Genomic DNA, 57,671 nt, shown 5'->3' with positions numbered 1-57,671 from the left:
TACGGTTTCAGCTTGGAAAATATGGAGCAATACATTCACGATATTGCCGGAATGCGGATTGTATGTGCCTTCGTTAAAGATATATACCGTTTAGTAGATCATCTTAGTACACGCGAAGACATCCGCGTGCTTGAGATTAAAGATTATATAGCTCATCCTAAACCAAACGGATATCAAAGCCTTCATCTTATAGTCGGTATCCCACTCGTCCTGCTGGAAGGAACACGCTGGGTCAAGGCTGAGATCCAGCTGCGCACCCTAGCTATGGACTTTTGGGCAAGCATGGAACATATTCTGTATTATAAATTCGATAAGCAGTTGCCTTCGCATGTCGCTGAGGAACTAAAAGAAGCCGCGCGCGCTGCTGATGAACTAGATCAAAAAATGCTTCGTCTTCGCCGCGAAATTCTAGAGCTTTCAGAAGGAGAATTGCCTCCTGCTGGTCAGCATTAGAATAACTAACCAGAAACTCTGTTAGATAATTAGGCAAAACAAGAGGCTGTTTCAAGAGTAGCATTCACTACTTTTGAGACAGCCTCTTTCGTATTTTCACTTACCGCTTAATCGGACCCTTAGTCGCTCGACGTGCAGACGCTTCTGCAACCCGCTGCATAATCAAAGTTAATCCCTCAATGGCTTTAGGTGTCTGCGGTAGCAATGTTCCCCAGTCTTCTGTAACTTCAGCTACTACTACCGGCGAAGGAAACGGTCTAGCCGCAATCTCATGGAACTGTGGCCCAGGCTGATGTAGCGAACCTTCAGCAGCCGCTTCTGCCAACCATTCGCCAGAGGAAATGGCCGGACCCTTGCGTTCAAGCCGAGCCAATTCCGTAGAAAGTTCACTAACCGAGGCTTCTTCTTCCTCTGTTTCAGCTTCGTCGCTAGAAATATTCCCTTCAGCCCAAAGGGCAAAAATTCCGTCCAAGAGCTCTCCTTTAGTAAATCCTCTCAGCGAAAGTGCCAGCAGTGGCTCTTCAGCAAGACGTTCTTTAATAAGCTTCAAAGTTTCCGCCTTATACTCCACACCTTCACCCTCAAAAAGGGCTTGCTCCAGCTCACTATCCGTAGGTAGAAGCTCAAGCTCTGCCAGTTCACCCGTCAAACGCCCTTGCAGCAAGGCAAATACTTCCCCGGGACTTAGTGCCAGACTTCGTAATATTTCTTTTCTTCGGGAAGCATGCCATACCGGAACCTTCAGAGAGAGAGGTCGATCCGCTTGTTGTTCCTGAGCAGGCGCGCTGGCGTTCAATTCACCCTTCGACCGAGACCCTCCCGTCACTTTCCCAGGTAGCACCGTCCATGCTGCTTTTACTAATCCAGGCACAACTTCCAGCTGCATCTCTAACCGTTCACTCATTGTTCGATCCCTCCGTAACACTCATATCTGTCTTACATCCAGTCCTGATCCTGCAGTTCAATAAGTTCCTTCAGCTCATGATTGGACATCTCAGTCAACCATGTTTCGCCAGAGCCAACAACCTGCTCGGAAAGATTTTTCTTACGCTCAATCAATTCATCAATACGTTCTTCCAACGTTCCTTGGCAAATCAACTTATGCACTTGAACATTTTTATCCTGACCAATTCGGAACGCCCGGTCTGTCGCCTGATTCTCAACTGCCGGATTCCACCAACGGTCGTAATGGATGACATGATTAGCTCTTGTAAGGTTCAACCCTACGCCACCCGCTTTTAAAGAAAGTACGAAGAAGGATGGGCCTTTTCCCTCTTGAAAATCATGAACCATCTCGTCGCGCTCTCGTTTTGGAATTCCGCCGTGCAAGAACAGCGGCGCTGTTCCATAACGCTTAGTCAGCTTGCTAACCAAGAGCTCACCCATCGCTACATATTGAGTAAAGATCAACACAGATTCTCCGACCTCCGCAATGCTATCCAGAATCTCGAACATGACTTCCATTTTACCGGAATGCTCACTTCGTGGACCCCTGCCTTCTTCTTTGCGGAATAGCTGAGGATGATTACAAATCTGCTTCAATTTCGTTAGAGAAGACAGCACGAGTCCTCTGCGAGCCATCCCGCTACTCTCTCCGATCACGCCAAGCATTTCATCCACGACACCCTGATATAGGACTGCCTGTGTTTCCGTCAGCGGACAATAAGACTTCAGCTCCAGCTTCTCCGGCAAATCTTTAGAGATATCCGGATCGCTTTTCAAGCGGCGCAACAAGAATGGTGATACCAAGCGATGTAATTCCCTTAGTCGTTCTCCACCCTCTCCAGATACATAACGCTGCCGGAAGGAATGGTAGGTTCCTAGATAACCCGGGTTTAAAAAGTGAAAAATAGACCATAACTCACCTAGTCTGTTCTCTACTGGTGTCCCCGTCATAGCTATGCGATGCGGCGCTGATAGCTTCATCACACTTTGCGCCTGTTTTGTCCGATGATTCTTAATATACTGAGCTTCATCCAGCACCACAGTGGACCACTGAACATTCGCTAAATCCTCGCTGTCACGACCTGCTAAATGATAGGTCGTCAATACAATATCATGACTGGCAGCCAGTTCTAAAAAGCTATCCCCCCGCACTCGGCGTCCACCATGATGAATGTGAACTTTAAGAGAAGGCGCAAAGCGCTGCAATTCCCGCTGCCAATTCCCCAAAAGTGAGGTTGGGCATAGAATCAAGACAGGCTCCTGCTTCTCTTCAGGTGGAGCACTTAAAGCGCGGTCCAGCAGGCAGGTAATGACCTGCACCGTCTTACCGAGACCCATGTCATCGGCCAGACACACCCCAAATCCCAGACCACTGAGAACGGAGAGCCATTGATAGCCTCGCTCCTGATAAGGTCTCAGGGTGCCGTGCAGACCTTCAGGTACGGCACGCACTGGAAGATTACGCAATATGTCGCCCCGCATCAGCGATGACAATAGTCCGGATGTTTCCATCCCCGTGACCGACATCCCTTTCCAGAGCCGCTCTTCACCATCCTCAGCCTCTAGGCGCATCCAATCGGCTGCGGTCATTTCCCCATTTTCATGGCGTTTCATATATCTAAGAACCTGGCGAATTTCTTTAGGATCTACCTCAATCCATTCTCCGCGGAAACGTACAAAGGGTACGCCTGCCTCCACTAGTGCGTTTAGTTCTTCTTCACTGATTGTACTCTCCCCAAGTGAGGCTTCAATGCGAAATGAAATCAGCTCTTCCATCCCAAGAGCCACTGGAGCAGGACTATCAATCCCACTCACTACCGGCTGCATTTTCATTTTCATGCCAATCCGGCGGCGTCCCTCACGGCTCCAGCGCGATGGCATCTGCACGGTTATTCCACGCTCACGCAGCTGCTGCACCGTCTCCTTCAAAAAGAAATAAAGACGCTCTGGTTCCAAATCTGCTCCCGTAGGTGCAGGCATAGAAAGAGCGCGCTCTATGTCTGGAGAGATTCTTGCCGCTCGGCCCAGCGCTATAAGAAGCTGCTGCTGTATATTGCGATAGCGTTTCCCCCATAACGTAAACTCTCGTTCCTTACTGCTCCAAATCGATTTTGCCGGAATCCAGAATTCCCCTTCTTCCTTGTTCTCCGCCCAGAAGGTTAAGCGCCAGATTTCGTCATTATCTCCAGGGGGCTCAAGACGTAGCCCAAGACCCAGCTGTCCACTCCGCGCTTCTTCAGGTTCCGATTGCGGCACATCGCTACCAGCTGTCTCATTCACAGTAGCCAGAAGATCTGTCACCTCTGCTTGAGTTCCCTGCACGGGTATATCCCGGCTGCCTGTAAGAAGACTATTCCACCACAGCTCAGTTAAAGGGGAGTAACCCCGGCGATAATTGGCTTTGTAAGGGGTAAGTTCACTTTCAATACCCGCAATCACTTTCTTTATCTCTGCAGTCATTACCGCCTGCATAAAGGAGTAAAGCACATAGGCGCCCGCCTCTTCCCTCGAAGATAAATCCCCCGCTTCAGCAATATGCGTCCCTAAGGCCAATACCGGCATGGACGACGCCAGCTGCAGAAAGATCTCCTTATCCTCCTGCTTTCGAAAAGCTGGAGACCAGCAGACCGTTGCTGCCTGTTCACCACCACGACGGCGTGAACCTACCGGACGTGGGGGCAAGGCTCCTGGCGTAACGCCGCCTGTACCCATCAATTCCAGCGCAAAGCGAGCTGCTGCCGCCCAATAGCGCAATTCGCCTCCAGGCTCTACTCCCTGATCCCGGCATAACGTCTCATCCCATGCCAGAAGCAGTTCAAATGCATCGCTAGGGACTAAGGCGAGCCCTTCGAATGTTCTTCCGGGCAATCCACGGCGTGCTGGCTTCCCCTCTACAGGAGGAGCCGGATATTTCACTTCTGCGAGCCGCAGAGCAGCACTCGCAAAAGGGCGAACTCCTCCCTGCAGCTCCAGCCGCTTCACCACTCGGGTCCAAGCGTCAACCTTCGGCTCCGAAGTTTCGCCAGAGAAGCAAAATAACACATCCCCCAACCATATTGCATAAAGATGCTTAGTCATCGGTGATCTCCTGTCTTTTAAGCAAGCAAAAAAAGAACCAGTCCGCCACCATCAGGTGGTAACTGCAACCTTTTCCGCGAGAAATAAATTTTGAAGCTATACAAGTAGAAGTAGTTTCTCCATCCTTTTAGAGATGAGATACACTCCTGTAAGAAATATAAGGATAAAGAACTAGGATAAAACTTATCTGCTCTTGAATCTTCATCTCTTCATCTTATACGAAAAAGCGCTGATTTAAAAACGTTTCTGCATATTTTCTGTAGATTTTTATACAAATAAAGTTGAAGTACGTAGAAACACCCATGAATTTGATTCATTTCAGCATATTTTTAATAAATGTTCTATCCACTATCGTAAAATACCCTTCACCACTACCATACTATCCATGAACATTATGACTCACTAGTCACTTCTTTTCTTGTTTATAGTCTTAATTGTGCCGAAAGCGGGTATATTCTAAGTAGGCATCACCCTATTAAAAAGCTAGGGAGTGAATTCTTTGAGACGTTATAATCCTTATAAATGGTGGAATCTTCTGTTCTTTGTAGGTGTGATTATCGTGAATGTGCTCTCGGTCACCTTACCATTAGGCGGGAACAGCACTGGAGAAATCTCTGATAAATATCAGACCTACATCACACCTGCAGGTTACGCGTTTTCCATCTGGTCATTGATTTATCTACTATTAGCCGGCTTCGTTATTTATCAATTCCGCTCCTATACAGCCTCTAGAGATTCTGTGCGGGCGATTCAGTTCTGGTTTGTTCTGAGCTGTATTTTTAATATGAGTTGGCTCTTCCTTTGGCAATACTTATACATTGAGCTCTCTCTGGTTGCTATGGTGCTGATGTTAATCACACTGATTGTCATTTACCGAAAAACACGTTTGATCGCTAATCCTACCTCAGGCGAAAAATGGCTGATGAAGCTACCCTTTAGTATATACCTTGGCTGGATCTCTGTGGCTACTATCGTGAACATCAGCGTTGTTCTAGAAAAGAATCATTGGGGAGGTTGGGGTCTTAGCGGTAGCACTTGGGGCGTTATTATGCTCTGCGTGGGAACTCTACTTGCAATTGTGGTCAGCTATCCTTACCGAGATAGCATTTATCCACTCGTATTCGTGTGGGCCTTCATTGCGATTGCCTTGGAACACAAAGAGACCAGCGATGTCTATTTAACGGGACTGATTACAGCAGGCCTCCTGCTTCTTTACAGCATCTGGTTATTGTTCAAACCCCGCCGTAGTAGGTATCGGAGATACAGAAGTTACTAATTCTAATATAAAAAATGGCAGGCTAGGGTTATCCACCTTAGCCTGCCATTTTGGTAAAATAATAAAAGTGCAAAAGGATAACTCCTTATTTCTTACGAGCTACCGCTTCAATCTCAACAAGTCCGTCTTTAGGTAGACGCGCAACCTCAATAGCACTGCGGGCAGGATAAGGTTCTTTAAAGAAGGTGCTATAAACCTCATTAACGGCCGCGAAATCATTCATATCCTTTAAGAATACAGTTGTCTTTACTACATGGTCTAGTGTTGCACCAGCTTCCTCAAGAATGGCTTGTACATTGTTAAGCGCTTGACGCGCTTGTTCTTGTACACCCTCAACCAAATTACCCGTTTCCGGATTCAGACCAAGTTGTCCTGAAGTGTATACCCAGCTACCCGTGGTTATAGCTTGACTATAAGGACCGATTGCTCCGGGTGCTTTTGTTGTAGCTACTTGTTTTTTGCTCATCTTACTACCCCTCTCCATTATGCGCTGATCATTTATTGTCCATTGTAAGTCCTGTTCTCATCTTAATGCAAATTTATTAGAGACTCAAAAAGCTTAGCGTTTCCCAATCACATGTATCACTTCATTCGTATAAATATGTAATCCATGGGTATCCGCAGACGCAATGTTAACCATAGCTCTTGCGACTGTCGTACCAGGTATCGCACGATATTTAGCCGCCTTACCCACCATTACAAAATCCAGCGCTTTCATCAAACTGGCTCCGACTCTCTCCCCTAATCTGAATTCTTCACGTTGGCCTAGTAGCAAGGAGGGGCGAAATATATGCATACCTTGAAATCCAATAGCGGTTAAACCTTCTTCCGCTCTTCCCTTAGTCCGACTGTAGAAATTACGCGACTTCGCATTTGCCCCTATTGAAGAGACGACCAAAAACTGTTTAACACCCTGTTCTCTCGCTATGGCTGCAGCATCAAGCGGATAGTGTAGATCGACTCGTTCAAACTTTTCTTGTGAACCCGCCTTTTTTATCGTAGTTCCTAAACAACAGAAGATGGAATGTACCCCTTCGAACGACTCTGTATAGTTTCTTAGGTTCTCCCAATCTACAACGATTTGTTTAAGCTTAGGATGTTCTATGGCTAACGGTGTCCGTACAAGCACCCTTACTTCTTCCCAGCTATCACGATTTAACAATTCCTCCGTAACCGCTTTGCCTACCAATCCGGTGGCACCTAATACCATCGCTATTCTTAACAAGGAATAACCCCCTTTTACTTCTATTCGTCCTTTAGAATACGACGACCTAGCAGAAACGCAAGTGCAATCATCAGCGTCCCTACCACTAGCTGCATACCGTATACCTGAGTCCATTGCGGCCAGTGCGAAATTTTTTCATAGAGCTGACCGCCAATAAGCGGACCAAAAAAGGATGATAACCCGGTAAGCGCCGCATATGTGGCCATATACATCGGCCGTTCTTTTTTCGGCGTGTCTCCAATAATAAAGTTAAAGGCCAGCTGGTTGAAACCGCCTACACCAACACCAAAAACGATATGGGCCGCAAATAAGACCACCAGCATCGGCATCACAGACAAGAGTCCCCACATCAATGAGGACAGCGCAATAATCGGCAAAGTAAAGAATAACAGTCGCTTATTGCTGTATTTCGCATTTAGATTGCCCCAAACGTAGAAGCTAGCCATCATAAACACGGTCTGGGACACATTAAGCAATGACAACGTTTCATAATTAATATGAAGTAACTGCAACATGACATAAGAGTATAGCGGAACCGTTAGGTTCTGCAACAACAGCCAAGCAGCCAGAAACAAGGTTGACTTCATAAATAATGTATCTTTAAGCGGTTTCTTAAACATGGGCAAAAATTTATGCTCTTCTGATTTCTCGAACGGTACATCCGGATAAAAAAAGAATACTACGACATTCGATATCGAGAAGATCCACACAACAATATATAAAATCAGAAAACCATGACCCCCGGGATAACGGTCCAGAATAATACCTCCGCCATACATAACCAAACTTCCAAGCGCATTCAGGACCGTGTTACGAATCCCAAAATAACGTCCACGTACCCGTGCGGGAACCAGATCACTAATCACAGAGCTCCACAGCACACCACCAGCAGTATTGGCAATAAAAGCAGTAGTATATAAAGCAATAAATGCGATGACCCAATATTCTTTAGGAAAAATAAACGGGATTAGTCCCGTAGAACCCCAAAGTATCCTATGCAGACCGATAAAAGTAACCATGGCCCATTTGCGACTTGGCAGCTTCTGAATCAGAAAAGCTACCCCAATCTGTGCCACATTAACTAATGTAGTAAGCGCTAGCACAAATCCAATTTGACTAGAGGAAGCTCCTAAATATAGTAGAAATCCTGTTAGGAACTGCCCTTGCAGCAGTACCTGAAAAATAGTTGACGGCACACCTTCCAGCGTAGCTATATGCAAATTTCTGCGATGCACTGAAGGTTTACGAACACGTTTTGAAACCGTAACCTTATGCTTATTTTCCATGTTGTCCATAGAGGCGGTAACACTCCTTTGATGCGGCATTGGCTTCATTCTACTCCGCATCAATCTACTGTCAATACGCCAAATCACCAAATAATATTGGAGCTTTACTCACTATCCACTTCAAGGGGCAAATAAAGCGAAAATCGACTCCCCTTCTCTTCCTTACTCTCCATAGAAATGAACCCGCCGAGCAATCTGGCCAAGTCATTACTAATAGAAAGTCCTAGTCCTGTTCCACCATATTTCCGGCTAGTCGTTCTGTCTGCCTGTTGAAAGGCTTCAAAGATCATGGCATGCTTCTCCGGTGCGATTCCTATGCCACTATCCTCCACATCAAATACAAGCCAATGTTGCACGGCATCCCCTTCCCCACCTTCCTGCTCGTGGATATGCAGCGATACGTAACCTGTCTTTGTAAACTTAAAAGCATTTGAGAGCAAATTACGCAAAATCTGCTGTACGCGATGTGGATCGGAATGAATCATTGGAGGGACATTCTCATCCATGGAGATATTAAAATCCAGTCCTTTTTGTTTGGCCGTCACAGCGAACTGCATTGCCAGCAAATCTGGGATCTCGCTAACATTTAATTCTTCATTTATAATATCTAATCGACCTGCCTCCACCTTGGATAAATCCAGAATGTCGCTGATGATCATCAATAATTCATCACCCGAACGATGGATAATGGCTGCATACTCTCTTATTTCTGCTTCCGTAAGCAAATCATCATTTTCTTCAATTAATTGCGATAAATTAATAATGCTATTCAGTGGAGTTCTAAGCTCATGTGACATATTGGCGAGAAATTCCGATTTGAATTGAGATGCCATCATTAACTGATTAGCACGCTCTTCAAGATCAAGCTTGTTCTTATGTAATTCTTCAGTCTGAGCAGACAACTGTTCGTTAGCATGCTGGATCTGCTCATTCCTTAGAAGACCGAGTTGAAAATCACGGATAATTAATGAGAACAAAATACTTAAAATTAGCCCCGCAGGGAACGTAATTGGCATGATCTCTCTTATGTACTCTTCCACAGGGATAACGCCTAAAGCCATAATGTTTATGGCATTCATAAGATTAACGATTAGAATAACGATCAGACCTTGATTCACAATACTGAGGGTTGAGCGTCTGACCCAGTAGCTAAGCGCCGCGCAAATAACTCCCAAAATAAAAAGATTTAGCATTCCTGCAACCGCTGCCTCTGTCACTCCAAAAGTTAACCTTGTAAGCCCCGTCCCTATACCGATCAATATAAGAGTGATGGGTCTAGGATACGCCAGCGTCGAGATGATTAGGGGTACAAACCGCAAATCAAAGATCACATGGTCGTCCAGATTATAACCAAAAAGAGTACTGATCCAACCAGCAAAGATCGCCAGGATCACCCAGCTCGCCTTCTTTATTCCTATACTTGCATTTGATATGGTATGTTTATAGATCAGATTAGCCAAATAGGCCACGGCAATAAGAATTGCGGTATTCCCGAAAAATATTTTAAGATACCCCATAGTTTTGCTCCTACCTGCACAAGATAAATTACAGATTTCATCTCACAATAATACCATAGCTTACCCTTCGCACACCTAATTGTTGCATAGGAAGAGCGCAAATCGTATACGATTTGCGCTCTTCCTATGCATTTTATATTTGGGTACTTAGCGTATAAGCTAATTTGAATTAATCACGGTAGGAACGTCCCCAGCTTTGATACTCTTTTTCCGCGTCTTCTTTCGAATGGCCATAGCGCTCTTGTAGTTTACCTACCAACTTATCCTTTTCACCATCAATCACATCAAGATCGTCATCTGTAAGCTTGCCCCATTGCTTTTTGGCCTCGCCTTTGAGCTGTTTCCATTTTCCTTTAAACACATTGTTGTCCATTATATGCTCATCTCCTTAGCTGAATTAAGTAGGGTAGAATACTATCCTGTGTTATCGTTACATTACCCTGTCCTATTCGCCATGAATCTTACCTAATCTATAGAAAGTCACAATTTGTCAAATAATAGTTTAAAAAAAGGTATTCAAATCCTTTAAAATTTGATACAATCAATGTATAAATTAAACATTTAATTTTTTAAGTGATTTTTTTCACATGAGTTATTTGCTCTATGTGCTAGAATGCCCTCGGAGATGAAACAACATCATTAAATTTTTTTCTATTGTATGCCGATATATGTCATGATACTGTTAGAGTTTGGCTCTTCACCCCAAGATTAAAGTGACAAATATCATTTATAAAGTGATTTTTATCACTTCGCATTACTATTAAAATGTTTTACATTTTAATATATATATTTTAAACTATATTTTTGGAGGTCATAACAAATGAAAAAAACAACAGTAATCTTGTCGACTGCCCTTATCTTAGGTAGTTTGCTTGCAGGTTGTGGTAACAACACAGACAACACACCGGCGGCTACTAATGCTCCAACAGAAAACAGTACAGCAACTAATTCCACTAACACTGGAACTGAAGCGGCTAAGTACAAAGACGGAAATTACTACTCTGCTGCTGAAGTCGACGCTAAAACTGGCTGGCAGTATTATGCGCTTCTGACTGTAGAAGGCGGTAAGATTACTAAGGCTGACTGGGACGCTTTTAACGTAAATACTGCTGGTGACTCTAAGAAAAAACTTTCTGAAGATGGTAAATATGGCATGAAAGCTGGTGGTGCTTCTTCTGAATGGCACGAGCAAGCAGCAAAAGCTGAAGCTTTCCTGATTGAAAAACAAGATCCAGCAGCTATAACTTTAGACGCTGAGGGGAAAACTGATGCTATCTCCGGTGTATCTGTACACGTATCTGACTTTGTAAAAGCTGCTCAAGCTGCTCTGGCTGCTGGACCTGTTGAAGCTGGTCAATACAAAGACGGAGGTTACCATGCTGAAGGCGAAATGGATAAAGACTCCGGTTGGAAATCCACTGTTGACTTGACTGTTGCTAACGGTAATGTTGTTGCTGTTAAATTCAGTGGCGTAAATGCTGCTGGCGACGACAAGAAACAATTCTCCGTCGATGGTAAATACGGTATGAAAGCTGGCGGCGCTTCTGCTGAATGGCATGAAGAGATCGCAAAAGTTGAGCAATACTATCTTGAAAAAGGTACTGCTCCAGAACTTACAGCTGAAGGTAAAACTGATGCAATTTCCGGCGTGAGTATTCATGTTGGTGAATATTTTACACTTGCTGAAAAAGCACTCGAAGGCGCGAAATAATTTCGCATAACCTTCTGCAGTTAATCAGACGAATGAGGTGAATTTCTTTTGAAAAAAATAGTCATTTTGGGCGGCGGCTACGGCGGCGTACTCACGGCTAAGAAACTGGCAAAGAAATTTAAGAAAAACAAAGATGTTGAAATCACACTGATCGACCGGAATCCATATCACACTCTATTGACTGAGCTGCATGAGGTTGCCGCGAACCGTGCTCCAGAGGATTCAATCAAGATCGATCTAAAGAAAATCTTTGCTGGACTTAAAGTGAATGTTGTTCTTGACGAAATCAGCAATATTGATTTCAAGGGTAAGAAACTCAAATCCAATAAAACTACCTATGCGTACGATTACCTTGTAATCGGTACAGGTAGCAAACCAACCTTCTTCGGCATTCCAGGTGCAGAAGAGAATACCTTCTCCTTCTGGTCTTACGATGATGCGGTAGCATTGAAACGTCAAATCCGCGACATGTATACCAAAGCCGCTATGGAGAAAAATCCAACTGTACGCCGTGCAATGTTAACTTTCGTTATCATTGGTGCCGGCTTTACAGGTGTCGAGCTTGTTGGGGAAATGGCTGAGCAACGCGAGGAATTGTGCAAGGAGTTCTATATCGACCCATCCGAAGTAAGATTGATTGTGGCTGATATGGCTCCGAAGATTCTGCCTATCCTTCCAGATAAGCTGATTCAAAAAGCCGAAGCTCACCTTCGCAAGCTGAACGTGGAAATTGTAACAGGCGCCAAGATCACTGAAGTAGGCGAAGGTAGTGTTGCCCTTGGTGAGAAAAATGTTGTCGCTTCACAAACCATTGTTTGGACTGCAGGTGTTGAAGGTTCTGAAATCGTGGGTGGACTTGAAGTACAACAACAAGGACGCAAACGTATTGTTACGAATGAGAACCTTGAAAGTGTAGATCATAAGAACGTATATGTAGTAGGGGACAACATTTTCTTCATTCCTGAAGGTGAAACTCGTCCTGTACCACAAATGGTTGAGAATGCTGAACAAGCAGCTCCGATCGTTGCTGGTAACATTGCAGCTGACATTCAGAACACTGCTAAAAAAGCATACAAACCAGGTTTCCACGGTACTATGGTATCCATCGGTAGCCGCTACGGTGTAGCAAACGTTGGTTTGCCAGGCAAGTTCTTTATGCTTACTGGTTTTATGGCAATGTTATCCAAACACTTTATCAATATGTTCTACCTGTCTCAGGTTGTAGGCTTCAATAAAGTTTGGACTTACATGATGCATGAGTTCTTCCATGTTGAGAACCGTAAGAGCTTCTTGGGCGGACACTTCTCCAAGCGTTCACCTAACTTCTGGCTCGTTCCGCTTCGCATGCTGCTTGGTGGAATGTGGTTATATGAAGGTATAGATAAGCTACGGAAAATTTGGGTAGATCCTAACAAGATATTCCTAATTCCAGCCGCTCCTTTTGCAACGGATGCTTCATCAGCAGCCAGCGTAGCGGTGGATGCAGTTAAAACAACAGTAGATGCACAATCTGCAGCTTCAGCAGTATCCACTGCAAAAGAAGCGGTTGAAGCATTGCCAGTTCCTGGCTTCGTATATAATATTACAAACTGGTTCATGGATTTGATGTTCTACAACAACGACGGAAGTTATACTTTCCTCGCAAAATGGTTCCAAATCGGTATGGTATGTGCAGAAATCGTGTTCGGTATTATGCTCATCGTTGGTCTGTTCACAGCTATTGCTTCTATAGCGACGATAGCCATGTCCGTCATGATCTGGTCGACCAAAATGGCTTCTACAGAAATGTTATGGTATGTTGGTGCGGGTATCGCCTGCATCGGCGGATCGGGCAGCACATTTGGCCTAGATTACTATGTACTTCCTTGGCTTAAGAAACATTGGAAGAGAGTTCCGATCGTCAGACGATGGTATCTATACACCGACTGATTATAAAGCCCTGAATTCGTGTAATTTATTTTAAAGAAAATATGTAGATTGCATGTCAGTAAGCTAAATATGGATGTACTTCAGAGTAATGTGTCCCTAGGACACATTACTCTCCTTATTTACAAGAAGAAAATAATCTTCCTAATATCAGGAAATGGTCAATTTATTCTTTAATGAATGGTTTTGTAGGGATGATCAGGGGTATGGTTTCTTCCGGCAAAACCGACAAGAAGGAGAGAATCTTGTGAACAAACAACTCATAGAAGATACCCTCCGGTTGTTGCATACTGAAATGTCACCTATTGCCGGAATTGAGCTTAATCCCTCTCCGGCTGCATGTGAGCAGCTAATCTCGGTACTAGAACGCCATGATCTGGAATACAACCGCAAAGTCAATTTGCTGGGTATTTACACTATTCTCACTTTGGCAGCTGAGCGCCATATGGAATGTATCCCACATCATCCCGACCTTACACGCAACATTTTGGATGGAGATTATTTGTACAGCTTTTACCTTCAGTTTGCGGTGAAATGCCGTGAGCTCGACCTAGTTGCTTATCTAGCTCCTTCGATCAAAAAAATGCAAATTAGACGGTCAAATGGAGACTTCGCGGAACATGATCCAGCGGCTGGAATCGAACAGTTCTTGATTCAAGAGTGCAGACAGCGCAGTCGCACAAGCAAAGCCATTTGACAGGTGGGATCTATAAGATGAAGCTGCATGAGGCCTTAAACATAGACATAGATGAAATTAATCGTGAAATCGTAAATCTTGTGGCACGAGATAAGGATGTTCCTAAGAAATCACAACTCGGGCAGAGTATTCTTGAGCTTATAAATTCTGGAGGTAAACGCCTCCGTCCTCTTATGGTCATTGTTGGCAGTCGTTTTGGCCGAAAGGATACGGGTCGAAGAGCGCTTCAATTAGCTGCTGCCGCTGAATTTATTCATGTTGCCTCATTAATTCATGATGATATCATTGACGATTCTGAGTTACGGCGGGGCAAACCCGCCCTACATACTAAGACGGGCACTCTATCAGCAGTGCATATTGGCAATTATATGTCCGCTCGGGTTATCGAACTGTTAAGCAAATATACCGGAGACAAAAACAAATATGTTCATGACTTATCTTCTGTAGCTACTGCTCAGCTCTGTCTAGGTGAGTATCAGCAAATGGAACATGCTTTTGATTATGAGATTACAATGGAGCAGTATCTGGAGAAGTCCTTAAACAAAACAGCTCTTCTTATGGCCACCTGCTTACGTGTGGGTGCATTATCCACCGAAAGCTCAGAGGAAGTGGCCAACCTTCTGTATACCTTTGGCGAAGCCTTAGGCATGTCTTTTCAAATACAAGATGACCTGCTGGATTTCACGCAGTCTGAGGCTGTGCTGGGTAAGCCCGCCGGCAGCGATCTGCGTCATGGTCAGGTTACCCTGCCAGTGCTTTATGCATTACAGGATCCAAAGCTTTCGCCTGTGATTCGTTCAATCGGCCCTGATTCTTCCGATGCTGAGGTGGCACATGTGCTTGCCCTTATTAAGAGAAGCGATGCCTTAGCTCGCGCAGAACAGTTCAGCCAGAACTACCTAGATAAGGCTGGAGCGATTGTGCAGCAGCTCTCCTCCTATCCGGCGCATGCCGATCTGGATACGCTGCTGCAATATTTTGCCGACCGTGATCGCTAAGGACAATCAAAAACGGATACCCCCATTCACTTGGGTTGGTATCCGTTTTTTTGTGTGCTTGCTAAACAAGCCGAACGTAGCGCAGCGCCCGTGAGCGTGTTTAGCTCTCGGAGATTAGTCCCTCAGGATTTAGCGTTACTATATAGGGAATTCCTCCCTCTAAAAACTTGAATTTGTATGGTTTATAGACTAATCAGCCAATTTAGAGGGAGACTTTCCCTATAACAAGATCGAAAGTCACTTAAGCTCGGAAATATAGGGAGTTTTCCCCTATAAGTCTACCTTAGATTAGTTCAGCCCTCTCACACTGCTCTAGCCCCCCTCGCAGATGCCCACAAAAACAAAAAAGGAAAGCCGCGTAGCCAGCTTTCCGATCCCATTGCCTACCCTCTTTTGGGTAGGCTGTTGTCTTTTGTTGTTAGTTTGGAGGCAATGCGCCAATGGTTAGGACTTCACTGCGTGGAATTTTGGAACTGTAGAAGCGTAGCGCTCGCCGGAAAGCTTTCCGTAGGAAAGCTCACTTCGAAAGCATACGCTATTCTCGGATTTCTACCGCAAATAGCGGTTCAAATCAAAGAAATCCGAGAATAACAGCGATCGAAAGTCCAACATTCCACGCAGTGCTGCTTCCTAACCACCGCCTTATTGCTCCCTAGCTAACATAAAAAAAATCAATCAGTGTACACAATAAAATCACTATGCTGATCACCTGATTCAGATTATAAGAAGCCACCTTCATCAGCTTACGATTCGATGGTTTTATAATCTTATGCTCGGTCATCAGGAGCAGCGTCGCAATGCCAATCCCTACCAGATACATCCAGCCGAGATCACGCCATAAATATAGGAACAATAGCAGCATAATCATGATGAAATGTAGTCCTTTTGCAATGCGCAGCGCGTTCTCTAGTCCGAAAAAGCTAGGAATAGACCATAGACCATGCCGCCGGTCAAAGTCGATATCCTGAGTGCCGTAAATAATATCAAATCCGGCAATCCACAGCATAACAACAGTACCGATAACAAACGGTGTAAATGCGATATTTCCGGTTACAGCGAACCATGCGCCAATCGGTGCAGAAGCAATAACAAATCCTAAATATAAATGACTGAGAAAGGTAAACCGCTTCGTGTAGGAATAGGTTGATATCAATACGATAGCCACCGGTGACAAGATCAAGCAGAGCAAATTAAGCATGCCTGAAGCCACAATGAAAATGGCATAGTTGACAATAACAAAGACAACAACTTCTTTTTCCGCCAGTAAGCGTTGAGGCAGATGTCGATGTGCCGTACGAGGATTCTGTTCATCGAACGTACGGTCCGCCAGCCGATTGAATGCATTGGCGCCATTACGGGCGCCTATCAATGCAATCAATCCCCAGATCATCACATGTCCCGATGGCCAGCCCCCTGCGGCCCATACCATCGATATAATAGCAAATGGTAGCGAAAAAAGCGTATGAGAGAACATTACCAATTCGCTGAACATTTTAAGTTTTAGACCTGCAGTTTTACATATGTTTAGAATCGCCATTCGTGCATTCCTCTTTCTTCACTACTGTGTTTATGTCCATTAATGATTATGGTCTGCAAGAACTTCGTTCAGGACGTTAAGCATCCCGTCGATATCTTCTTCCGTAATAATCATCGGTGGCTGGAAGGCTAGTACATTGCGTCCTATGCCATTTTTACCGATTAGATAACCTCGGTCCTTCATCGCCTCCAGCACTTGATCTGTAAGTGCCGCTGCACCCTCAGCATCTACACCCGTTAGCTCCGCACCCAGCATTAGTCCAGTTCCCCGCACATCAACCATCAACGAAGGATAACGAGCTTGCAAAGCCTTCAGACCTGCCTTCAATCGTTCTCCTAGCTGTACCGAGCGTTCAGGAAGCCGTTCATCTCGAATATAATCAAGCACAGCCAGCGCTGTTGCAGCAGATACCGGATTCCCACCAAATGTGGAAGCTGAAGGACGGTTTAGAGCAAGGGCAATCTCATCGGTTGTAGCGAAGGCTGCAACTGGAATTCCGTTACCGAGTGCTTTGGCCATACTTATAATATCGGGTACAACGTCAAAATGCTCCATAGCAAACATCTTACCAGTACGTCCAAATCCAGTTTGGATTTCATCAGCGATTAGGAGTACACCGTATCTCTCTAACAATGCTTTTACATCACGGAAGTAGGTTCGGGTTGGCATAGTCATTCCGCCGTTGCCTTGGATTGGCTCTACGATCATGGCAGCGATAGTATTCCCCTTCTCTTCAAGCACCCGCTCTAGCGATTCCAGGGATAACGATGCCGCTTCCTCCAGCGATAAATCCGGATGATAAGGGCGAGGAATAAACTCAACGTCATGATCCAAGTATTTATCGGTACGCCACATAGGCAGGCCTGTCACACTCATAGTTAGATTGGTACGGCCATGCAGGCCACTCTCCAGCGCTATAAACCCTTTACGTCCCGTATACATCCGAGCGAGCAGCAGAGCTCCCTCATTAGCCTCAGAACCACTGTTAACAAAGAAGGTCCGTCGTAGTCCACCCGGCATAACCTCTTCCAAACGCTCTGCCAAATCTACACTCGGTTGAGTTAGATAGATGGTTGTCGTGTGCTGCAGCTGCTGCAGTTGTTCAATCGTGCGTACTGTTATAGCCGGATTACAGTGACCACATGCGACTACGGATACGCCAGCGAAGAAATCCGTATAGGACTTTCCTTTTTCATCATAAACAAACTGCATTGAACCACGAACAAGCTGAGGTGCATCACGGTAAAAATGCTGTGTACAAGGATAGAAATATTGCTTACGTTTGGCTGCTACTGTTTCTCTTCCGATGAAGTCTTGTTGTTCCATGAAGGGTTCTCTCCTTTTTGTGAAAATAGTAACTTATTCATAGAGTCCTGTGCACCGCCCTATCACTAGGCGATATTTAGTTCCCATTAAAATACAATTAGTTGAACTGTAGCGAGCCCAAAGTATAACCAGCATAGACTGGCTTAAGGCCGCCCAGCATGTCATCCCTGCTATCAGATCCGTTGATTGCCTGTTGATAAGAAACAATAATTTCACGTAGCTGTTCGACGCTATAGGTTGCTCCTTCAATACGGAAGCTTGATATCCCTAGTCCACTCATCTCACTCAACAAAGGTAAATAGCAAAGCTCTTTTGCGAATAAAAGATGGCAACGGCCGTGCTGATCACGATATACCGGATTCTCGCCTTGATCTGTCTTTAGTACCAATACATTATTGTGCACATATTGATTATCCTCTTCAGCAATAGGCTCCATTAACTCCGTATTCTCATAAAGATCATGTTCCATATACATTAGTGCAGGTGTACCATGAACAACAACTTCCAAAGGCGTTTTGCAACGAGAGGCAAAGGTAGCAAAATGCTCTAGCGTCATTTCTGGCGATACCGAAAGCTGAGTTAAACCTAAGTTAGCATATAATTGCGCTGAAAGATGATTGTATACATTTAAGTTACTGTCCCCAATTAGCGGATAGCCTGTATTGTTATAACGACGAATAGCTCCTAAATTTGTAACGATAATACCGTCAATCGGCAAGCGTTCTCCGCCAAGCAATTGATCATATTGGTCAAAATGCAGCTCGGTCATCATCCGTGGTAAACCCAAGTAGATTTTGCTATCGCCCTTTAGCTCACCCAGTTCCTTGATGTCACGCTTTGTAAAAGGTTTATCTGGTTCAAATACATCCCCTGGCAAGTACAGGCTATCTACACTAAGCTCTAAGACCATCCGTGCCTGTTCCATATTATTCACACGTACAGCTAACTTAGCTTTTGTCTTTTTCGGTTGCTCGACCTCAGCCAATCTTTCCCGCAACTGCTCAACTCGTTTCTCAGACAGCTCACGCTCTGCAGTTGGTGTACTGAATACTTTTCCAGTGCTATAAAATTTACCAGTTCCTTCATAACGGCGGTTAATGTTAGTCAGTCCTGGTTTGCCGAAGGCATACGCCGTCGAAAAGTCACGTTTACGGTTGTTATGAAGCTCTTTCGTATCTACCGTACGATCAAAGCCAATCGGATCATCGATATACCGGTCAATGGCTTCGCCGTAGCTATTCGCCAGCATCACCATAAACTCCTTATCCCGCATGCGGCCCTCTATTTTGAAGGAGGTAATCCCTGATTCAATCAATTCTGGAAGATGTTCATACATGAACATATCTTTTACAGCTAGGGGGTATTCGGCCGGATATACATACCCGTCTTTTTTAACCCGATAATCCCAGCGGCAAGGCTTCATACATTTCCCACGGTTACTGCTCATACCGAATACATGGGAGCTGAAATAACAATTCGCACCGTGAACGGAGCACATATCCCCGTGAATAAAATACTCCAGTTCCATCCCACTCCGCTGACCTAGCAGCTTAGCTGTCTGCAAATCCATTTCCCGCGAAGTAACCACACGACTTACACCCAGATCACGCAATGCGTAGATCATTTCCAGATTGTGAACATTCATCATGACCGAAGAGTGAATAGGAAGACTAAGCTCCATCTCGCGAATTAGCTCCAGCACTGCCATATCCTGAACAATCAAGGCATCGGGACGAGCACCATCAAGGAAACGCAAATATTCTTTAGCCTCTTCCACATCTTCTTCACTAAATAGGTTATTCACTGTGATATACACTTTTTTGTCTAGACGGTGAGCAATATCTAGTGCCTCTACGATCTCCTCATGAGACAGATTATATCCTTTACGCATCATTCTCATATTCAATACAGGTCCACCAAAATAAACTGCATCACATCGTGCCTGGATCACTTCCTTGAAAATCTCAAACGTTCCTGCGGGTGCTAATAATTCAATCTCTCTACCATTAAAATAACGTGCCATTCAAGTTCCCTCCCAAGTTGATACTCTCCATACAAGTTGTACTTTACACCAAAGCTACTGCAATCCCCATTACAATAAACATAGTAATAAAAATAGTATCGAATATGCCCCACCTTAGGCGGTGATACTGGCTACGCGGAGCATCCATACGAAAGCCACGAGCTTCCATGGAATATACCAGATCCTGCGCACGCCTAAACGCACTAGCGATAATCGGAACCAGCAAGGACACTAACATTCGTCCCTTTTCCTTTAAAGGTAGCTCCTTCAGATCAGCACCCCGTGAGGCCTGCGCTTTCATGATAATCTGCGACTCGTCTAGAATCGTAGGAATGAAACGAAGTGAAATGCTGATCATCAGTGTGATACGGTCGGGCTTCAAGCCAAACTTTTTGAAAGGAGCCAAAATCCCCTCCAGCCCTTGATTCAGCTTACCCGGCGTTGTGGTGAATGTAAGTAACGCCGTGAAAGTGATCAGAAAGAACATGCGGATGACCGAAAATGCGCCTAATCTCAGCCCTCCCTCATAAATAGACCACGAACCAAGCGTCAGCACCGCCTCACCCGTCTTCACAGACAGCAGCTGTACGATAAAGATAAATAGCATTAAATACCGTAAAGGCTTAGCTGCTTTCAGGAAGTATTTAAGCGGAATCCGAGTGGAAGCCATAACCGCTATTGAGAAAATAGCCAGCAGCGCCATAGCCATCCACGAACGGGAGAGCAGGATAACAGCTACGTATAATAGCATTCCGGTGATTTTGGCACGAGCATCTAGCTTATGCACCCATGAACCGGTCTCAATACTGCGCCCGATGATTAGCTTCTCATTCATGGCCATCCCTCTTTCCTTCGTGCTGCTCGCTAGAGTTGCCTGATCCAGATGGCAGCGAAGCGATTAGCTCTGCTAAGCTCTCTGCCGTTAAGCGAGGAGCTTCATCCGTAAGACCAAAGCGATCAGCTACTGCACGCCAGTAACGAAGGGACTGCGGAACCGTCAAGCCACACTGTTCCAGAATCGAAGGGTCATCAGCCAGTGCCTTTACGCTGCCTTGAAATGCCGTACTGCCCTCTTTAAGGACAAGCCAGTTGTCCGCGTAAGGCAATAACTCATCCATCCGATGCGTGACGACGATGATCGTTCTCCCCTGCTCACGGCATAAACGCTCCAGCAAGTGGATTAGTTCTGCACGGCTGATGGGATCAAGCGTAGCCGTCGGTTCATCCAGAACGATGACTTCAGGGTCCATAGCTAGTACGGAGGCGATAGCTGCCTTACGCATTTGCCCACCGCTCAATTTAAAAGGATTCCGCTCTAGCAGCGCCAGATCCAGCCCCATATCCAACATGGCCTGTCTTGCGCGTGCCTTTGCCTCTTCGAGGCTCATGCCAAAGTTAAGAGGACCGAAGATAAGATCCTTTTCGACCGTATCTTCAAACATTTGCTGTTCTGGAAATTGAAATACCAATCCGACTCTACGGCGCAGCGGCATCAGCTTAGGTGATTTCTCCCCCGCTTGGATGGTTACATCGAGTACTTTTACCGTCCCCTCCGTTGGTTTCAGTATCCCGTTAAACAACTGCAGCAGTGTCGATTTACCAGAGCCTGTCGCTCCAGCAATACCAACCATAGAGCCTGTTGGAACACTGAGGTTAATGTCGCGGAGCGCCGTCAGCTTCCATAGGCTTCGGTCAGCATAGGAATAACTTACTTGCTGTAATTCTATGGCCATAACGTGTCTATAAGCTCCTTTTCACTGGCGGGAACATCCACATGGATGCCCTGATTCTGCAGCTCACGTGTAAGACGCCAAGGATACGGCTCACATAGATGGCATTTTTGCAGAAGCTCCTCGTCCCGGAACAGCTCCGCCGGTGTAACATCAGCAGCTAAACCACCTCCATGCAGCGCAAGCACCCGATCCGATGCCAAAATCTCATCTGCATCATGCGTAATCATAAGGATCGTATACTTTCCTTCCGCTCGCATATCTTGCAAAATACCAAGAAGATCATTTCTGCTTCCTTCATCCAACATAGAAGAGGCCTCGTCAAAAATGACGATGCCTGGTTCCATAGCAAGAATGGAGGCGATAGCGACACGCTGCTTTTGGCCTCCAGACAGCTCACCTGGGTGTTTGGACAGCAGATGATTTATTCCCAGCCTCGTCGTATAAGAGTGTAATCGTTCAGCCATTTCTTCGTACGACAAACAAAGCCCTTCCAGGCCGAATAAGATATCTTCCTCTACAGTGGCTCCAATAAACTGATTATCTGGATTTTGGAACACCATACCAATGCATTGCCGAATGCTTCCGATCGTTTCCTCACTCAGTTGCATACCACTAACCACAATCTCGCCAGCACTCTTAGGCAGCAAAGCATTTAGTAGCTTAACTAGCGTAGACTTTCCGCAGCCATTAGGACCAACCAAGCTAACCCATTGTCCCTGAGAAATAGATAACGTTATATTTTGAAGAATCGGATGCTCAGGATCATAACCAAACGATACCCCATCCAGAGAGATGACAGCTCGTCCTTCTCCCTCTAATTCTTGACCTTCATTTGATTCATTCATGTTAGTCATCCTTCCGCTGATGTGACTAATCAGTCCAAAAACTCTTCAAACAACGATATTTTTGACAATGAAGCCACCAAATAACGGACTGCATAGCCCACGGCAATTCCTGTTACTACTCCAGTGATTAGCAGCATGGGAAGATAATAAAAAATACTAAGGGATGAGAATACCATAGAAGCTGCCAGCAGCTGACCGATATTATGTGCAATCCCACCAGCTATACTAATGCCGATCAAGCTTATACTCTTGCCTTTGCCACTAATCAGCATTAACACGAACATTACAACAAAGCTAAACAGCGAACCGAATAAACTGAATAGTAAGCTTGAAAAAGTACCTAGCAAAAATGCAGTAAGCAACGTTTTGAGGATGACAAGCAGGAATGCGTCCCGTCCACGTAAAAAGTAAATACAAGTCAAAATCATAATGTTAGCTAATCCTAGTTTAGCACCCGGCACCAGTCCCATTCCTGACAACGGAATCTGCGCTTCTATTAGACTAAGCACTACTGCCACTGCGGCGAAAATCGCAATAATTACCGTTCTTTTTAAAGCTGTTGCAGATTCACTACTGGACATAGGCATCTATATCATCCTCCCCCGACGCACTTGTGATTTCCACTAATACTCTATGCGGTAGACAGACAATCGTCTGTTTGGGCAGGGTAATAAAACCAAAACCTAGGCATACTTGATCCGGGCAGTCGGCATCGTACATTTCAATCCCGTAATCATGCACCTTCAAGAGGTTATAGCCACGTTCGGTACGAACCTCAATGGTTTGTTCTTCTTTTGTAAGCTTTACCGTTTTAAATAACTCGCCGTCCACCGTTACATTGGCTACGAGATTTTTACCGGCCCCACCTTTATCATCATTGTCCGAAAACCATCTCGGTGCGAGAAAAGCGAGCGCAGCAATCAACACGATGGAAATCAACCACACATCTGCGCGTTTCATAAAAATCTCCCTTATTTTTTAATTAAAATCCAGACTTATTAATTATAACGGTCTACCCTCAATCCTTCAATCAATGTTGGGGTTTAATGTAAGTTTTAGAGACCAGTTCACAAAATAGGCACGCAAAATAACCCCCACAGCCCCATTTACTCTGGCTTTCTAGCTTTTCCGAATTAATCCACAAATAATCCAGCATACGATATATTCAAATCAAACGCTCTCTCTTGCTCTGCTTGTTCCCCTTCTATATCAAACAACCCTTATCTTGGAATTCATTATTATATTTGCCTTTTAAACAATACTGTGTTATATTTATATCGTATTTGTTTTCGATATATTGTATATCCCCATCAAGAAGATGTCAGGCCGACTATTTTACACTTCGGCAATTTGGACACAGAGGCTTCATGTTTTCTTGCAGAAACTTTCCTTTTTATGAGACTAAATTCGAAATATAGCATTCCGATTCACACTGGCGCGGTCAATGGAGCCGCAAGGGCAAAAGAGAGGTAGGGCTTTTGTCGTATTGGAAGGATTATTCTCGCCACACGGCTGCTGGAAATAACAAGGAATTAAGACACCCGTTACTCACGAACGGCGGGGGATGAATATAACGAAAAAGCATGGCTGCACGAACCTTACATAAGGATACATGCCATGTGTGGAAAAATATAGGCGCCCGATAACCGCTACCTAGCGGATATCGGGCGCTGTCTACGTTCAAGGCATCTAATTTACATACTGATTCACAAAAGCTGTTACTACGTTTATATACCCCGTCTTATCCATATCATAAGCTAACCCATGCCCTGCTTGTGGCACTACGAACTTCTCTTTGGGACTCTGACATGCCTCATACAATTCATTCATCATACTATATGGTACAAAATTATCGGCATCCCCATGAATAAAAAGAATCGGCACCTTCGCCTTCCTCACCTGTTTCAAGGCAGACGCTTCACTAAAACCATACCCTGCTTTCAAACGAGTAATTAGACTCGCACTTTGAATAAAAGGGAAACTTGGCAAGCGATACATACGCCGTAGTTGGTAGGCTAATTGTGCTTTAACTGAGCTGTAAGCACAGTCCGAGACAATAGCTTTGACCTGCGGCGGGAGATTTTCACCTGAGGTCATTAGCACTGTAGCACCACCCATAGAGACCCCATGAAGCACAACTTGAGCACTGGGCCCAGTCTTTTCTATTATATATTCAATCCACTGCAAATAATCCTTGCGCTCATGCCATCCAAAACCAATATAATTCCCAGCGCTTTCCCCATGTCCCCTGGCATCGGGAATCAGGATATTAAAGCCCAGTCTCTCGTAATAGATTTTGGCGTACGCCCCCATATCCTTCCCTTTTCCAGAATAACCATGAGCTAGAATCGCCGTACGACCTTCAGCACGATCCGAAAGGAGCAAGTACCCTCTTAGTTGTAGCCCGTCCTCAGATGTAATCTCCACATTCTCAAAGCTCTGACTGGAGATCCAATCCTTCCCCTCACCCCAAGAAGCCCCGGCAACCGGGGGATCAACCTTCAAATCACGATTATTACTCAGGAATTCCTTCGGTGCTCGTTTAATAGCAATTCCATAAAAGAAAAAGCCCGCATAGATCAGAGCTCCTATGACGATGACAGCGCTAATGAAGAACCATACCAATTCATCTTCCCCGTCCTTTCCTCATATCCGTTGTAAATCAGTATAACATCTACTTAGAATGCGCCAAAATATAACAATCATAACAAAAGAAAACCGCCATCGGAATATGTCCCGAAAGCGGCTTTACTATTCTTCATGGCATAACTTGTATTCAAGCTACAAACACCGTTTATTATTTCTTGCTCGAGAATCTATTTCTCATTAGCAATCCAATAAGTGCAAAACCTAGACCAGTTACATAATAAGGGACTGAACTTGATTCTCCCGTTTTTGGAAGTTCATCCACAGGTGGATTACCTAGCGGGATTGTATCATCCACTACAGCAATATCCTCTGGTGACGGCGTTGGTGTTACTGTCAATACTGGTCCTAATGGAATCTCCTCATCATCAACAAGTACCTCTGTGTTGCTCGACGGTGTTGGTATTGGTGTTGGTGTTGGTACTGGTGCTGGAGTCGACGAAGCTACAGGGCCCAGCGGCACAGGATCATCATTAACAACGATAGTACCAATTACAAATGATGGTGTTGGTGTCGGGAACACCGGAGGCTCCGGCGTTGGCGTCGGTGTTGGCGTCACTTCTGATGAAGGTGTCGGTGTCGGCGTTACTTCCGACGACGATGTCGGTGTTGGCGTCACTTCCGACGATGGTGTCGGTGTTGGCGTTACTTCCGGCGACGGAGTCGGCGTTGGTGTTGGTGTCACGATCGGCGTTGGTGTTGGCGTCACGGTCGGCGTTGGTACTGGCGTCACGATCGGCGTTGGTGTTGGCGTCACGATCGGCGTTGGTGTTGGCGTCACGATCGGCGTTGGTGTTGGCGTCACGATCGGCGTTGGTGTTGGTGTCACGGTCGGCGTCGGTGTTGGTGTCACGGTCGGCGTCGGTGTTGGTGTCACGGTCGGCGTCGGTGTTGGTGTCACGGTCGGCGTTGGTGTTGGTTTTGGTGTGTGTGTTGGCTTTGGTGTGTGCGTTGGCTTCGGTGTCGGTGTCGGCTTTGGTGTGTGCGTTGGCTTCGGTGTCGGTGTTGGCTTTGGTGTGTGTGTCGGCTTCGGTGTCGGTGTTGGCTTTGGTGTGTGTGTTGGCTTCGGTGTCGGTGTCACGCACGGCGTAGGCGTCACGGTCGGCGTCGGTGTTGGTGTCACGGTCGGCGTCGGTGTTGGCGTCACGGTCGGCGTCGGTGTTGGCGTCACGGCCGGCGTTGGTGTTGGCGTCACGGTCGGCGTCGGTGTTGGGGTCACGGTTGGTGTCGGTGTCGGTGTTGGGGTCACGGTCGGCGTCGGTGTTGGCGTCACGGTCGGCGTTGGTGTTGGCGTCACGGTCGGCGTTGGCGTTGGAGGTGGTTCTTCCCCTCCATATGGATACCAATGCATCTGCACCCCACCAGCAAATCCCTTTGCAATCAGCGTCCCATGCAGTTCACCGGAATTATAAGTTACTTTTGCAAGCGGAGCTAGGATAGTTCCTTCTATTGTTAAACTTCCAATGTCAACAGTGCTAGCTTCATAAAAATTAAATAATACCTTGTTAGGGCTACCTCCCCAGATTTGAAAGCTTGGAATGTTAACTGAACTTCCGCTAACGTTAATGATAACTGTGGCGCTATTTGCAATATTAAACTGTAAGCCATTAGCACCAGCGAAATCGGCAGCACTAAGATTAAGAACGTTAAATGGTTCCGGAGCATCAATCGTTATTTTCCCATATTCCTTTTTGAAAGTTCCTATTGTAGCAAGCGAAGAGAATTCATTAGAACGTCCAATAAGAAATTGCTCTTCAGCATCAAAATCAATAGGAGTCCCTTTTCTCGCTGGTTCTTTAAGATCTACACCGTTGCTGGAAAAAACACCACCATAAACGGATGCTCCATGAACAGTCCCATTAGTAAAACTGATGTCATTACCAGCAATAAGAACATCTCCACCTGGATTATCCTTGGATACGCCGTAATTCTGCAAAGTAATATTACCTTTGGCCGCAAGGCGCCCATGAACCTGATCATTAGATTGTTTGAAATCCCCAAAAATAAAAGTATTAAAATTCCCTGCAATACCTAACACAGGTGTAGGAGTATAGGGAAGCACCTCCCCAGCCGCATTTACCAAATGACCTCCAGAAAGACCACTACCTACTGTCAAAATCCCCGCTAATATTAGTGCTAGCAGCGGTTTCATTCTTCTTTTCAAAAAGCACACCTCCTATATCTAGGATTTATATTTAATCAGAATAATTACCAGAAACTCTAAAGGACCTAACAACAAAAAAGACCGCCAAAAAAGAAGTGGAATTCACTTCTCATGGCAGTCGGACGGTCATAGCGCATTTAAGACACTTTAGACTCCTGGACTTTGCGTCCCACCCTTTCAGGCGGTTTGCTATTATCATGATAATATATGTATTGACTTGCAGATTAGAACTAGCATTTTAAGCATCCTATTAAATAATCGTCTATGACTTTTAATACTTTTGAACTAATAATAGTTTAGCGCTCCATCCCCACAATTGTCAATCAATTCCTTTTGATATTCATACGCGTAAGCAAGCACAAAAAAAGCGCCTAAAGGCGCTTCACACAAAGGTTTTCCTTTAATTTTAAAGTAACTTTATCCAACCTAATATCGATATCCATAATGGAATACTTAGAATCAAACCAAATACCATTCCACGGCGGAGACTTCCTTCCTCATTCATCCTAATTCTCCCTTTATATAAGTCTGAAGCATTATTTTTTATTATTACAATTTTAATATATTTTATTCTTTCTAATTTAGTTGTGAATTCAATCACATTGGACTAGCTGTTTAGAAATACCATTGATTATTTTTGGAATATCGGGGTAGAATACGAATATACGTTCCCATTAGAGGTGATGAGATTCATGAATAGAGCTGAAAGCAGGGACAACATGCTGGTGAAATCTTATTTATTGCTTCCGATGATTTTATCAGCTTTCGAACGGGACTCCGCCATTCTATCTGCACATTTACGAACACCCACCCCCTATCTGGAGGTTCTTGAAACAGCCGCAGCAGTTGCTACAACAGATCTAAGAGATGTTCGTTCAGAGATGAGAAAACGGGGAATCAAGGTTTATGAGCAGAACAGACTTAACACGGGGATAGAAGCCAAATTTATATGTCGTGGATACCATGAACGAATGCTGTTGTTAAACGACATCGTCGCTGCCCAAGCTGCCATTCATATGCGCAGATATCTCGGTCTGGATATTTCATCTTTTAAGAGCTATGAAGAGCAGTATCAGATTAAGTGAAGTAGCGAAGAAGCTACCCCCCTCCCTCATTTAATTAGCGAACAAAAAAATAGGCCTTACCATGGGAGTTGGCAAGACCTGAGAGATTTATACCACAAAACACTGGGGGGTGTTTGGTGTCTTCAATATATACCTTGAACCTGAAAATAAGATGATGCTCACATGAAAATTACATTAAAAACTTCAATTCGTCGCTTAGGCTATCCGCTTGGCACTTTTGATTTCCAACCAAAGAGGCCCGCTTCGCCGACAGAGAAAATCGACCGATTGATAGTTAGCCACGAGTGCTTTGAACAAATTGTTTCAAAATGATATAGTGAATTCGTTCTCACAGGATGACTTGATAGCAGGTTGAAAACATAATAAAGTCGGGACCTGAGTACGGAGCGACAACAGGCGTTTGCCTTTTCGTTGAATATTTTCTGAAGGAGGGTACTAGCCCATGAGTGATGAAATCTGTATACCACCTGGCATTCAGCAGAAGGACACTAGCTTTGGCTACACCTTGTCTATCATTAGTGGTAAATATAAAATGACTATTCTCTACTATCTCTCTGAAAACAAGATCGTGCGGTTCAATGAACTGCAACGGGGTATCGGCACAATACCTTTTAAGACGTTAAGCGTTATGTTGAAAGAACTGGAAGCCGACTGTCTCGTCAGGCGCGAGGAATTCCCCCAGATTCCCCCTAAAGTTGAGTATTCCTTGACCGAGAAGGGCCAATCGCTTATTCCGGTGCTGGATATGATGTGCACTTGGGGAGAGAAAAACTTCGTTCCAGCCGCGCAAGAGATAACCATACCTTTTACGATTTAACGACAACTTATGACAAAAGCAGCATTTCCATTAATGAAAATGCTGCTTTTTGCTTCAAATCTAATTACATATTTTCGATAAATTCAACATAGCCTTGCGAACTGATATCCAATTTATTTAAGTAATCCGTACTTCCTACCGTCTCAGATTCCGTGCCATAAATGGCATAGAAGGAACGATAATCAGCGTTGCAATACAAAAAAGTCGTGTCAAAGGGAGATAAAATACGGTCAAGCCCGTAGCCGAGTTTACCTTCTTCACTAAAGTCTTTTGCACTTCCTCCGGCAGTTACAGCTAATGCGATTTTTCGATTTCTTAATTTATCACTCTTCGAGCCATATGCCCATCCGTAAGTAAATACTTCGTCCAGCCACTTTTTAAGCAGAGGTGGACTACTAAACCAGTAGACAGGGAATTGTAAGACGAGCTTATCATGCGCTTCAATCAGCTGTTGTTCCTTTTCCACGTTGATTTTTTCATCGGGATAGGCTTTGTACAGCTCGTGCACCGTATATTTGTCTGGATATTTACGGAGTTCTTCGATCCAGCGTTTATTAACGACGGATGTTTCGATGTTTGGGTGGGTGACGACAATAAGTGTTTTCATTGGTGTATCCTCCATGTTTGAATCAGATTTAGGACTTGAGTATACCTCCCACCATGCCATCGCGTAAGTATGCACTTTTAGTTCACGTACTTACCTAAAGGTAAGCACTGCAACCTGATTGAAGAGCCCTAACTTCCCGAAAATTCATTCTCACGATCTGCGGCACACTCATCTACACTGCTGCTTAAAGCCGTTGTACACCCAAAAATCGCAAAAGAGAGATTAGGTCATTCCCCCATAAATGTACGTTGGATACTTATTCACATGTCCCCCCCAATTTACAAGAAGCAGTCCTTCAGGAATCGGCGCCTCCATCCTTGGAACGCGCAAAGAGGTCGCGATTACCACCGAAAACCTCACTTCACTTGAATAAAGGTTAGAATAATGTTAGAAGTCAGCTGATCTCAAGACAAACGGCGCGGTTTTGGGATCCCCGAAAACCGCGCCGTTATGCCTTCTTAGATATGCTGGTGAAGGGAATTGAACCCCCGGCCTACGCATTACGAGTGCGTCCCACATAAGTTCTATAGGGTTCTATAAGGTCCTATACAAATACAGCGACTCGTCATTATTCATTATAGGGTTCTATAGAGTTCTTTACAGTCCTGTATGACGGTAGAAGAAATGGTAGAAGAAAATCATTGGACTATACCCCTCCGCTCCTCGGGGCTCTACCTGTTATTCGAAGTGCATCTATCTGGATTCATAGTTCTTCAAACCATTCATCATCTCGTATATTCAAAGCTAGATCGGAGAGTTGTTGCAGCTTCATCATATCCCATCAATACCGTGCATTTGCTTGAAGGCACTGCTGCAACTCCTTGCCATATGCTTCCGTAAGTGTGCCAGCCTTATACATATGGTACAGTTCAGCAAGGCGAAGGTGTGCGGGCAGCATTATCGCCGCCCCCGAGCTTTGAGCAGTGCAGCCATGGATAAGACCAATGCAGCCCCAATCACAATCCAGGTGATTATGTTTAACATTCATATCCCTCCTGTTATTTGAAAATGGATATTTATTTGCCGTTTATGATATGATTGGATGGAGGAAGGGCCGTGAACCCTTCCTCCGGGAACCTATTTACGTTTGCGTGGTCCGCGGCGTTTTTTGGTTCCTTTCTTTTTGTCCTTAAACAACAAGCCTGCAGTTATAAGTTGTATGATTGCTGTTAGGAGCTGTACCCAATCTTTCATTGTCACTCTCCTTTCTAGGAAGTTGTATGTTTTACTTCCTAAATATAATATACACTAATATAAACAATAAGTCAAACAATTTATTTGCTTTTCTAAATATATTATTCTATAATGTGGACAAACAGTATGAAAGGAACATGATTATGGGATTTTCCTTTAAGCCGCTATGGAGATTGCTTATCGACAGAGACATGACCAAGACTGAATACAGGGAAGCACTCGGATTATCCACTGCAACTCTTGCAAAAATGGGAAAGGACGAGTATGTTTCCATGGAAGTCTTGGATAAGACCTGCAATTATTTCGGAGTACCGTTACATGATGTTATAGAGCATACAAAAAGCGAAACCCCGCCAGAATAGCCCGGCGGGGCATTTTTATGTAGTAACTTCAATTACTTATCGATCTTGATCCAATCGTAATCATACTCCATTTGCAGTTTGATCCGCCGTAGTTGTTTATCTATAGCCACCACAACTCCCCGGATCTTAATATCTTGAACCTGTTCAAACTGAGTGATTGTAATCTACTCCCCATATCGTTTCGAGTAAGCGAGCACTAGATCAATCAATTCCCACTCCTGCGCGTCAAGCACCGGCTTTTTACGGTCCCTCCAACGCTGTCCTCGCTCATCACTGATAATCCGAAGCTTGTGCTCCGGCAACATCATTTACTGCAATCCCATATACTTCCCAATTTTTTCTCCATGATGTCTGCCCTCCTAGTAATCTGTCCAGTAACCCATATAGCCGCCGTCCAAGCCCCATGAAACTGATGCTAGTCGATCCTCTGTTCGCTCCCATCCCTCAACGACCACTGCACTCTCAGGTGGTTTCCCAGACTCCCAAAGGATGTAGTTATCCTCTGCCAGTTCCTGCAACCCGATGCGGATTTTTTCTCGTGCCTCCCGTTCTTTGTCTCCAGTATTTCTAGCGTAGGCATGTATCCATGATGCACCGACAATGCCGCATGATCATCAGAAGCTTGCGGACCGTATCACTAAGCATGGCGTTTCTCTTGTAAAGGTCGCTAGGATAATATCCCAGATTCTAAAAAAAACCGTGGTGCTCCAGTAGTCAAACAGTTGGCCCTTATACGGTCAGCACAAATGCCGATGATCTCAATCTTGCGTTTCGTAATCTTGCCCGCTTTGTCCTGGTATATAATTTCAATGGTTTGACCGACACACATCTTCATTCTGATCGCCTCCAAAATAAGAACGTTTGTTTGTATCATGACCATTATATTGATTTTTAGGCAAATGGAAAATAGGAGCAGTGTGGGTATCCCCCTGCTCCTATCGTGCCGGTTGGTTCAGTAACCAACCACCGATACTCTTCTGCTCATGATCATCAGTGAACTGGTAATGCACATGACCAGCATCCAAGAGTGTGCTGGCATCAGTGCTTGGATACAGAATGATTTCCCATACCGGAACCGAGTAACTCTCGTCATCTTCTGTATAGAGAAGATGACAAGATGTTTGATTTGCTAATATGTCTAAACTCGTCGATTTAAAAATATACATGTCGAAGTGGTAAGAACGGAGTCACTATATGCGAACATGAATTTAGTCCTATATCCAAAATTCCCCAAACTAGTATAAGATAGTTGCTAGATACCAAAATATATATTTATTAAGAGAGGATGTAAAAAATGAAATTGAAAGCCAAATCTATTCTGCCTTTAGCACTCAGCATCACAATGATGTTCGCAGCAACTGCAGGAAGTGTTTCTGCGTCTGCAAGTGACTTAGAGCCCATCTCAAAATCTGAAACCAAACAATTAGTAACTAATGATGGGCTTGCTCTGGGATATGTTATAGTTAATAAAACGATAGAATACAATAATACGGATGAGGGCTTAGAATTTACAGTCACTAAGGATTCTGATTACACCCTCAACAGTGAATTTGCAAACATTGAGGCATATAGTAATAAGTTTGCAGATGGAGTTGAGGTTAATACGTATCTCTTAACTGAAAATAAGGAAATATATGCTGATGGTCAATTATTAGCATCTCCTTCAGACTCCCCTTCTCTTAGTCTTAGGATCGCTGGTGGAATTCCAGCGATTGGTCATTATTATACTAGTAATGATCTCTCAACCTATTTCTTTAAAAGCTATTCAGACATCTATGTTGATTGGGGTTTAATGATAAGACCTACTGGTTCTCATTTAAACGTAGGCATTTATGAATCCCATCCTAAAGTTCCCTTTGCAAAAGCTGAACTAGATTCATTTGCAAATAACTATAATGATTATGAAAAGTCCATAAAACTTACTTTGGTTTCACTTGGGCTTACAGCTATTTCTTGGGCAAGCCTCGTTGGTTTAATTGGCACAGGAACTGCTGCCGCTTGGGCTGCATCGGACGCAGTTGATGCTTATAATGATGCAAAATCTGATGTGCAAGACGCATTTACTTATATAAGCGCGTTTTAACCAAAAACCGGGGAGAGGTAAACTATCCCTCCCCGGTTTCAAACTAATTATTAAGGAATGTGATACATGGATTATAGAGATCTACTCCCGTTTGTGCCGTTAGCTATAATTATCTTTAATCTTTGTGTTTTTGTACATCGACTTGTAAACTCTAAACTAAGAAATCATGCACTTGATATATTCATAAACAGTATTGTTTGTAGTATTATGGCTAGTTATATCGACGATATATCAGTAATTCTCCAAATATCAGTTTACATTATTTCAATAATTATGATAATTTTTTTAATTTATTCTCTCTTGAAAAATGATACCACTAAGTAATGAAGATATTCATATTCCACATTATCCATTAAATATACAATAAGTAAAAAATATCTACTATGGAATTCACTTAATGAAGACTACCCGTATTACACTCATTAATTTTCTAGTAGGATTAAAATATTTCCAACACAGCTAAAAATTCATGTTCTTTCAACAGGGCGTGAATCAAATAACTGCAGCTCAATTTGGAAGCGTGGATCATAAACAATGGTTATATGAATAGAGTCACTCTCAGAGTAATTGACTAGTGAGGTAAATATAAAAAGAGGCCTTATCCGGGTGAAACCTGGAGAGGCCTCTTCCTCTGTATAGAGAAGACGACGAACCAGATTGTTCTCTTACATAGCTAATCTGTTACCTGAATACTAACTGATTCCCAATCATTACGTGTTATCTATTATCACTCTCACAGCCCGCTGTATAACTACGCTGTTCAATTATTGACACTTGGGACTGTGACAGAGCCGCTGTTAGAAATTCAGAGTCAGTCTGTAGGACTTTGTATATATTACTCAGTATGATCACTCCTAGTTATAAAATTTCTGCCAGTGAGTTTTTATGTGATCCCTTTACTTTTCTTTGAAATTTATATTTTTGATTATTAATATAATGGAGAATAAAATTAATAGTATAAATCCTGTTAAAGAAAATATATTGGTAATTAAAACTAACAACACACCAAATTTGCTTCTTCCATAACCCCCCTCGAACATTCCAAGTTTAGCGTAACTAAAGATAGGATTATTTAATAAAGCAAGTATAGTACTTCCCAACATGCAATAAAGTAATTTCACATTTTTCCCCTTAAAACCATTCCCTCCTTAATTCTAGACCGTTAACCAATAAGAGCATTAAAAAACATTCATGACGAGGATTTGAACGCCAAATAATAATAAAACTACGCATTTGTATCTAAATAGAAAAAAGCTCCACAAGCCTAAGATAATGGGACGTTTCTCATGTTCAGAATCACTGCCACTTGTGATCTGCGCACTCTAAATATACATTATTTGGAACATTATGTACATGAACTCTATTTCACAGCTTTGTTATTTAGTTTCCTCTTGCTTTTCAGTTCGTTTTCGTTCAATTCCTTGGCTTCAGCCAACGCTGGAAATTCCAGCGCAGTAGTTGAGGAAAGTGTTATCAGCCCGTTTGAATTTAATTGGATATCATCATCTGATTTAGCTTAAGATGCTCTAACGGCCTCTGGTAATACTGGGTATACTGTGGGTGCTCTTCCTGCATATATCGTTACTGAAGCAGCAAAGATTTTTGCAGGGGCTGGGTATACTATGAAATTGGAATCAGGCGGTTTCTGGTTCTATAGTTCAGACGGTTTGAGAAGAGTAAGAACTGGTCAAAAAGTTTCTTTTAATCTTTATCAGGCAAATTTCGAAAAATTCTCTAGAACAGGTTATAATGACAATTACAGAACTTCAAACTATCATGTTAATGTGTCTGAATAATAAAAAAACAGCCTCACTTTATACCTCTTGTTGAATTCTAGACTTGAATGGAGAATGTCATGATTCACCCGATTCTTAAAGAAGCCCATTTTCATGAAATACCAGAAGGAAAAAAGGATTCTTGCACTTCTGTCGTGCTAGATGTTGGAGTTAAACAAAAATCTGGATCTGATCAGTTTTATACTACTGTAGCAACCGCTAATGGACTTAAAGAATTTTTTGTCGGTGAAGCAGCAATTGCTATTCGTGGTCTACTTCTTGTTGATTCTTTTGATATAACTTTAATTAAACATGAAATCCAAAATATTTTGGATCGTTGCTCAAAAACTACTTGGGAGGAAACTGCTATTTCAATCAACAGATTTTTCCCTTGGGAATTTGATGAGATGAAATGGAAGTAGCACTTTTTTCGTCATAATTATTAAAGAAGAACTTCTTTTGTGTTGAATGATTAGACTAAACAAAAATAACCGTAAGGCATTTGCCCAGCGGGTTGTTTTATGTATGCTCTAAATTCAAATCATTGCCGATCAAGCCGATAACCATTGATCTTGATCGACTCTAGGGAATAACCTTCGATCAGGCCACCATAGTCCATCATATGCCTTTCTGGGTCTTTCCCAGCCAGAACCAAACAGATACCTTGGATTGTGCCAGGGCCACGACTAGAAAGTATGTATCGCTTCCCAGGACTTTGTATGTAGTGCTCATATAATCATTCCAGAATAAAAAGGCTATCTTATTCTTTCACCACTTACCACATGCCAATGTAAGTGTTTTGTATCCTGATACTCACCTAAATTTGCAATTATTTTAGATGCTCCTGTTTCCTCAACCATCTCGGCTGCCACTTTCTTTATAATACGCAGCATTTCGAGGAGCAGTTGTTCAGTATTTCCTACCTCTTCAGAAATTAAAGAATAGATATGAACCTTTGGGATGACTACTACATGGTTCTCATAAAATGGTCTGGTATGATGAAAAGCAAGGACGGAGTCGGTTTCAAAAACTATTTTTACTTTCGTCCTCCCGTTTAATACCGCATTGCAATAAAAATCCTGAATCATATATACTGTGTACCTCCATTAAAAATATAAGACGGAGCTTCGAAGCTTACAATAAGATTATTATATTTTATTTGGTACATTATGTAAATTATATATGGATACTGTCAAGGATATTTTCCTGAAAGCAAAGAAATACCCCACCATAGCAGCAGGGTAAGTGATTTGAAATTCAGTTTTTTTGTCAACACTCTTAGATAATTTTTTTCAAAGTCAGAGACTCGCAAATATAACCATGACATACTATACTCGTCTATAAAGTTATTTCTTTGATTTATAACTTCTTACTTGCCTTTAATAATTAAAAATATTAGTATCCCCGAAATAATCACAGTTAATATTAAAATCCGCGCCACGTATGTTTTTTTTGGATGCTGGTGAAGGGAATTGAACCCCCGGCCTACGCATTACGAGTGCGTTGCTCTACCCCTGAGCTACACCAGCTTAAGGCTGATTTTTCTGTCAAACAAAAAATATTATACAACTTTCAGCCAGAAACGCAAGCCTATTTCTCCCTATTTCCCTACTCTCCCAAACTGCTATTCCACCTGTAGTTTACGCTCCACAGACTCCAGCTTTCCACGGCTAGTGGAGGGTTTATCGCGGCGGTCGTCTATTTTAAGTGAGGTAGAGACACGCTCTGCACCTGCGGCAAAAGGAGACTCGTGCAGCGCTTCGACTGCAGCAAAAATACGCTGAAGAGGCCCTTCGATGATTGTACCCATGGATGTAAGCTCATAAGTAATCCCTTCTACCGTCTTCAGCACTCGCTGCATATCCGCAACATAGCTGCTAAGGCTCGTACTACCTGTTCCAATCGGAATAACGGTTACTTCAGCAATAGGCATGAGAATACCTCCTCGGAATTTTAAAGTATGTGTCTCCTTCTATTGTAACAACTCCACCGCTCTCCCACAAATGATCTCAGCTTTATTATGCCCCTTCTTCTTTCCCCAAAATTCTCCGAAATATGACTTTCGCCACAAGTATTTTTTCTAACATGAATTCTAGGGTCATCTGCACTACATTTATGGACTCTTTGTGGCATCTTTTCGGACAATTTATGAATCATTTTTTATATGCCTGTGGATCAATTGTGGATTACTTATGGACAGCCTGTGGATCATTTGTGGAGTACTTTTGAAGAACCCGCTCCCCGCGCGGGTTTTCTAAAAAACTGTTTACAAACACAACATCTTGGGTTATTTTTATCTAACGACAACAAAATATAGTGGAGACAGGCGCTTTGATCCTTTATCGGAATTAGAGCTTAATAGGGAAGTACGGTGAAAATCCGCTGCGGTCCCGCCACTGTAACCGGATGCCCCTTACAAGCTTTTAGAAGCTTAAGATGGGCAGATCTCCTGGCAGAAGCCACTGAGGGGTAAGAGCCCCCTTGGGAAGGCGCTGAGAGGTCCTACGGAAGCCAGGAGACCTGCCTGTTTCGACGACACCAACTATGAGTGCCTGCGAGGAACAGGAACGGTGTCCGCATGCGGTCATCTTCTTAGAGGCCACTACAAATATCTGTGTGGATATTTACATAACGCATCGGGCATTTTCTGCCATCCTCGCTAGAGGATGCTTTTTTTATGAGATCACAATGAATATACGGCCGCTTTTGCGGCCCCACTTCTTAATGATAGGACGATAGACTGAGAGGAGAGCTATACAATGACGTTGTTGGAGAGACAATTTAACGGTACAACAAATGCACGAGAAGTTCTTTTAGATGAGCTCATTGATTTAGGACGCGATATTATCGACAGCCGGGATTTGGACTTGCTGCGCGAGAATGCCAATTTGAACGGAGAGAGTTTCTCCGGTAAAATGAGCAAGTTCGGCAGTGAATATTCAAAATGGTACGCCCGCAACTTTTCGATGCCACCGCAGCTAGTGCAAGCCATTGATGACAATGTCGTCTATGTGCATGATCTGGATCAATACGCAATCGGAACGACTAACTGCATTTTTATCCCGTTTGATAAGCTTCTCCGCGAAGGCTTCAACACCGGCAACGGCAGTGTTCGTCCTCCGAACTCCATAATGACAGCTATGTCACTGGTAGCAATTATTTTTCAATCCCAGCAAAATGCTCAATATGGCGGCGTATCCGCAAATAAGCTCGACTATGATCTTGCACCTTATGTAACCAAATCCTTCGCTAAGCTGTTCCGCAAGGGTCTGGATTATTTTGATGAGGGACAAGCTAATGATTCTTTGGGCGAGATTACAATGAGTCGGACCGATCTGGCGGAGTTATATCCAAAAGCGTTTCGTTTTGCACTAAAGGAAACCGAAATCGAAACCCTGCAAGCGGCTGAAAGTATGGTACATAATCTCAACACCATGTCCAGCCGATCCGGTGGGCAAATTCCGTTTACCAGCATCAATTATGGTACTTGTACTTCACCAGAAGGTCAGCTTGTGATCAGCTCCCTGCTAACAGCAACGATGAACGGACTTGGCAGCGGAGAAACACCTGTGTTCCCGATTCAAATCTTCAAATGCAAGCAAGGAGTCAATCAACAGCAAGGTGATCCTAACTATGAATTGTTCCTAAAAGCGGCGGAATGTTCTGCACGCAGACTATATCCGAACTTCGCTAATCTGGACGCTCCGCTCAACTTGCAGTATTATGATCCAAGTGATCCTGATACGGAATTTGCTACAATGGGCTGCCGCACCCGAGTGCTCGGTGACCGTTTTGGGCGTAATCATTGCTCCGGGAAGGGCAACCTTTCCTTTAATACACTGAATCTGGTTCGGCTCGGTCTGGCACACGGCACAGTAACAGGCCGACGTACCGTCGCAGATGAAGCTGGCTTCTATGAGGATCTAAACCACTATATGGATATTGCGCTGGAAGGACTTCTTCATCGGTTCCACATCCAAAGCGCGCAAAAAGCTAAAGCATCCGATTTCATGATGCGAGAAGGCGTCTGGGAAGGCGGCGAAAATCTCGCTCCTGAAGACTCTGTAGGCGAACTACTTAAGCATGGTAGTCTGTCGCTTGGCTTCATCGGTATGGCGGAATGCATGAAAGCCATGTACGGCAAACACCATGGCGAGGATATGGAAGTCCATGCCAAGGCTGTGGCTATCGTGCGTCACATGCGGGAGTATTGCGACCTTAAAAGTGAGGAACTTAATCTCAACATTACCTTGTTCGCAACACCAGCAGAGGGCCTGTCCGGCAAATTCACCAAGATTGATCGCAAGGTACTGGGTTCTATTCCGGGCGTAACTGACCGTGAGTATTATACGAACTCTTTCCACATCCCTGTATACTACGATCTAGGTGCTGCTCAGAAGATCAGCTTGGAAGCTCCTTTCCATGAATACTGCAATGCCGGGGCTATTTCTTATGTCGAATTAAATGGCAATGCCCGCAGCAATCCATCTGCTTTTATCAAAATCATTAAATATGCACTAGAACAACAGGTCAGCTACTTCAGCATTAACCATCCGATTGACCGCTGCTCCAGCTGCGGATACGAAGGTGTAATTGGGACAAACTGTCCTTCCTGCAACGCACATGAGAATGACGTGCACATCCGTCGTTTGCGCAGAGTTACAGGTTATTTAACTGGCGACTATCAGACCCGCTTCAATGCCGCCAAACAAGCCGAAGTACGGGATCGCGTTAAGCATTTATGAATATTTGCGGATACTATCCGGAGTCGATTAACGAGGGAGAGGGCATGCGGGCCGTCCTCTTCATCAGCGGCTGCCGTCATCGTTGCCCGGGATGCTTTAATCCCGAGACATGGAACTTTAAATATGGAGAATTCTTCACCTTAGAACGTCAACATGAAATCATTGCAGAAATCGCCGCTAACCCTTTGCTGGATGGTCTAACACTGGCAGGCGGCGATCCTTTTTTCTCGGCAGAAGAGGTACTTGGGTTCATTCATGAGCTTCGCGCCGTGCTCCCTGGCTTCCCCATCTGGATTTACAGTGGTTATACGTATGATGAACTAACCGCCCTTCCCGGTTCGCCGGAGTGGAATCTACTTACACAGTGTCAGGTATTAATAGATGGACGTTTTATAGAAGAATTGAAAGATACTACACTTCCTTACCGAGGAAGCTCTAACCAACGCATAATCGACATTCCGGCCAGTATGAACGGCTCGGAGGTCTTTCTGTGGCAGCCTACTGCGCTATAATATATCAATTTTTGATATTCAAAATTAACCCAAAATAAGAAGGGATGAAATAACCATGCCACAATTCGTAGTAAAACCAGACAATCGCCAACTGGCTTTTGATGAGAAGCGCCTTTCCGTATACGCCGACCGTATCTTGGAAGGTCTTGATCAACTAAATAAAGAAACATTGCTGCGGGGAGTAATTTCCAAACTGCGTCGTGACTCCGTAAGCGGAGAAGAAATTAGCAATGCCTTCACCATGAGTGCTCTAGAGCTTGTAACGAAAGAAGAGCCTACTTGGAAGTTTGCAGCTGCCCGTGCCCTTCTGACTACCCTTTATAAAAAAGCAGCCGTTCATCGCCGCTATAAAGCTTATCCAGAAGAGCCTTACGGTGAGCTGTACCCGCTAATTACGGATCTCGTAAAAAAAGGAATCTATCGTGAAGAGCTTCTAAGTCATTACACCAAAGAACAAATTATCGAACTAGGTGGGTGTATCGATTATACACGCGATCTTTTGTTTGACTATATCGGTCTGCTTACGCTATCCGACCGTTATTTGGCGCATGATTTTGACGGCCGTGTAATGGAGCTTCCACAAGAACGTTATATGATTATTGCTATGTACCTGATGCACCGTGAACCAGCTGAGAAACGTCTTGAGCTTGTAAAAGAAGCTTACTGGGCTATGAGCAACATCTACATGACAGCTGCTACCCCTACAATGTCCAATGCCGGCAAAAAGGTCGCTGGACAGCTATCCAGCTGCTTCATTGATACGGTAGACGATTCCCTAGAGGGTATCTTTGATTCCAATACAGACGTAGCGCGCCTTAGCAAAATGGGTGGCGGTATCGGCGTCTACCTTGGTAAAGTACGGGCACGTGGTTCGGATATCCGTGGCCATAAGAACACTAGCTCCGGCGTAATTCCTTGGATTCGCCAATTGAACAATACAGCAGTCAGTGTAGACCAGCTCGGAACACGTAAAGGTGCTGTCGCTGTCTACCTTGATGTATTCCATAAAGATATTCTCGCTTTCCTCGATCTTAAACTAAATAATGGTGACGAGCGTATGCGTGCACATGACGTATTCCACGGTGTAACCCTGCCGGACTTGTTCATGGAAGCCGTTGAATCACGCAGCCACTGGAACCTCTTCTGCCCACATGAAGTGAAGAAGGTTATGGGCTGGACGGATGAGAACGGTCGTCCGCTTGGTCTGGAAGACTTCTACGATGAAGAGCTTGGTAAAGGCACTTTCCGTGAAAAATATGCTGAAGCTACAGCCAATTTGGAATTGTCCCGTATTACCGTTCCTGCGATCGACATCATGAAACGGATTATGAAATCACAGCTTGAAACAGGTACTCCATATATGTTCTACCGTGATACGGTTAACCGGACGAACCCGAACCGTCACCAAGGTATGGTCTTCTCTTCCAACCTGTGCACAGAAATTATGCAGAATCAATCCGCTACCGTTATTGAACAGGAAGAATTAGTAACCAAAGATGGCAAGACCCGGATTGTTATCTCCAAAATCCCTGGCGATTTCGTAGTCTGCAACCTGAATTCGATTCACTTGGCACGTGCGATTCCAGCTGGTGTGCTGGAAAGACTTGTACCTATCCAAGTACGTATGCTGGACAACGTAATCGACATTAATAATATTGAAGTTCTTCAAGCACAATACACGAACAGCCAATACCGCGCAGTGGGTCTCGGCACATTCGGCTTGCATCACCTATTGGCACTCAAGGGCATTCGTTGGGAATCTGATGAAGCCGTAGAATATAACAACCATTTGTATGAACACATCAACTACCTGTTGGTACGTTCGAGCATGGAGCTTGCCCGTGAAAAAGGCCGTTATCCGAAGTTCGCCGGTTCCGATTGGGAGACAGGTGCATACTTTACTTCACGTGGCTACGTTAGCGGTGAACAAGAAGGTAAATATGTAACCACTGAACAATGGCGCGAGCTGCAAGAAGAAGTGGCTAAAGACGGTGTTCGTAACGCATGGATGTTCGCGATTGCACCGAACGGCTCCACATCGATTATTGCCGGCTCCACAGCCAGCATTGATCCTTTGTATGAACTGCTTTCCTATGAAGAGAAAACAACTTACAAGATCGCTAACCCAGCACCGGATCTGTCCGACAAGACGATTTGGTACTATAAAACTGCGTTTACAATTGACCAAAACTGGTCGATCCGCATGGCTTCTGCTCGTCAGCGTCACGTCGATCAAGGTCAAAGCTTTAACCTGTATGTTCGTCCTGACATCAAGGCTACCGAGTTCCTTGAGCTGCATCTGAACGCCTGGAAGGGCGGATTGAAATCAACTTATTATGTGCGTAGCCGTGCTTTGACAATAGAAGAGTGTGATTCTTGCGCTAGCTAATTATCTTAGTGCCCTGAATAGAAAAACGATGATGAATTTCGTAACTGCGAGGAATGTTTGGGCTTCCGGCCGCTGTTGTCATCAGATGTCTTGATCTTTACCGCTATTAGCGGATGACATCCGATGACAAAGGCGGTCGCTGACGCTCCTACAGCTCCAAACTTCCTCTCCGTTACTCCATCACCGTCTTTCTATGAACAAGACACCAAAGAAAGATTACCCGCGCAAAAAAATGGAGGGAAAATAAATGCAACTACAAAAGATTTTTAACACTGAAGCACCCAACCAATCCACACGCATCATCGACGGTGAGTGCTCCGGTATTCTGAACTGGAACGATATTCGCATGCCACATATGTACAAGCTGTACAAGGTGCTGCTGCTGAATCACTGGATCGCGGATGAAATCCCAATGTCCAAAGATGCGCAACAATTCCCTATGCTCGATGCTGAGGAGCAACGCGTATTTAAGATCAACATCTCCCTGCTCGCCGTGTTAGACTCGATGCAGACGATGTTCGTAAGCGACGTGAAGCGTTATTTTACTGACTCTTCTCTAGAAGCTATCTCTGCCATTATCGGACAACAAGAAGTGGTGCATAACCAATCCTATTCCTATGTTCTTTCCTCAATCGTGTCGGAAAGTGAGCAGAAAGAAATTTTTGAATATTGGAAAAAAGACCCTGTCCTGCTGGAACGCAATCAGTTTATCTCTGATATTTATCAAGAGTTCCGTGATAACCCTACGAGACAAACCTTTTTCCATGCGCTGGTAGCGGATCTCATCTTGGAAGGAATTTTCTTCTACAGCACCTTCGCCTTCTTCTACAATCTGGCCCGTGACCAGAAGATGATGGCGACCAGCCAAATGATCTCTTATATCCAACGTGACGAGAACCAGCACTGCTATTTCTTCGCAGAAGTATTTAAGCAGCTGCTTGTAGATTTCCCTGAGTTGAACACTAAAGAGAACATGGATTACGTGTATCGTACGATCGACCGCGCGGTAGAGCTTGAAACCAACTGGGCTTACTACACCCTTACTAATGTCCGCGGTATTGATCTTAACGAGCTTAGTGACTACATCAAATATACAGCGAACAAGCGCTTAACTTTGATGGGTATGGAAAAAGCCTACCAAGGCGTTGATGTTAACTGCATGCCTTGGATCAAACCTTTCTCCGATGATGCGCTTAATGCCACCAAAACCGACTTCTTCGAAGCTAAATCCCGTAACTACGGTAAGGTTGGCGACGATAACGGATTCGACGATTTGTAAGACCGGATTATAACGAACCCTATATAAAAAAAGAGGCCATTCTCTACTTTCATAGTGAGATGGCCTTTTTGCTATAGCAAAAAGCGTCCCTTCACCCCTTGGATCAGGTATGAATGAGACGCTTATATAGTTGGTATGAATCCATCCGAAACAGAATGCTTGCTATTTAGTCTTAAGCCTTGCGTTCTACACGATGTGTAGTTTCTTCTGCAACCTCAGCTAACGCATCATTCAGACGCAGTTTCAACTCCTCAGCAAGCTCTACCACTCCGTGATCATTACGAACCACCTGAGAATCCACGGCATACACTCCACCAAGAATGTAACGTGCACCGAGTACAGACAACACAGGTTTCAAAGCATAATCAATCGTAAGTAGATGTGCAAGACTGCCACCCATGAAGAGCGGGAGTACGATTTTGCCGGCCAATCCCTTTTGTGGAACTAGATCCAAGAAGGTCTTGAGCACGCCTGTATAAGAGGCTTTATAAACCGGGCTAACCACGATTACCGCATCCGCTTCGGCTACAAGGCCGTTCGCTTTGACGATAGAATCACTCTCAAACTTGGTATGAATCAAATCTTCGGCTGGCAGCTCTGCTACGTTAATACGCTCAACCTCAAAGCCCTGATCCGTTAAGCTTGCCTCCGCATACTCTATAACTGCATTGATGCGCGATACCAAGGAAGGCGTTCCGTTAATCACAACAATTTTAGCCACTTCTCCACCTCTTTCATCCTATTAAGCAGCTCACACTGCAAGTATTTATCCCGACAGGAATACTTTAAATTAATATTAATCCTATCGCAGATTAGATATTATTGTCAAACCATAAACGCTTGCGCTCATCCCACTCTTGCGATATACTAAGCAACAATATTAAATCCAACAATCAGGCCAATGATCGGCATCCAACCGTGAGGCGTCTGCGACCGGAGCCTATAATGACTCCCTAAGTTCACCGGGTTTCGCCCGTTACCGCGAAGACCAAAGAGGGTCGAATTCTTTCCTGCTGTTAAGGAGGTTCGATCAACCTGGGTGGCACCGCGAGCTGACGCTCCTCGTCCCATGGATGAGGGCGTTTTTTGCGTTTTTTCAAGCATAAATACCTTCGGCGTCCTTATAAGGACGGTAAGTGTTTGTGCGAGAACTAGAAGGATAAAGTGAAGTGTGAAACTTACACTTTCTTATCTTTTAAACAAAAAGGAGCGAGCGAGATGCTGGAAATGAACTGGATCAAGGATAATCAAGAGCTTGTAAGAAACACTGCTACCTGGAAAAGAATCGACTTCCCACTGGATGAATTGCTGGATTGGGATGAGAAGCGCCGGGGCCTGCGACAAGAAACAGAACAAATGAGAGCCGAACGTAATGGGCTAACCAAAGAGGTTGAACGATTATTACGGCAGGGTGACCGCCCTGCTGGAGAGATCGTCAAAGCACAGGTACGGGAACTCAATCATCGGCTGAGCCTGCTGGAAGCTGATCTGAACGAGGCTGAACGCCGCTGTAGAGAGCTCATGCTGCTCGCACCGAATCCGGTGTCGCAGGATACACCCATCGGCCACGATGATAACGATAATGTAGAACTGCGGTTGAACGGAGCGGTGCCGGAATTCGGCTTTGCGCCTCGTGATCATGTGGAGCTAGGTGAACTCCACGATATTATTGATATTCCCCGTGGCGTCAAAGCAGGCGGTCCTCGCAGCTATGTGCTCAAAGGAGCCGGCCTGATGTTACATCTCGCTGTACAGAGACTTGCCCTAGATGTGCTCACTGCACGCGGATTCACCGTGATGGATGTTCCTGTGATTGTCCGCCCTGAAGCGTTGGAGCGAACCGGATTCTTCCCGGGTGGGATGGATCAGACGTACGAGCTCAGCGGAGATAATCGCTGGCTGGTAGGCACATCTGAAGTGTCGCTAGTTTCACTCTACAGTGATGAGATTGTAGAGCTTGACACACCCATGCGACTAGCCGGAATGTCGACTTGCTTCCGCCGTGAAGTTGGATCAGCGGGGCGAGATGTGCGCGGGCTGTACCGCGTACATCAGTTCTCGAAGATTGAGCAAGTCATCTTATGCCGAAATGACGAAGGTGTCTCGGACCATATGCTTCACGAGATCCTCGCAAATGCCGAGCACATTCTTCAGCTCTTAGAGCTCCCCTATCGAGTCATGGCTGTCTGCACAGGGGATATGTCCCTGAAGACGCATAAGCAGTATGACATCGAGACATGGATGCCTAGCAGAGGCGCATACGGTGAGACCCATTCGGCTTCTAATCTACTCGATTTCCAAGCTCGCCGTTCGGGCATCCGTTATCGGGATGCGGACGGTCGCTTACAATACTGCCACACCTTAAATAACACCGCAGTGGCTACGCCAAGAATTCTGATCCCGCTGCTGGAGAATCACCAGCAAGAGGATGGTTCTATCTACATTCCTCAGGCGCTGCGCAAATATATGGACGGATTAGAGCGGCTAGAACTTCCACAACAGTAGTCTGTTTTATCCAAGTAAATTTAAAATAAATAATGCCTATTCACTTCTCAACAAGAAGCTGAATGGGCATTTTTTTGTTCTAAGACCTCCCAAATAGTCGAGCCCAATAACTCCTTCTCTATTGTTATTCAAATGTAAAATTTAACAGAAGTATAGAATACATTTGTTGTAATCCTTTGATAATTCAACTATAAAAATTAATTCATATATGGGACTATTCATCATCCAATAAACACTAGATTTTAAGGATTATTGTATTTATGCACTATTTTCAGCCCCTATTCTTATGCGAAAACAATAACTTTTTATTTTTTTATTTTAATTTATAAAACCTTTAATTTATATTAATGCAAACCAACCTTTCATTTTACATTTGAATGATAAGATTTAGTAGGTTTCTAATAAAAGATTTGAGGGGAGAATACTTATCCAAATGATTATTTCTTCAAGAGTAAGGAAATGGTGGGCTAGTGGACTGGCAATGTTAATGCTTGTCGGCAGTGTGCTGCCAGCTATTCAGACTGCCGAGGCAGCACCGGATAATAGCAATATTGTTATCTCACAAGTCTATGGCGGTGGTGGAAACAGCGGAGCAGAGTTTAAGAATGATTTTATTGAATTATACAATCCTACCAACAAACCAGTAGTCTTGACTGGATGGAAAGTTCGGTATACTTCCGCAACTGGAACCTTTAGCAGCGGAACAGAATTAACAGGAACTATTCCTGCAAATGGATACTACCTCGTCCAAGAGGCTGCAGGAACAGGAGGAACTGCTGCACTGCCTACTCCTGATGCCGCAGGTATCCTAGCTATGAGTGGGACAAACGGTAAAGTCGACTTGGTTGACCCATCGAATAATACGATAGATTTAGTTGGCTATGGTACAGCTACAGGTGTTGAGGGAACTCCAACCCCTGCTCTCACCAACGCGACAGCCGCTATTCGTAAAGCCGCAGCTGGTGCACCAGCTGATAGCCGTGGTCTAGATACGGATAACAACGTTGCGGATTTTGTTGTTCAAGCAGCAAGTCCACGCAATAGTAGTTATGGTAAAGCACCAGAGACAGCTAGCTCCGTAGTAGCTTCATCAGCCGCTAATGCCTGGCCGGTAGGCACTGAAATTTCTCTGAACTCTCCGACAGTTGGAGCATCCGTCTATTCAGCTGTTTATGGATCAGGTGGTTCAACTGATTTCCAACCTTACACAGGGCCTATTACCTTAACTGAGGACACTACGATTAAAGCGTATGCTTCAGAACCGAATATGCCAAACAGCGCAATAACGACTTTTGACTACACGATTCTGACCAAAACAGACGTCGCAACAGCACGCCTTGGTAATAAAGGTCAGAATATTTCAACAGAAGGTATCGTAACTCACATTAACGCAGCAAAAATGTATATTCAGGATGGAACCGGCGGGATCGTACTTTATGGATTCCCAGAGTTCGCAAACGTTGGAGATCGTGTTGCAGTTAGTGGCGAGATGGATATCTACAGCAACCTGCAAGAGCTCAAACTCCAAAGCGGACTTCAATACTCTGTCGTTGCGAGTGATGTAGGTGTACCCGCACCTAAATTGATTACAGCAACCGACTTGTCTGCAGCGAACGGCGAAAACCATGAAGCTCAGCTGGTAACTATGAATAATGTCACTATAGATAATGTAAATGGAAATACAGTGACTGCAAGTCAAGGCGGACAACAATTCACAATTTTCTCAACCCTGCCTAAACTAGTGAAGGGTGCAACCTTTGATAGTATCACTGGGGTTATCGAGCAATATAATACAACTTATCAATTCATTCCACTTAACGAAAACGCTTTGGTGGAAGAAACCTTTTCCGTAATGGCGAGCCCTGGTGCAGGTCGCATCATTAAAGGAAGTGCTGTGACCCTATCCAGCCCTACCCTTGGAGCACAAATTCATTACACGACCGATGGAACTGAACCGACAGCAGCAAGCAAGCTTTATTCAGATCCAATTACAGTTAGTAAAGATCTTACCATTAATGCAATTGTCGTAGCAGATGGCAAGACAAGTAAGGTGTATACCTTTGCTTATAAAGCTTCTGATCTCCCTCGTATACATGATATTCAAGGAGAATCTCATGCCTCTGAGTATGTAGGTCAGAACGTTACTGACGTAGAAGGTATCGTTACCCAATACGGATACACATTCGCAACTGGCGCTTATAGAGGTTTCTTTATGCAGGACCCTCAGCCGGACAATAATGTGAACACATCGGAAGGTATTTTCGTTTACAGCACAAATGCATCCCTTAAACCTAAAGTTGGAGATTTAGTGCGCGTTAATGGAGCCGTTTCCGAGTATAACGAAGGAAGTGCGAGCAATCTAACCTCCACTCAAATTAATATGACATCACTAACAGTAGATTCCTCTTCTAGTTATACTGTGCCTGAACCTATCGTACTTGGCAAAGGTGGAAGAGCTATTCCTTCTTCCATCATTGATAATGACAGCATGGCTGATTTTGAACCTAGTGAAGATGCCATAGATTTTTATGAATCGTTAGAAGGTATGCTTGTAAAACTCCCTACCCCTACGATTATTAGTCCTTATTGGACAAGTGGTAGCGGAAATTCCATGCTTTATAACATCCCTACAAGAGTAGAAAATGATACTCCTGATGTCATCACACCAGCTGGTGGACTAGTTCTAAAAGAATATAACCAATTCAATCCTCAGCGCCTTATCATTGCTTATGGAAATCCGGGTCAAGAAGTCATCACCGGAGATAAGTTCGCTGGAGATGTTACAGGAGTCATCGGATACAACAATGGCAATTTCAAAGTAATTCCGGAGAACGGTAAGCTGCCAACCATTACCCCAAGTACTTTTAAACAAGAAACAACTACTCTTGAGGTTAATGAGGACAAGCTATTAATCGCTTCATACAACATTGAGAACTTCTACCCAGGCGTCGGAGCAACAAAAATCCAGAAACTTGCCGACTCCATCACGAATAATATGAAAAAGCCTGACATTATCGGCGTGGTCGAAATGCAGGATAGCAATGGTGAAACCAACAATGGAATCACTGAAGCAAGTGCTGACGAACTGATTAAGGCTATTGAAACTGCAGGCGGTCCTGTATATAAATACACAGACATCGCTCCAGTCAACAATCAGGATGGCGGTGCTCCAGGCGGAAACATTCGCGTAGGCTTCTTGTACAATCCAGCAAGAGTACAGCTTGCGGATAGTGTAAACGGTCAAAAAGGTACATCTACGCAATCCGTTGCTTATGATGCAGCGACAGACAAGCTGACTTACAATCCGGGACGAATTGATCCAACGAATGCTGCATTTGCTAGTTCACGTAAACCACTTGCTGCACAATTTATTTTCGGTGGCGAAAAAGTGATCGTGATCGCAAACCATTTCAATTCAAAAGGCGGCGATAATGGTCCTTTCGGGAACGTTCAGCCACCGGTATTGTCCAGTGAAACACAACGTCATAAAATTGCGGCGGTCGTAAACGGATTTGTCAAAGAGGTTCTGACTGCAAATCCTGAAGCCAACGTCGTAGCTCTTGGCGATTTGAATGATTTCCAATTCACTAAAACTGCAACTATTTTAAAAGGTACAGAGCTGGACAATTTGATCGACACATTGCCTTTAAATGAGCAGTATACGTACACCTATGACGGAAACTCTCAAGTACTGGATCATATTCTTGTCAGTAAAAATCTAACGGCTTCTTCCAAAGTAGATGTCGTCCATCTAAATGCCGACTTCTCTCCATCGAAAGGTCGGGTATCCGATCATGATGCGGTTGTAGCACAGATTGATTTTAGTACTGCTGAAGATTTTCCATTAACAGTTCTACACACCAACGATACGCATGCAGGATTAGATACTGTAAGCTCACCAAACAACATCTTGCGCCGTGTAACAGCAATCAAAACTGCTAAGGCGACTACAGAAAACCCTATTCTTCTCGATGCGGGTGATGTGTTCTCCGGAACACTCTACTTCAACAAGTATCTGGGTCAAGCAGATCTGGCCTTTATGAATCTGGTCAAATATGACGCTATGACTTTCGGTAATCATGAATTTGATAAAGATTCTGATACGCTTTCCAAATTTATCGGCAACGCTAAGTTCCCTTTTGTCTCATCTAATGTGAATTTCTCTGCAGATGATATTCTAAGCAAAATGTTCACCAACGAAATTGGTCGATCGGGTAATGCGGCAACCATCTACCCTGCTCTGATTAAAGACGTAGACGGCGAACAGGTTGGTATCATTGGTCTGACGACAGAAGATACAGCGAACATTGCTTCACCAGGTAAAGTGACTTTTGAGAATGCTGTAGTGAAGGCAAAAGAAACTGTCGCTATGCTGCAAAAAGAAAAGATTAACAAGATTATTGTTCTCTCACACCTTGGCTACGAAGAAGATCTGAAGTTAGCCAAAGCGGTTAACGGTATTGATATTATTGTCGGTGGTCACAGCCACACGCAATTAGATCAAGCGGTTGTAGATAACAGCGATCCTAATGCACCGAAGCTTATTGTACAAACTGGTGAAAAAGGACTCTTCCTTGGTCAGCTTGAAGTTAAATTTAACAAAGATGGCGTACTGACAGATTGGAAAGACCAATTAATCTCCATCGACGCTAAGAACGGCGCTAACTATGTTATCGCAGAAGATCCTGAAGCTAAAAAGATCCTGGATACCGACTATAAGCCAGGTATTCAAGAGCTAACCAATGAGGTAGTAGGAAACTCAGAGGTTGTCCTAAACGGCGTTCGTGATAATGTTCGCACAAAGGAAACCAACCTCGGTAACCTGATTGCCGATGGTATGCTTTTTGCAGCCAAGAAAGCTGGCACTAATGCCGTAATCGCCCTGCAAAATGGTGGCGGTATTCGCGAATCTATCAATGAAGGACCGATTACACAAGGTGAAGTACTCGGAGTACTTCCTTTCAACAACGATCTGGTTACGATCACTTTGACCGGACAAGAAATTAAGGATGCAATGGAGAATGGGGTTTCCAAAACTCCAGCAGCAGACGGGCGTTTCCCGCATGTTGCAGGGTTGAAATTCTACTATGACTCTACGAAGCCTGTGAACGAACGTGTATTACTTATCGAAGTGAAGAACGGAGACAAATACGTTCCTCTAGATCTAAAAGCATCTTATGAAGTAGCTACTAATGCTTTCACAGCTAAAGGTGGAGATTTCTATACTTCCCTTGAGAAGGCCTATAAAGAAGGCCGTGTGAATCTGCTGTACCTGCCGGACTTTGATGTATTTACGAAGTATCTTAAAGAAGTTGGAACTGTCACTGCGAACACTTCCGCTGTTGAGGGCCGGATTGTGGATCTGAAAGGTGCACCACTGCCGGAGACAACTGAAGACTTCCCATTAACAGTTCTACACACCAACGATACGCATGCAGGACTAGATACTGTAAGCTCACCAAATAACATTCTACGCCGTGTAACGGCAATCAAAAATGCTAAGGCGACTACAGAAAACCCTATTCTTCTCGATGCGGGTGATGTGTTCTCCGGAACACTTTACTTCAACAAGTATCTGGGTCAAGCAGATCTAACCTTTATGAATCTGGTTCAATATGATGCTATGACTTTCGGGAACCATGAATTTGATAAAAATGGTGAAAATTCTGAAGTGCTTTCCAAATTCATCGGCAACGCTAAGTTCCCTTTTGTCTCATCCAATGTGAATTTCTCTGCAGATGATACGCTAAGCAAAATGTTTAACAATGAAATCGGTCGTTCGGGTAATGCGGCAACCATCTACCCTGCTCTAATCAAAGAAGTTAACGGAGAACAAGTTGGTATCATTGGTCTGACGACAGAAGATACTGCCAACATTGCTTCACCAGGTAAAGTAACTTTTGAGAATGCTGTAGTGAAGGCAACAGAAACTGTCGCTATGCTGCAAAAAGAAAAGATTAACAAGATTATTGTTCTCTCACACCTTGGCTACGAAGAGGATCTCAAGTTAGCCAAAGCGGTTAATGGCATTGATATTATTGTCGGTGGTCACAGCCATACGCAATTAGATCAAGCGGTTGTAGATAACAGCGATCCTAATGCACCGAAGCTTATTGTACAAACTGGTGAAAAAGGACTCTTCCTTGGTCAGCTTGAAGTTAAATTTAACAAAGATGGCGTACTGACAGATTGGAAAGACCAATTAATCTCCATCGACGCTAAGAACGGCGCTAACTATGTTATCGCAGAGGATCCTGAAGCTAAAAAGATCCTGGATACCGACTATAAGCCAGGTATTCTAGAACTGAGCAATGAGGTAGTAGGAAACTCAGAGGTTGTTCTAAACGGCGTTCGTGATAATGTTCGTACAAAGGAAACTAACCTTGGTAATCTGATTGCCGATGGTATGCTTTTTGCAGCCAAGAAAGCTGGCACTAATGCGGTAATCGCCCTGCAAAATGGTGGCGGTATTCGCGAATCCATTAATGAAGGACCAATTACACAAGGTGAAGTACTCGGAGTACTTCCTTTCAACAACGATCTGGTTACGATCACTTTGACCGGACAAGAAATTAAGGATGCAATGGAGAATGGGGTTTCCAAAACTCCAGCAGCAGACGGACGTTTCCCACACGTTGCAGGGTTGAAATTCTACTATGACTCTACGAAGCCTGTGAACGAACGTGTATTACGTATCGAAGTGAAGAACGGAGACAAATACGTTCCTCTAGATCTAAAAGCATCTTATGAAGTAGCTACTAATGCTTTCACAGCTAAAGGTGGAGATTTCTATACTTCACTTGAAAAGGCCTATAAAGAAGGTCGCGTGAATCTGCTGTACCTGCCGGACTTTGATGTATTTACGAAGTATCTTAAAGAAGTTGGAAATGTCACTGCGAACACTTCCGCTGTTGAGGGCCGGATTGTGGATCTGAAGGGTGCACCATTGCCGGAGATAACCCCAACTCCGACACCAGTACCAACACCAGTGCCAACACCAGATCCAACACCAGTGCCAACATCACCAACAGTTCCAACATCAACAGCAACAGTAGCACCAACACCTACTGCAACAACAGCACCAACGGCTGCACCGCAAGTAACAACAATTGATGCTGCTGATCTGACCAAACAACTTGCTGAACTGCCAACTGGTAAACATGAACTGGTTATTCCGGTTAAAGCGACTACTGGCGGCGCTCAAGTAGAACTCCCAGGCAGTGTGCTTGTAAAACAAGCTGCTGCACAGCCTAACACCATTCTTACCCTTACTACTGATGGCGCTTCGTATTCCTTGCCGCTCAGTGTTGTAAACAGTGTATCGCTTGCCGCTCAATTAGGCACCAGCGACTTTACAATTACAGTATCCATTCTATTAGCGGATTCGAAAACGCTAAGCAGCACAAACCAAGCTATCGCTTCACAGCTAGGTAATGCTACTTTAGCTGCTCCAGTAATCGAATTTAGTGTTTCAGCAGTAGCCGGATCTAAGCGTGTACCGCTGAACAACTTCGGCAGTACTTATGTTAATCGGACGATCAATGTACCTACTTCCTTAAATTCAAATAACGCAACGGCAGTCGTCTTCGATCCTGCTACAGGCAAGATTTCCTTCGTGCCTGCGATATTTGCCCCTAAGGCTAATGGAACAACAGATGTTACGATTAAACGGAACAGCAACAGCTATTACACCGTTGTTAAATCTTCCAAAACGTTCGGAGATATTAGCGGACACTGGGCTAAAGCGTCCATTGATCTGTTAGCTTCCAAACTGATCGTTAGTGGAACCAATAGCGATACATTCTCTCCTTCACAGTCGATCACACGGGCTGAGTTCGCAGCATTAATTACGCGTTCTCTTGGACTTGTGACAACGGGTGGCGAGACAACATTTAAGGATGTAAATCCAAGCGCATGGTATGCTGATGCTATTCGCACTGCTGCAGAAGCCGAATTGATTTCCGGTTATACCGATGGCAGCTTTAAGCCAGGTAGCCCGATCACTCGGCAAGAAATGGCCTCTGTATTAGCTAAAGCCATCAAGTACACGGGCAAAACCTTAAATGCCGATCCTGCAGCACTAGCTAAATTCAGTGACGCAGCAAGCATTCCTGCTTGGTCCCAAGCAGCAGTAGCAGAAATCGCTGCTGAGGGCATCATTCAAGGAGCGAAAGACGGTTCCTTCGCTCCACAAAAGCTGGCAACTCGTGCTGAAGCCGTTACGATGCTGGAGAAGACATTGAAATCTCTTCAGTTCATCAATTAATAAAGGCTCACAGCTCTGAGGACAAAAAGGCGGTTCCTAGGGTGCATAATGCACTCGAGGAACCGCCTCTTTTTCATATAACCTCTAGGATTCCATCCCAGCCTCATTCTCTTCATAATGACTTGTATCCCCGTGCAGCAGGATCTCCGGCACGCCATCCGTAAAATCAATCCTGGATAAGCAGGTTGGATATATGTAAGGCAGATCCCATAGCTTAGGCAACTCTCTGCCCTCAAAATAAGCCATCAAGAGCTTGATCACTACCGTATGCGTTACGATAAGAATCGTCTCACCCTGATGGGCAGTGAGAATTTCCTGAAGCTTCTCCAGTGTTCTTGTCTGCACCTCTGCGAAGGTCTCGCTGCCCTCCACTTTAAACCGGTCGGGTTCCTTCCAGAAATAACGATGCTGGTCTGAATACTGGGCTGCCAGTTCAGCAGAATCTCTACCTTCCCATACGCCCATGCCAATTTCTTTAAATGCATCGGAAATCTTCAGCGGAACATCCCGCTCTCCGCGTATAATTTCAGCTGTACGCAGCGCCCTTGGGCTAGAGCTTGCATAAATGACATCCAGATTTGTAGCCTGCATTCCCCGACTCAACCATTCCGCCTGTTGTACGCCAAGCGTCGTCAGCGCAGAATCCATATGACCTTGCATACGATTCTGCACATTCCATTCTGTCTGTCCATGACGCGTTAGATATATCGTTGTAGTACTCATCCGTTGCCTCTCCTCCTAATCCCAAATCCAGATAGTCTACTTCCTGTTTCGCTCCATCCAGTTCACCGCATAGTCAACAATTTCACGCTGTGGAATCAATTGAGCTGCAGCTGAGGCGATACGACCATTTGTAATGAGCCCTGTCTCTTGCCCGAATTGCTCAGCAAGTTCAACGAAATCGTCAGAGTTCCAATCTAGCTCCTTGAATTCCACCCACTCTCTATGACCATCCACTAGTATAGGTGCCCCGCCAATGACTTCCTTCTTTCCTTCATAGAAGGCCCGGCATTCAGCAAGATGTAATGAAGTATTATTCAGATTTCCAACGCCTAGCAGCAGCACACTTCCCCCCAGATCATAAATACGAGCTAATGGAGAGTCATCCCCCAAACCGTTTTCAAGGGAGTGACCATATATAATCTCATCCCTATGCTTGCCCCAAGCCGCAAATGAATGAATGGGGTGATCGCTGCGCTTTACCTCTTTTTGTCTACGGAAGCAATCCGGAATAACCCCCATTCCCCTCAGTGGGGTCAGGTCTGGATCATAAGCCGGCATCTGCTCACGGATACTTTGCCACCAAGATTCGGGCACCGGTGGGTTACTCCAGCCAGCAGGGTCCGTCAGATCACTAGAATGCGTGGGCATCACAAGTGTACCTGACTCTCCGAGGACCTCCTCAAGCGCCAAAATAACGGCAACCGGGCCACCTGCCACCCATTGGCCTAGTGATTTGAAGGACGAATGCAGTATAATCGTCATCCCCGCCTGTACACCCAGTCGCCGAAAGTCCTCTGCCAACGTCTGAACTGTAATCAAATTGCCTTGAATTTCTTCCACCCTTCATTCCTCCAAACTCTCTTGCTGCTAATCCTAGCAAAGCTTCTCACTGCCATTATATAGGAGGATCACTTCTAACGACACCCTTAACACCCATCAAGGTACAGTACAGCAATGATATTTATACTAAAGCTACTTATCCTGCCGTTTACGAAAAATCTTCAGACAGCATTTTGGCTCTATAATCCCCTGGAGAGATCCCTTCCAACTCTTTGAATACACGGGCAAATTGCTTACTGTTCTCAAAACCTACTTTCTCCGAAACCTCAGCAAGCTTGCCACAGTCTTTCGCTAGCAGTTCTTTAGCATGACGGATGCGTACCCTTTTTAAATAAATGACAAAATTCTCACCAGTATATGCTTTGAAGGCTTCGCTAAAATAAGAATAATTCAAAGAAACATGGTTACTAACCATAGCCATATTTAGTGGACGAGCATAGTTGGCTTCAATATAGTGCAGCGCTTCCTCCATGTCAGCATGCTCCGTATGAGCAGAGCGTACCCCTACAATGTAATTACTCACACTCAGGAGCAAATTCTCAAGCGCACGATAATAATCATGAAAATGACGATAATTGTACATATTGCCCACTGTGCGATACAGCTTCAACACCTCTACCGAGGCCTCGCCATGCACCCGAAATACTTCATCCAGCACCAATTCATTGATATTCTGTCCCACCGACTCCAAATAAGACAGGTCAAGCGCCTTCAAATGCTCAGTCTGAAAAATCACAGCCAGAAGATGCTTCATCTCCTTCTCGCGTTCTGTTCCAAGCATATTGAGCAGCTTGCGAATTTCCTCCTTTGGTAAGGGGGAATTAGACCGTTCTTGACTCACATCCTCGTAATTCAACAAGTTCACTTGTGGATATACAAAAGTATACTGTAATGCCCGACAAGCTTCCTTATAACAGGAACGAAGGTCTGCAAGACTTCCTCCTTCGCTACTTATCCCAATCGACAATCCCATTATTTCTTTGGCTTCAGCTTGTCTGGACAGCTCAATAAAGTCCTGTTTTCTGGTTCCGAGCAATACTAGCTTACCGTCCCAGTCCGTTGTGATTTCCGAAAAACATTTTTCAAGTGGTCCCATCAATCGT

The 57,671-nt window shown here is 44.4% G+C and carries 46 protein-coding genes, 2 tRNA genes and 2 riboswitches (2 of these 50 cut by a window edge); of the genes, 17 read left to right on the top strand and 31 right to left on the bottom strand.

What is annotated here, in order from left to right:
* Positions 1–453 carry the 3' portion of a GTP pyrophosphokinase gene (locus NST34_RS02555; protein WP_042193221.1) on the top strand. 222 nt of this gene lie to the left of the window's left edge, so only the last 453 of its 675 coding nucleotides appear in the window; its start codon lies off the left edge, out of view; the stop codon is at positions 451–453.
* Between the two features lie 100 nt (positions 454–553).
* Here NST34_RS02555 and NST34_RS02550 read toward each other — a convergent pair whose 3' ends face one another.
* Together NST34_RS02550 and NST34_RS02545 are read right to left on the bottom strand one after the other, a co-directional pair.
* Positions 554–1,357, bottom strand: coding sequence for a hypothetical protein (locus NST34_RS02550; RefSeq protein ID WP_149644614.1), 804 nt, complete (start codon positions 1,355–1,357; stop codon positions 554–556).
* Positions 1,358–1,389: 32 nt separating this feature from the next.
* The gene (locus tag NST34_RS02545) at positions 1,390–4,476 is read right to left on the bottom strand and encodes a DEAD/DEAH box helicase (protein WP_076285936.1); all 3,087 of its coding nucleotides are present in this window, start codon (positions 4,474–4,476) and stop codon (positions 1,390–1,392) included.
* Between the two features lie 499 nt (positions 4,477–4,975).
* On the opposite strand from NST34_RS02545, the gene NST34_RS02540 reads away from it, so the two are divergent.
* Positions 4,976–5,752: a tryptophan-rich sensory protein gene (locus tag NST34_RS02540; RefSeq protein WP_076300132.1), complete on the top strand. Its 777-nt coding sequence runs from the start codon at positions 4,976–4,978 to the stop codon at positions 5,750–5,752.
* Between the two features lie 85 nt (positions 5,753–5,837).
* Here the strand turns inward: NST34_RS02540 and NST34_RS02535 are convergent, their stop codons facing one another.
* The 5 genes from NST34_RS02535 to NST34_RS02515 form a co-directional block, all read right to left on the bottom strand.
* Complete coding sequence (locus NST34_RS02535) at positions 5,838–6,218, bottom strand: RidA family protein (RefSeq protein ID WP_042184517.1); 381 nt, start codon at positions 6,216–6,218, stop codon at positions 5,838–5,840.
* Between the two features lie 93 nt (positions 6,219–6,311).
* Positions 6,312–6,977: an oxidoreductase gene (locus NST34_RS02530; RefSeq protein ID WP_341058933.1), complete on the bottom strand. Its 666-nt coding sequence runs from the start codon at positions 6,975–6,977 to the stop codon at positions 6,312–6,314.
* 20 nt (positions 6,978–6,997) lie between these two features.
* The gene (locus NST34_RS02525; protein WP_341127069.1) at positions 6,998–8,272 is read right to left on the bottom strand and encodes an MFS transporter; all 1,275 of its coding nucleotides are present in this window, start codon (positions 8,270–8,272) and stop codon (positions 6,998–7,000) included.
* A gap of 95 nt (positions 8,273–8,367) precedes the next feature.
* Positions 8,368–9,780 carry an ATP-binding protein gene (locus NST34_RS02520; RefSeq protein ID WP_341058934.1) on the bottom strand — a complete coding sequence of 471 codons (1,413 nt, stop codon included), beginning with the start codon at positions 9,778–9,780 and terminating at the stop codon, positions 8,368–8,370.
* Positions 9,781–9,949: 169 nt separating this feature from the next.
* The gene (locus NST34_RS02515; RefSeq protein ID WP_042184513.1) at positions 9,950–10,153 is read right to left on the bottom strand and encodes a CsbD family protein; all 204 of its coding nucleotides are present in this window, start codon (positions 10,151–10,153) and stop codon (positions 9,950–9,952) included.
* A 447-nt stretch (positions 10,154–10,600) separates the two neighbouring features.
* Between NST34_RS02515 and NST34_RS02510 the strand changes: the two genes are divergently transcribed.
* From NST34_RS02510 to NST34_RS02495, 4 genes are all read left to right on the top strand, one after another.
* Positions 10,601–11,491, top strand: a complete 891-nt coding sequence (locus tag NST34_RS02510; RefSeq protein WP_076285940.1) for an FMN-binding protein — start codon at positions 10,601–10,603, stop codon at positions 11,489–11,491.
* Positions 11,492–11,539: 48 nt separating this feature from the next.
* Positions 11,540–13,420 carry an FAD-dependent oxidoreductase gene (locus NST34_RS02505; protein ID WP_042184509.1) on the top strand — a complete coding sequence of 627 codons (1,881 nt, stop codon included), beginning with the start codon at positions 11,540–11,542 and terminating at the stop codon, positions 13,418–13,420.
* Positions 13,421–13,664: 244 nt separating this feature from the next.
* Positions 13,665–14,114, top strand: a complete 450-nt coding sequence (locus NST34_RS02500; RefSeq protein WP_042184507.1) for a hypothetical protein — start codon at positions 13,665–13,667, stop codon at positions 14,112–14,114.
* A 17-nt stretch (positions 14,115–14,131) separates the two neighbouring features.
* Positions 14,132–15,112 (top strand): polyprenyl synthetase family protein, encoded by a 981-nt coding sequence (locus NST34_RS02495; protein ID WP_076285941.1) that lies wholly within the window; start codon positions 14,132–14,134, stop codon positions 15,110–15,112.
* A gap of 652 nt (positions 15,113–15,764) precedes the next feature.
* On the opposite strand, the gene NST34_RS02490 is transcribed toward NST34_RS02495, so the two are convergent.
* The 10 genes from NST34_RS02490 to NST34_RS02445 all read right to left on the bottom strand — a co-directional run bounded on the left by NST34_RS02490 (position 15,765) and on the right by NST34_RS02445 (position 27,386).
* Positions 15,765–16,649 (bottom strand): UbiA-like polyprenyltransferase, encoded by an 885-nt coding sequence (locus NST34_RS02490; RefSeq protein ID WP_076300130.1) that lies wholly within the window; start codon positions 16,647–16,649, stop codon positions 15,765–15,767.
* A 39-nt stretch (positions 16,650–16,688) separates the two neighbouring features.
* Complete coding sequence (locus tag NST34_RS02485) at positions 16,689–17,975, bottom strand: aspartate aminotransferase family protein (RefSeq protein ID WP_341127068.1); 1,287 nt, start codon at positions 17,973–17,975, stop codon at positions 16,689–16,691.
* A 97-nt stretch (positions 17,976–18,072) separates the two neighbouring features.
* Positions 18,073–19,998 (bottom strand): peptidase U32 family protein, encoded by a 1,926-nt coding sequence (locus tag NST34_RS02480; RefSeq protein ID WP_341127067.1) that lies wholly within the window; start codon positions 19,996–19,998, stop codon positions 18,073–18,075.
* A gap of 43 nt (positions 19,999–20,041) precedes the next feature.
* Positions 20,042–20,833: an energy-coupling factor transporter transmembrane component T family protein gene (locus NST34_RS02475; RefSeq protein ID WP_042184497.1), complete on the bottom strand. Its 792-nt coding sequence runs from the start codon at positions 20,831–20,833 to the stop codon at positions 20,042–20,044.
* Entirely contained in the window at positions 20,826–21,731 is a 906-nt protein-coding gene (locus tag NST34_RS02470) for an ATP-binding cassette domain-containing protein (RefSeq protein ID WP_042184495.1), read from the bottom strand. The genes NST34_RS02475 and NST34_RS02470 overlap by 8 nt, the downstream gene beginning before the upstream one ends.
* The gene (locus NST34_RS02465) at positions 21,722–22,576 is read right to left on the bottom strand and encodes an ATP-binding cassette domain-containing protein (protein WP_341127066.1); all 855 of its coding nucleotides are present in this window, start codon (positions 22,574–22,576) and stop codon (positions 21,722–21,724) included. Before NST34_RS02465 ends, NST34_RS02470 begins: the two co-directional genes overlap by 10 nt.
* A gap of 29 nt (positions 22,577–22,605) precedes the next feature.
* Complete coding sequence (locus tag NST34_RS02460) at positions 22,606–23,163, bottom strand: Gx transporter family protein (RefSeq protein WP_042123757.1); 558 nt, start codon at positions 23,161–23,163, stop codon at positions 22,606–22,608.
* On the bottom strand, positions 23,147–23,536 hold the full coding sequence (locus NST34_RS02455; RefSeq protein WP_042184493.1) for a NusG domain II-containing protein: 390 nt from the start codon (positions 23,534–23,536) through the stop codon (positions 23,147–23,149). The genes NST34_RS02460 and NST34_RS02455 overlap by 17 nt, the downstream gene beginning before the upstream one ends.
* 729 nt (positions 23,537–24,265) lie before the next feature.
* On the bottom strand, positions 24,266–25,201 hold the full coding sequence (locus tag NST34_RS02450) for an alpha/beta hydrolase (RefSeq protein ID WP_076300179.1): 936 nt from the start codon (positions 25,199–25,201) through the stop codon (positions 24,266–24,268).
* A 172-nt stretch (positions 25,202–25,373) separates the two neighbouring features.
* Positions 25,374–27,386, bottom strand: a complete 2,013-nt coding sequence (locus NST34_RS02445; RefSeq protein ID WP_341127065.1) for a choice-of-anchor A family protein — start codon at positions 27,384–27,386, stop codon at positions 25,374–25,376.
* A gap of 110 nt (positions 27,387–27,496) precedes the next feature.
* Positions 27,497–27,587: riboswitch (cyclic di-GMP riboswitch) on the bottom strand.
* Positions 27,588–28,078: 491 nt separating this feature from the next.
* Between NST34_RS02445 and NST34_RS02440 the strand changes: the two genes are divergently transcribed.
* The gene (locus NST34_RS02440) at positions 28,079–28,471 is read left to right on the top strand and encodes a hypothetical protein (protein WP_042184484.1); all 393 of its coding nucleotides are present in this window, start codon (positions 28,079–28,081) and stop codon (positions 28,469–28,471) included.
* A 442-nt stretch (positions 28,472–28,913) separates the two neighbouring features.
* Positions 28,914–29,288 carry a winged helix-turn-helix transcriptional regulator gene (locus NST34_RS02435; protein ID WP_042184482.1) on the top strand — a complete coding sequence of 125 codons (375 nt, stop codon included), beginning with the start codon at positions 28,914–28,916 and terminating at the stop codon, positions 29,286–29,288.
* A 64-nt stretch (positions 29,289–29,352) separates the two neighbouring features.
* On the opposite strand, the gene NST34_RS02430 is transcribed toward NST34_RS02435, so the two are convergent.
* From NST34_RS02430 to NST34_RS02420, 3 genes are all read right to left on the bottom strand, one after another.
* A complete protein-coding gene (locus NST34_RS02430; RefSeq protein WP_042184480.1) occupies positions 29,353–29,895 on the bottom strand; it encodes an NAD(P)H-dependent oxidoreductase in 543 nt (180 codons plus the stop codon).
* A gap of 465 nt (positions 29,896–30,360) precedes the next feature.
* Positions 30,361–30,454 (bottom strand) — tRNA-Leu (locus NST34_RS02425).
* Between the two features lie 222 nt (positions 30,455–30,676).
* A complete protein-coding gene (locus tag NST34_RS02420) occupies positions 30,677–30,883 on the bottom strand; it encodes a DUF7667 family protein (RefSeq protein ID WP_341127064.1) in 207 nt (68 codons plus the stop codon).
* 349 nt (positions 30,884–31,232) lie between these two features.
* Between NST34_RS02420 and NST34_RS02415 the strand changes: the two genes are divergently transcribed.
* The gene (locus tag NST34_RS02415; protein ID WP_445667684.1) at positions 31,233–31,451 is read left to right on the top strand and encodes a helix-turn-helix domain-containing protein; all 219 of its coding nucleotides are present in this window, start codon (positions 31,233–31,235) and stop codon (positions 31,449–31,451) included.
* Positions 31,452–31,615: 164 nt separating this feature from the next.
* Here NST34_RS02415 and NST34_RS02410 read toward each other — a convergent pair whose 3' ends face one another.
* From NST34_RS02410 to NST34_RS02400, 3 genes are all read right to left on the bottom strand, one after another.
* Positions 31,616–31,759, bottom strand: a complete 144-nt coding sequence (locus NST34_RS02410) for a hypothetical protein (RefSeq protein WP_341127062.1) — start codon at positions 31,757–31,759, stop codon at positions 31,616–31,618.
* A 51-nt stretch (positions 31,760–31,810) separates the two neighbouring features.
* Positions 31,811–31,969, bottom strand: a complete 159-nt coding sequence (locus NST34_RS02405) for a hypothetical protein (RefSeq protein WP_341127061.1) — start codon at positions 31,967–31,969, stop codon at positions 31,811–31,813.
* Positions 31,970–32,118: 149 nt separating this feature from the next.
* Positions 32,119–32,286 carry a hypothetical protein gene (locus NST34_RS02400; protein ID WP_341127060.1) on the bottom strand — a complete coding sequence of 56 codons (168 nt, stop codon included), beginning with the start codon at positions 32,284–32,286 and terminating at the stop codon, positions 32,119–32,121.
* Positions 32,287–32,745: 459 nt separating this feature from the next.
* On the opposite strand from NST34_RS02400, the gene NST34_RS02395 reads away from it, so the two are divergent.
* Positions 32,746–33,534, top strand: a complete 789-nt coding sequence (locus NST34_RS02395) for a hypothetical protein (RefSeq protein WP_341127059.1) — start codon at positions 32,746–32,748, stop codon at positions 33,532–33,534.
* A gap of 1,855 nt (positions 33,535–35,389) precedes the next feature.
* Entirely contained in the window at positions 35,390–35,731 is a 342-nt protein-coding gene (locus NST34_RS02390; protein WP_341127058.1) for an Imm8 family immunity protein, read from the top strand.
* Positions 35,732–36,064: 333 nt separating this feature from the next.
* Here NST34_RS02390 and NST34_RS02385 read toward each other — a convergent pair whose 3' ends face one another.
* The 3 genes from NST34_RS02385 to NST34_RS02375 form a co-directional block, all read right to left on the bottom strand.
* Positions 36,065–36,397: an HIT family protein gene (locus tag NST34_RS02385; protein WP_341127057.1), complete on the bottom strand. Its 333-nt coding sequence runs from the start codon at positions 36,395–36,397 to the stop codon at positions 36,065–36,067.
* 369 nt (positions 36,398–36,766) lie between these two features.
* Positions 36,767–36,838: transfer RNA gene (locus tag NST34_RS02380), tRNA-Thr, on the bottom strand.
* A 95-nt stretch (positions 36,839–36,933) separates the two neighbouring features.
* Positions 36,934–37,242 carry an MTH1187 family thiamine-binding protein gene (locus tag NST34_RS02375; protein WP_076285946.1) on the bottom strand — a complete coding sequence of 103 codons (309 nt, stop codon included), beginning with the start codon at positions 37,240–37,242 and terminating at the stop codon, positions 36,934–36,936.
* A 374-nt stretch (positions 37,243–37,616) separates the two neighbouring features.
* A riboswitch (cobalamin riboswitch) is annotated at positions 37,617–37,851 on the top strand.
* 217 nt (positions 37,852–38,068) lie between these two features.
* Here NST34_RS02375 and NST34_RS02370 point away from each other — a divergent pair.
* The 4 genes from NST34_RS02370 (at position 38,069) to NST34_RS02355 (ending at position 44,234) form a co-directional block, all read left to right on the top strand.
* Complete coding sequence (locus NST34_RS02370; RefSeq protein WP_341127056.1) at positions 38,069–40,054, top strand: anaerobic ribonucleoside triphosphate reductase; 1,986 nt, start codon at positions 38,069–38,071, stop codon at positions 40,052–40,054.
* Positions 40,051–40,566: an anaerobic ribonucleoside-triphosphate reductase activating protein gene (gene nrdG / locus NST34_RS02365; protein WP_341127055.1), complete on the top strand. Its 516-nt coding sequence runs from the start codon at positions 40,051–40,053 to the stop codon at positions 40,564–40,566. The genes NST34_RS02370 and nrdG overlap by 4 nt, the downstream gene beginning before the upstream one ends.
* Before the next feature lie 55 nt (positions 40,567–40,621).
* The gene (locus NST34_RS02360) at positions 40,622–42,955 is read left to right on the top strand and encodes a ribonucleoside-diphosphate reductase subunit alpha (protein WP_042184468.1); all 2,334 of its coding nucleotides are present in this window, start codon (positions 40,622–40,624) and stop codon (positions 42,953–42,955) included.
* Positions 42,956–43,202: 247 nt separating this feature from the next.
* Positions 43,203–44,234 (top strand): ribonucleotide-diphosphate reductase subunit beta, encoded by a 1,032-nt coding sequence (locus NST34_RS02355; RefSeq protein ID WP_036682584.1) that lies wholly within the window; start codon positions 43,203–43,205, stop codon positions 44,232–44,234.
* Positions 44,235–44,406: 172 nt separating this feature from the next.
* Here the strand turns inward: NST34_RS02355 and ssuE are convergent, their stop codons facing one another.
* Both ssuE and NST34_RS02345 read right to left on the bottom strand, forming a co-directional pair.
* Complete coding sequence (gene ssuE, locus NST34_RS02350; RefSeq protein WP_341127054.1) at positions 44,407–44,955, bottom strand: NADPH-dependent FMN reductase; 549 nt, start codon at positions 44,953–44,955, stop codon at positions 44,407–44,409.
* 146 nt (positions 44,956–45,101) lie between these two features.
* The gene (locus NST34_RS02345; protein WP_341127053.1) at positions 45,102–45,305 is read right to left on the bottom strand and encodes a hypothetical protein; all 204 of its coding nucleotides are present in this window, start codon (positions 45,303–45,305) and stop codon (positions 45,102–45,104) included.
* 147 nt (positions 45,306–45,452) lie between these two features.
* On the opposite strand from NST34_RS02345, the gene serS reads away from it, so the two are divergent.
* Positions 45,453–46,739 (top strand): serine--tRNA ligase, encoded by a 1,287-nt coding sequence (serS, locus tag NST34_RS02340; RefSeq protein ID WP_341127052.1) that lies wholly within the window; start codon positions 45,453–45,455, stop codon positions 46,737–46,739.
* 433 nt (positions 46,740–47,172) lie between these two features.
* Positions 47,173–55,005 carry a 5'-nucleotidase C-terminal domain-containing protein gene (locus NST34_RS02335; protein WP_341127051.1) on the top strand — a complete coding sequence of 2,611 codons (7,833 nt, stop codon included), beginning with the start codon at positions 47,173–47,175 and terminating at the stop codon, positions 55,003–55,005.
* Positions 55,006–55,089: 84 nt separating this feature from the next.
* Here the strand turns inward: NST34_RS02335 and NST34_RS02330 are convergent, their stop codons facing one another.
* The 3 genes from NST34_RS02330 to NST34_RS02320 all read right to left on the bottom strand — a co-directional run.
* Positions 55,090–55,728, bottom strand: a complete 639-nt coding sequence (locus NST34_RS02330) for a histidine phosphatase family protein (protein ID WP_076285207.1) — start codon at positions 55,726–55,728, stop codon at positions 55,090–55,092.
* 36 nt (positions 55,729–55,764) lie between these two features.
* On the bottom strand, positions 55,765–56,568 hold the full coding sequence (locus NST34_RS02325; protein ID WP_076285206.1) for an aminoglycoside N(3)-acetyltransferase: 804 nt from the start codon (positions 56,566–56,568) through the stop codon (positions 55,765–55,767).
* Positions 56,569–56,716: 148 nt separating this feature from the next.
* Positions 56,717–57,671 carry the 3' portion of a response regulator gene (locus NST34_RS02320; protein WP_341127050.1) on the bottom strand. Its footprint extends 608 nt past the window's final position, so 955 of the gene's 1,563 nt are visible here — the last part of the coding sequence; the start codon falls outside the window, past its right edge; the stop codon is at positions 56,717–56,719.

This window comes from Paenibacillus sp. FSL H7-0714 (assembly GCF_038003765.1).
Taxonomy (GTDB): Bacteria; Bacillota; Bacilli; order Paenibacillales; family Paenibacillaceae; genus Paenibacillus_AQ.
Note: the sequence above shows the minus strand (reverse complement) of the source record. Positions and strands in the feature narration are given on the sequence as shown.

Excerpts from the sequence above, each read along its gene's own strand:
- NST34_RS02550 (WP_149644614.1), bottom strand. The coding sequence starts at position 1,357 with ATGAGTGAACGGTTAGAGATGCAGCTGGAAGTTGTGCCTGGATTAGTA.
- NST34_RS02545 (WP_076285936.1), bottom strand. The coding sequence starts at position 4,476 with ATGACTAAGCATCTTTATGCAATATGGTTGGGGGATGTGTTATTTTGC.
- NST34_RS02535 (WP_042184517.1), bottom strand. The coding sequence starts at position 6,218 with ATGAGCAAAAAACAAGTAGCTACAACAAAAGCACCCGGAGCAATCGGT.
- NST34_RS02525 (WP_341127069.1), bottom strand. The coding sequence starts at position 8,272 with ATGGACAACATGGAAAATAAGCATAAGGTTACGGTTTCAAAACGTGTT.
- NST34_RS02520 (WP_341058934.1), bottom strand. The coding sequence starts at position 9,780 with ATGGGGTATCTTAAAATATTTTTCGGGAATACCGCAATTCTTATTGCC.
- NST34_RS02515 (WP_042184513.1), bottom strand. The coding sequence starts at position 10,153 with ATGGACAACAATGTGTTTAAAGGAAAATGGAAACAGCTCAAAGGCGAG.
- NST34_RS02510 (WP_076285940.1), top strand. The coding sequence starts at position 10,601 with ATGAAAAAAACAACAGTAATCTTGTCGACTGCCCTTATCTTAGGTAGT.
- NST34_RS02495 (WP_076285941.1), top strand. The coding sequence starts at position 14,132 with ATGAAGCTGCATGAGGCCTTAAACATAGACATAGATGAAATTAATCGT.
- NST34_RS02490 (WP_076300130.1), bottom strand. The coding sequence starts at position 16,649 with ATGGCGATTCTAAACATATGTAAAACTGCAGGTCTAAAACTTAAAATG.
- NST34_RS02485 (WP_341127068.1), bottom strand. The coding sequence starts at position 17,975 with ATGGAACAACAAGACTTCATCGGAAGAGAAACAGTAGCAGCCAAACGT.
- NST34_RS02480 (WP_341127067.1), bottom strand. The coding sequence starts at position 19,998 with ATGGCACGTTATTTTAATGGTAGAGAGATTGAATTATTAGCACCCGCA.
- NST34_RS02475 (WP_042184497.1), bottom strand. The coding sequence starts at position 20,833 with ATGAATGAGAAGCTAATCATCGGGCGCAGTATTGAGACCGGTTCATGG.
- NST34_RS02470 (WP_042184495.1), bottom strand. The coding sequence starts at position 21,731 with ATGGCCATAGAATTACAGCAAGTAAGTTATTCCTATGCTGACCGAAGC.
- NST34_RS02465 (WP_341127066.1), bottom strand. The coding sequence starts at position 22,576 with ATGAATGAATCAAATGAAGGTCAAGAATTAGAGGGAGAAGGACGAGCT.
- NST34_RS02460 (WP_042123757.1), bottom strand. The coding sequence starts at position 23,163 with ATGCCTATGTCCAGTAGTGAATCTGCAACAGCTTTAAAAAGAACGGTA.
- NST34_RS02455 (WP_042184493.1), bottom strand. The coding sequence starts at position 23,536 with ATGAAACGCGCAGATGTGTGGTTGATTTCCATCGTGTTGATTGCTGCG.
- NST34_RS02440 (WP_042184484.1), top strand. The coding sequence starts at position 28,079 with ATGAATAGAGCTGAAAGCAGGGACAACATGCTGGTGAAATCTTATTTA.
- NST34_RS02435 (WP_042184482.1), top strand. The coding sequence starts at position 28,914 with ATGAGTGATGAAATCTGTATACCACCTGGCATTCAGCAGAAGGACACT.
- NST34_RS02430 (WP_042184480.1), bottom strand. The coding sequence starts at position 29,895 with ATGAAAACACTTATTGTCGTCACCCACCCAAACATCGAAACATCCGTC.
- NST34_RS02420 (WP_341127064.1), bottom strand. The coding sequence starts at position 30,883 with ATGAATGTTAAACATAATCACCTGGATTGTGATTGGGGCTGCATTGGT.
- NST34_RS02415 (WP_445667684.1), top strand. The coding sequence starts at position 31,233 with ATGGGATTTTCCTTTAAGCCGCTATGGAGATTGCTTATCGACAGAGAC.
- NST34_RS02410 (WP_341127062.1), bottom strand. The coding sequence starts at position 31,759 with ATGATGTTGCCGGAGCACAAGCTTCGGATTATCAGTGATGAGCGAGGA.
- NST34_RS02400 (WP_341127060.1), bottom strand. The coding sequence starts at position 32,286 with ATGAAGATGTGTGTCGGTCAAACCATTGAAATTATATACCAGGACAAA.
- NST34_RS02395 (WP_341127059.1), top strand. The coding sequence starts at position 32,746 with ATGAAATTGAAAGCCAAATCTATTCTGCCTTTAGCACTCAGCATCACA.
- NST34_RS02390 (WP_341127058.1), top strand. The coding sequence starts at position 35,390 with ATGATTCACCCGATTCTTAAAGAAGCCCATTTTCATGAAATACCAGAA.
- NST34_RS02385 (WP_341127057.1), bottom strand. The coding sequence starts at position 36,397 with ATGATTCAGGATTTTTATTGCAATGCGGTATTAAACGGGAGGACGAAA.
- NST34_RS02375 (WP_076285946.1), bottom strand. The coding sequence starts at position 37,242 with ATGCCTATTGCTGAAGTAACCGTTATTCCGATTGGAACAGGTAGTACG.
- NST34_RS02370 (WP_341127056.1), top strand. The coding sequence starts at position 38,069 with ATGACGTTGTTGGAGAGACAATTTAACGGTACAACAAATGCACGAGAA.
- nrdG (WP_341127055.1), top strand. The coding sequence starts at position 40,051 with ATGAATATTTGCGGATACTATCCGGAGTCGATTAACGAGGGAGAGGGC.
- NST34_RS02360 (WP_042184468.1), top strand. The coding sequence starts at position 40,622 with ATGCCACAATTCGTAGTAAAACCAGACAATCGCCAACTGGCTTTTGAT.
- NST34_RS02355 (WP_036682584.1), top strand. The coding sequence starts at position 43,203 with ATGCAACTACAAAAGATTTTTAACACTGAAGCACCCAACCAATCCACA.
- NST34_RS02345 (WP_341127053.1), bottom strand. The coding sequence starts at position 45,305 with ATGGGACGAGGAGCGTCAGCTCGCGGTGCCACCCAGGTTGATCGAACC.
- serS (WP_341127052.1), top strand. The coding sequence starts at position 45,453 with ATGCTGGAAATGAACTGGATCAAGGATAATCAAGAGCTTGTAAGAAAC.
- NST34_RS02335 (WP_341127051.1), top strand. The coding sequence starts at position 47,173 with ATGATTATTTCTTCAAGAGTAAGGAAATGGTGGGCTAGTGGACTGGCA.
- NST34_RS02330 (WP_076285207.1), bottom strand. The coding sequence starts at position 55,728 with ATGAGTACTACAACGATATATCTAACGCGTCATGGACAGACAGAATGG.